Raw genomic sequence first — 57,671 nt, 5'->3', positions numbered from 1 at the left:
CAAGCTGAGCATGTTGGGGGTGGTCGAATGAAAGTGCCATGGTATTTGCGCATCCTGCTGCTACTCACCCTGTTCGGCTGCGGCTGGTTGTTCTGGCAGGATCAGACCGGCAGCCCCGACACGCCAACATCCCCTGCTGCAGCAGCGCCCGCAGTATCCACCCCGACTCCACCTGAGCCGACGCAAACAGCAGATGCGGGTACCGGTCCCTTGGTAGACGTATTCCCGATTCAGACCTGGAAACCACCTCCTCCCCCCCCGGCCACCAACAACCCGACACCAACACCAACACCGACACCGACACCGCCGCCACTGCCGTTCGTTGTCAGTGCGCAATGGCGCTATCAGAACCAGGACAAGATCGTCGTGCTGAGGGGGAATGGCAACCAATACACCTTGTGCAACCGATGCGCGGTTGCGGGCCGGATTCGCCCGGGTGGCCTGATCGACAAAGACTACCGGCTGGACAAATTGACCGACACCAGCGTGGTGCTGACGTACTTGCCCATGAAGCACGCCAGCACTTTACGCCTGGGTACCCAACCGTGACTGGAAAAAGAGAACGCTCATGTCATCGCGCACATTAGTTCACGGCTGGCTTGGATTGATCCTGTTGACCGGTTGCGAAACGCAGCGCGCCATCGAGCAAAGCGACGAACTGCGCCAACAAGGTCAAATCATCGATTCGGTGGAGTTGCTGCAAGCCGAGGCCAAGGAAAACCCCGACGATATACGACTGCGCACCGCCAACTTCAGCAAGCTGGAAATTCTCGTCGCCCAATACAGCCGCGAGGCCAATGCCGCATTGATGCGCGGTGATGACGCCGCGGCCATCGCCGCCATGCAAACCATCCTCAAGTACGACCCCAGCAACCTCGGCGCCCGCCAGGAAATCCAGAGCATCCAGCTGATGAAGCAGCTGCGCCCGCAATTGGCACGGGCTTTCGCGATCAAAGACAGTAACCCGGTAGAAGCCCTGCAGATGGTGCGCCAGATCATCGCGCAAAAACCCAACTACCGTGCAGCCCTGGAGCTGCGCAATGTCCTGACCCGCGACCTGGTGAGTGCCGACAACCTGAGCCCCGACCTCAGTGATGCCATGCGCAAGCCGGTGAGCCTGGAATTCAGTTCCCAGAGCCTGACGGCCATTTTCGAGACCATCGCCCGCGTGTCAGGGGTCAACTTCGTCATCGACAAGGACGTGAACCCCAATGCCGCCGCGAGCATGACCGCCACCAGAACCACCGCTGAAGATGCGCTCAATCTTTTGCTGGCAACCCAGCAACTGCAGAAGAAAATCCTCAACGCCAACACCATCCTGGTGTATCCCTCACGGCCGGAAAAAGATCGCGAATACCGTGAGTTGGCAGTGCGCACCTTCTACTTGAGCCACAGCGACCCGAAGCTGATCGCCGCCGAAATCAAACAATTGCTCAAGCCCAAGGAAGTGCTGGTGGATGAACGCCTCAACGCAGTGATTGTGCGCGATGGTCTCGACACATTGAGCGCCGTCGAAAAACTGGTGGAAGCCATCGACATCGCCCAGTCGGAAGTCACCATTGATATTCAGGTGCTCGAAGTGAGCCTGATGGACGAACAGAACCTGGGGATCGCTTACCCCGAAAGCATCGGCCTGTCGGTGGGCAATTTCGCCAACTTGCCTGAGGGTCTCGCCGGAACGCCCATCAGTGCATTGCGGGGGATCAATGGCGATAACATTTTGCTCGATACCGGCAGTACTTCAGCACGGATCAACCTGCTACAACGCAGCGGCAACACCGTGACCCTGGCCAACCCAAGGGTTCGGGTGAAAAACCGCGAGAAGGCTCAGGTCAATATCGGTGACAAGATCCCCGTCATCACCACCACTACCGCCAACTTGATCAGCACCTCGTCAGTCAGCTACCAGGACGTGGGCCTGAAAATCGAAGTGCAGCCCAACATCAGCCTGGCCGACGAAATCAGCCTCGATCTGTTTGTGGAAATGAGCCATATCACCAAACGTATCCCTGGTTCAGAAAATGTACCGGCCACCTTCGAGCTGGGCTCGCGCTCCACCAAGACCATGCTGACGGCACGCAACAATGAAACCCAGGTGGTCTCGGGGCTGATCCGCACGGCAGACGTTGATGAGGGGTCGGGGTTGCCCTGGCTGAGCCAAATCCCGTGGCTGGGTAAAACCTTGTTCGGCACCAATCTGGGCACCCAGCAGAAGACTGAAATCATCCTGCTGCTCACACCCCGAATCGAACGTAATCTGGATCTGCCGATCTCCCAGGTCAGCACCTTCCACAGCGGCACCGAGGCGCGCAGTTCCACCGAGGGGATGATCCTGCGAGACACGAGCAACAACGTCACGCTCAAATCCAGTGGTGGCTCCAGCGCCCTGAATGCTCCGCTGCCACCACCGATGCAGCAACCGGACGCCACCTGGCAGCCGTTGCCTGCGCCGGTGGAACAGCAAACGGCACCGCCTACGGTGCCACCTACCGTGCCGCCTACGGTTGCGCCGCCACCCGCTCCTGCGGTTGTTGTCCCGCAAATACCCTAGAGCGACTGCGGGAGCAGGTTTGCTTGCTCCCGCTTTGCTCCTGCGCGGCGTCGAACCAGCGAACCACACCCTCTTCGATCAGCAGCTTGAAAATGGCCTGAGCATGAGATAAGCGTCACCCGTGACCCGGATCATCGGGTGAGGCGTGACCCGGCAGGTCTTGATGATTGAAAAGCCGTGCCTTTCATAGAAACGCCGCGCACCGGTATTGGCGGCATAGTCGATGAGACTCAGGCCTTTGAGTCCGAGCCGGTTGGCGCGGTCTTGAGCATGAGCGAGCAATTGAGCGCCCAGGCCACGATTTCGATAGCCCTCGTGCAGGGCAAGGCTGGAAATGTAGAGTGTGTCCGGGACCTCCATGTCGGCATAGGGCGCCAGGACCGGGTCGGTCGTTGGCACTGCCTGCGGGTCCTGGCGCATCACGTAGCTGTGTATCATGCCGACGACTTCGCCATCGGACTCGGCGATCAGGCAGTTCTGGTAGGAAAAGTCCACGTCGTCACGGGCATATCGAATCGCGCCGACATCCAGCAGCTCCTGACCCGGTTCGGCCAACTGGCTCCAGATGTAGTCCGAAGCACCTTCTGATGAGATCTGGAACAAGCGCGCAATTTCACGCGCATCGGCGCGCACGGCTGAACGAAAAACAACATCCATTTACATGAACTCCACAGGGCATTGGGCGTTCGTTTTTAACGCGAACGCGCCGGGCACAACAATGCAGGGAATGGGTAGATTTATATCCGGTTGTTGCAACTCAGCGCACCACGCCCTCTTCGATCAGCAACTTGAGAATCGCCTCGGCCCCCGCTTGCGCCGTAACGCCCTTGAGCACTTGCCCCCCGCCACCACTGGCCTTGGCCGTTGCAGCTTTCATGCGATCGGCGCCGCTCTTGGCTTTGATCACTTTCAAGCGTTTCGGTCGTGGCTTGGCCGGTTGCAGAGTGGCGACGGCCAACAGTTCGTCGTCGATGACCTCCACGTCGTCAGCTTGCAACAGCCCGCGCCGGGCCGGGCCGTAGGCGCTCTGGCGCGGCTTGGGTGCGGCGTTATCCACAGTCGCCAGGAACGGCAAGCGCACCTTCAAGCGACGGCGCTGACCACGCGGTAAGGCTTGCAACACCAGCGCAGAACCGCCATCGATGGACTCGACCTGCGCCAGCCCCACCACCAGCGGCCAGCCAAGGCCTTCGGCCAGCAGGAACGGCAGCATGCCCGAGCCTTCGCCGGTTTCCGCCTGGCTGCCGGTCAACACGACCTGAGCGCCGGCGTCACGCAAATACGCGGTCAAGGCCGGCAGCGCATCGGCGCCTTGCGGTTGTTCCAGTACATGCAACTGTTCCAGCCCCATGCCCAGGTACGCGCGCAAGGCCGGCTCGGCGACATCGCCGGCGTGCAGCACCTGCAAGTTATCCCCAGCCAGTTGCAAACCCAGTTCCACCGCCCGCGCATCCTGTTCCGCACGTCGTGGTCGACCGGAGGTCGGGTGGGCGCCGATGGACACCAGGCTGATGATTTTCGTGCTCATACCCCTTTCCCCTTAAGCCGCATCGCGCCTGGCGTCGTTGCGGTAGGCCTCTACCGCCGCGATCAAGGCTTGAAGAATCTCGGCGCTTTCGCCAATCACCGACAGGTCGGCCCGTTTGATCATGTCGCAGCCCGGGTCGAGGTTGATCGCCACCACCTTGTCGCAGGCACCAATGCCTTGCAGGTGCTGGATCGCCCCGGAGATCCCCACCGCCACGTAGACCCGTGCGGTGACCCAGGTGCCGGACGCGCCGACCTGGCGATCACGGGCCATGAAGCCGTCGTCCACCGCCACCCGGGACGCGCCTTCGGTGGCGCCCAAGGCTTCGGCGGTCCTGTGGAAAAGTCCCCAATCCTTGACCCCGTTGCCGCCGGAGAAGATGAACTCCGCTTCGGCCATCGGAATCGCCGCCGGGTCCACCGCCACCGCGCCCAGATCCTCGATGCGCGAGAGACTGCGCGCGATGGTTGTGGATAACTCCACCGGCAAGGCTTCGTGACGGGTTTCGCTGACCGGTTCGGCGCATTCCACAGCTGCCAGGATCAACCGCGCAAGCGGCCGCGCCAGGTCTTGCAAACCGGCGCCGGCACGGCCGATGCATTCCTGATCCTTGACCTGCCAGACCCGCGTGGCCGGGCGTTCGCCCAGGGCGGCGGCAAAGCGTCGACCCAGTTCACCGCCACCGGTGCGACTGTCGGGCAGCAGCCAATGGCGTGGGTTGAACTGGTTATCCACAGCCCGCAGGCCCTGGACCCGTTGCTCCGGTGCATAACCGCTGAACTCCTCGCCTTCGAGCACCAGCAAGCGATCGACGCCAGCCGTGGCGAAGGCGTTCTCTTTGTGCTCGCCAAAGACCACGGCCATTACCGCGCCGTCCTTGCCGGCCAATTGATGAGCCAGGCCGAGCAAGTCGCGGTCGTGGCTGCTCAAGCGGCCGCCGACCATGTCCGGCACCACGCTGATGTAGAACGCCGGTGCAGGTACCTGATGCAGCGGCAATTGCACTTCAACGGCGGCCGTACGCTTGGTCGCTCCGCCCTGCTGGGCGCCGCTGCGGTCGATGCGCTTGATCCCGTTGGGGCCGATGAAGCCGATGCCATGGGGATTCTTGCGGATGACGCCGTTCGGCCCCATCCAGCTGTGTTGCGCCGGTTGCATGGCCGCATGCAGCGGATGCAGGCGGTTGCGGGCGATCCATTCGGCACGGGGGTCGCGGCGGATAATGTCGCTCATCAATGCACCTCCGCAGGTTCACGTTGGGCCGGTGTGGCCGGCTTGCTCGGTGCCTGGTCTTCCAGCAATGCGTCGGCCACCAGTTCGGCAATGTCCTTGATCAAGGGGCGCGGCTCAACCACGCCTTCAAGCATCGCGGTGCACTGCGGGCAGCCCACGGCAACCAGTTCGGCGCCCGTCTCGCGGATGTCTTCCATGCGCATGTCGGGGATGCGCTGCTTGCCCGGGATATCGGTGATCGGCGCGCCACCGCCACCGCCGCAGCAGCGCGAACGGAAGCCTGAGCGTTGCATTTCCTTGACCTCGATGCCGAGTGCGCGCAGGACCTGGCGCGGCGCCTCGTACTCGCCGTTGTAGCGGCCGAGGTAGCACGGGTCGTGATAGGTCACGCTGTCGCCCTTGTGCTGACCGAGGTTCAGCGCGCCGGCGTCGATGATTTCCGCCATATAGGTGCTGTGGTGCTGCACCAGGTAGTTGCCATCGAAAGCACCGTATTCGTTTTTCAGCACGTGGAAGCTGTGCGGATCGCAGGTGACGATGCGGTTGAAGCTGTACTTGGCCAGGGTCTGGATATTGCGTTTGGCCAGCAACTGGAAGGTTGCCTCGTCACCCAGACGCCGGGCCACGTCGCCACTGTCGCGCTCTTCGAGGCCGAGCACGGCGAAGTCGATTTTTGCAGCTTTCAACACTTTGACGAACGCGCGCAGGGTGCGCTGGTTGCGCATGTCGAAGGCGCCGTCGCCGACCCAGAACAGCACGTCGGTGGATTTCTTTTCGCTCAGCAGATTGAGGTTCAGGTCCGCCGCCCAGTTCATCCGCCCGCCCGGGGCGAAGCCGCCAGGGTTGTCGGTGGCAATCAGGTTTTCCAGGACTTCGGCGCCCTTGTTCGGGGTCGCGCCTTTTTCCAGGGTCAGATGGCGACGCATGTCGACGATGGCATCGACGTGCTCGATCATCATCGGGCATTCCTCGACGCAGGCGCGGCAAGTGGTGCACGACCACAGGGTTTCGGCATCCACCAGACCGTTTACGATCGGCTGATGTGGATTGCCCCCGTGCTCTCCAATGGCTTTGCCGGGATACGGGCTGCCGGCGAACTTGGCATCGGTGCCACCGGCGAGGCCGACGACCATGTCCTGAATCAGCTTTTTCGGGTTCAGCGGCTGGCCGGCGGCGAAGGCCGGGCACGCGGCTTCGCACTTGCCGCACTGCACACAGGCGTCGAAACCGAGCAGTTGGTTCCAGGTGAAATCCTTGGGTTTTTCCACCCCCAGCGGCGCAGACAGGTCGGTCAAGTCCAGGGGTTTCAAACCGGTGGAGCGGCCGCCGCCAAAGCGCTCGGCGCGACGGTGCCAGGCCAGGTGCAGGGCACCGGCGAAGGCGTGTTTCATCGGCCCGCCCCAGGTCATGCCGAAGAACAACTCGGACACGCCCCACAGCACACCGATACCGAGGATGACCGCCAACAGCCAGCCCCCGAAGTTTTCCGGGAGGATGCCGGCCACCGGCAGGGTCACCAGGAAGAACGACGCCGAGAACGCCAGCAGGCTTTTCGGCAGGCGCATCCACGGGCCTTTCGACAGGCGCGCAGGCGGGTTGCGTCGACGCAGGTAAACGAAGATCGCGCCGACGAACATCACCGCTGTCATCAACAGCAGCGCATAGCCGAGCAAGCGGTTATGCAGGCCGAAACCATGCACCAGGATCGCCAGCACGACGGACGCCACCGCGCCGCCGGCCGTGGCCACGTGGGTATTGGCGATGTATTTGTCCCGCGCCACCACGTGGTGCAGGTCGACCATGTAGCGCTTGGGCATGGCGAACAGGCCGCCGATCAGATCGACCTTCGAGGCTCGCCCCCGGCGCCACATGGCTACCCGCCGCAACGCGCCCAGAACCGCGAGGCCCAGGGCGGCGAACAACAGGATTGGAAGAAGGGTGTTAAGCATGGTGAAGCTCCCAAAGACCGCAGGGTCTTGCAGGCCAAACTACCTGGATGCCTTGCCCGATTCCTTGTAGGAGCGAGCTTGCTCGCGAAAAACCTGAGAACGTCGCGTTAAATCAGACTGCCCGCGTCATCGTTCACGTCCATCGCGAGCAAGCTCGCCCCTACAAGGGTTATCAACAAGCTCTTAGAAATCCTTGCACAGCCGCAGTGCGTCGTAGATCGCGGCGTGTACGTTACGCTGGGCCACGCAGTCGCCGATGCGGAACAGCAAGTAGCCGTCGCCGCTCTGTGCAAGGCTTGGTTGTGGCTTGATCGCGAACAACGCCTCGACGTCGATCTGGCCCTTGTTGCGCGAGCCTTCCTTCATCGCGTAGTAGATTTCCTCGTCCGGACGCACGCCGTTTTCGATCACCACCTGGTCCACCACCCGCTCCTCTTTGGCGCCGGTGTATTCGTTTTCCAATACTGCGATCAGCTTGTCGCCTTCGCGGTAGACCTTCTCCAGCATCATGTCGCCGGTCATGATCACTTCTTTGGGGTACATGCTGCGGTAGTAAGTCGGGAACGACGTACCGCCGATGGCCACGCCCGGCTTGATGTCGTCGGTGACGATCTCGACCTGGCTGCCCTTGTCGGCGAGGAAGTCGGCGGTGGACATGCCGGTGAACTCGCAGATGGTGTCGTAGACCAGCACGTTCTTGGCCGGTGCAACCTTGCCGTCGAGGATGTCCCAGCTGCTGACCACCAGGCCTTCAGCCGCGCCCCAGTGTTCATTCTGTTCGATGAACGGATGTCCGCCGACAGCCAGCACCACCACGTCCGGACGCAGGTCCATGATGGTGGGCGCATCCGCCGCGGTGCCCAGGCGCAGGTCGACTTTCAGGCGCGCCAGTTCCAGCTGGTACCAGCGCGTGATGCCGGCGATCTGGTCCCGTTGCGGCGCTTTCGAGGCCGTGGTGATCTGCCCGCCAATGAACTCCTTCTTCTCGAACAGCGTGACGTCGTGACCACGCTCGGCGGCCACGCGGGCGGCTTCCATCCCCGCGGGACCGGCGCCGACCACCACCACCTTGCGTTTCACCCCGGTGGTTTTCTCGATGATGTGCGGCAGGCCCATGTATTCACGGGAGGTCGCCGCGTTCTGGATGCACAACACGTCCAGGCCCTGGTATTGACGGTCGATGCAGTAGTTGGCGCCGACGCACTGCTTGATCTGGTCGATCTGGCCCATCTTGATCTTGGCGATCAGGTGCGGGTCGGCAATGTGCGCGCGGGTCATGCCGACCATGTCGACGTAACCGCCTTCCAGAATCCGCGTGGCCTGGTTCGGGTCCTTGATGTTCTGCGCGTGCAGCACCGGAACCTTGACCACTTCCTTGATACCGGCGGCCAGGTGCAGGAACGGCTCCGGTGGATAACTCATGTTCGGAATCACGTTGGCCAGGGTGTTGTGGGTGTCGCAACCCGAGCCCACGACGCCGAGGAAATCGAGCATGCCGGTGTCGTCGTAATACTTGGCGATCTGCTTCATGTCCTCATGGGACAAACCATCCGGGTGGAACTCGTCACCGCAGATGCGCATGCCCACGCAGAAATCGTCACCGACCTCGGCGCGCACGGCTTTCAACACTTCCAGGCCGAACTTCATGCGGCCTTCGAAAGTGCCGCCCCATTCGTCGGTACGTTTGTTGACCCGCGGGCTCCAGAACTGGTCGATCATGTGCTGGTGCACTGCCGAGAGTTCCACACCGTCCAGGCCACCGGCCTTGGCGCGGCGCGCGGCCTGCGCGTAGTTGCCGATCACCCGCCAGATTTCTTCCGGCTCGATGGTCTTGCAGGTGGCACGGTGCACCGGCTCGCGCACGCCCGATGGCGACATCAGGGTCGGCCAGTTGAAGCCGTCCCAACGCGAGCGCCGGCCCATGTGGGTAATCTGGATCATGATCTTGGCGCCGTGCTTGTGCATGGCGTCGGCCAGATTCTGGAAGTGCGGAATGATGCGGTCGGTGGACAGGTTGACCGAACTCCACCACTCCTGCGGGCTGTCGATGGCCACGACGGACGAACCGCCGCAGATCGCCAGGCCGATCCCGCCCTTGGCCTTCTCTTCGTAATACTTGACGTACCGGTCGGTGGTCATGCCGCCGTCAGTGGCATAGACCTCGGCGTGCGCGGTGCTGAGCACGCGGTTGCGGATGGTCAGTTTGCCGATCTGGATCGGCTGGAACATTGCTTCGAAAGCCATGGCGGGTTCCTCGACTTACAACGGCTTGACGGTGAACAAGCCGTCTTCGTGGCCCTCTTCGGAGCCACCGTAGACTTGCTCGGCCACGGTGCGGATCTGGCTGCCGCGAGCGGCGAGGATCTGGTCCATGGCACCGGCAAACCAGCCGGTGAACATGTAGTCGACCTTGCGCCCGACCTTGCCGTACACGTAGACGAAGGCGGAGTGTTCGAGCTTGACGCTGGCGGTGCCTTTGTCGAGGTCGATGTCCTGGATCTTGAACAGGCCCCAGCCGCGTTGCGACAGGCGCTTCATGTAGTGCTCGAACACCGCGACGCCTTCCAGGCCATGGCATTCGGCTTCTTTTTCACACCAGTGCCAGGCGGACTTGTAGCCGGCCTTGTAGAGGATTTCGGCGTAAGCTTCGGCGCCCAGCACTTCCTCGATGCCCATGTGGTTGTTGACGAAGAAATGGCGCGGCACATACAGCATCGGCAGGGCGTCGGACGTCCATACACCGGTTTCGCTGTCGACTTCGATAGGCAATTGCGGGGCGATCTTGGCCATGGAAACTTAACTCCAGAAAAATTTGGGTGTTGCCTGCGGCGCGGATGGCCGCAGGAAAGGATTCAGAAGTGCGGCGGCTTACTCGCCCCAAACATCTTTCAAGACGTTGACCCAGTTCTCGCCCATGATCTTGCGCACTACGCGCTCGGAATGGCCGCGCTTGAGCAGCGTCTCGGTCAGGTTCGGGAACTCGCCGACGGTGCGGATGCCCAGCGGGTTGATGATCTTGCCGAAGCTCGTCAGGCGGCGGGCGTAGCCCTTGTCGTGGGTCAGGTATTCGAAGAAGTCCTGGCCATGACCCTGGGTGAAGTCGGTGCCGATGCCGATGGCGTCCTCACCAACGATGTTCATGGTGTATTCGATGGCTTCGGCGTAGTCGTCGATGGTCGAATCGATGCCCTTGGCGAGGAACGGCGCGAACATGGTCACGCCGACGAAACCACCGTGATCGGCAATGAACTTCAGCTCTTCATCGGACTTGTTGCGCGGGTGGATTTTCAGGCCCGACGGCAGGCAATGGGAGTAGCACACCGGTTTCCTAGATTCGAGGATGACTTCTTCGGACGTCTTGGAGCCAACGTGGGACAGGTCGCACATCACGCCAACGCGGTTCATCTCGGCGACGATTTCGCGACCGAAGCCCGACAGGCCACCGTCACGCTCGTAGCAGCCGGTGCCCACCAGGTTCTGGGTGTTGTAGCACATCTGCACGATACCGACGCCGAGCTGCTTGAACACCTCGACATAGCCGATCTGGTCTTCAAAGGCGTGGGCGTTCTGGAAACCGAAGAGGATGCCGGTCTTGCCCTGCTCCTTGGCCTTGCGGATGTCGGCGGTGGTGCGCACCGGAATCACCAGGTCGCTGTTCTCGCGGATCAGTTTCTGGCTGGCGGCGATGTTGTTGACGGTGGCCTGGAAGCCCTCCCATACCGACACGGTGCAGTTGGCGGCGGTCAGACCGCCCTTGCGCATGTCTTCGAACAGCTCACGGTTCCACTTGGCAATAATCAACCCGTCGATAACGATGCTGTCGGCGTGCAATTCGGCTGGGCTCATCAGGCTGTCCCCTTGTTGTCGATTCATGCGCCGAATCGTCTGCCGGCGCTTTGGGGCCAGCATATGCCTGAGGGACGGGGCAGCCGGGTGCAAAAACGACAGGGGAATTGCCGAAAGCGTCAATCCGCGACAAAGGGTCGTCGCCAGGCACAAATGCCGACCTGTTCAAGGCTCTCCGCTTGGGCCAGAATTCGCCGCATCTCTTGATGCTTCACTGGATGGGAGCGGCAACGCACATGAAATTCATCTTCCTGGCATTGGCACTGATGGCGACCGGCTTACACGCAGCCGAGGAGTCCGAGGACACCCCCTGCGACAAAGTCGAAAACGACATCCAGACCCTGGAATGCTCGGCCTTCAATAAAACCACCGCCGAAGACTTGCTGAGCGAGAACTACAAGAGCCTGGCCGAGCGCATGCAGTCGCTCTATGGCAAGAACCCGTCGCAATTGGCCGACATCACCGCGAAGATCAAAGCAGCGCAACAACAATGGCTGAAAACCCGCGACGCCGACTGCGCCATCGAAGCCTTCCCGGCCACTGCTGGCAGCAAGGCATTCACTATTGCGCAAAACGATTGCGTGGCGCGGATGAGCGATGAGCGGTCGGAGTTTTTGGAGTCGATTGGGCAGGAGTAAACGTAAAGGATGGAAAACATGATGATCCCTCACGAAGTCGTCAGCCGCATTGTCGATGGTGCGTTGCCTGTACGCGCCTGGCGCGAACACTTGAACCTTACACAGGATGAAGTGGCCAAACGCATGGGCATCTCCCAACCGGCTTTCGCCCAGCAGGAAACCGTCGCGAAGCCGCGCAAGGTCACCCGCGAAAAAATTGCGGCGGCGTTTGGCATCACCGCCGATCAACTTGAGCTGTAAGCTGCACGCCTTCAGCCAGAAAAGGGATTCAACATGAAAGTCTGCGGCATCGAAATCAAAGGCAGCGAAGCGATCATTGCCGTGGCCACCCTCGAAGGTTCGGCCTTGGGCCACCTGGCGCTCGCCACCAAAAAAATCGCTCTGGATGATGACGACGAAGCCGCCAACGTCAAAGTGTTTGCGGCTCAGGTTGCCTCGTTTGTGCGCGAGAATTCGATTGATCGCATTGCGATCAAGAAGCGCAGCAAGAAAGGTGAGTTTGCGGGTGGGCCGACGACGTTCAAGATCGAAGGGGTTTTCCAGTTGCTGGAGAATTGCGAAGTGACGCTGTTGTCGCCGCAGACCATCAATGCCCAAGCCAAGAAGCACGGTTTTGAGCCACCGGCGACGCTGAACAAGTATCAGCATGAGGCTTATAAAGCGGCGTGTTCGGCGTTGGTGAGAAAATAAGATCCACCATAGATCAATCTGTGGGAGCTAGCCTGCTGGCGATAGCGGTGTATCAGCCACTCAAGATGCTGACTGATACACCGCTATCGCCAGCAGGCTAGCTCCCACAGGGAATCTGCGTAGTTTCAGATTACTTTTTGTGTATCGCTTATCCGCCGTCGATCCTCCCGGGGGCAACGCTCAAACTTCGCCCGATAGCTGCGGGTGAAATACGACGGCGATTCAAAACCGCAGGCGATACTCACTTCCAGCACACTCATATCGGTCTGGCGCAACAATTGTCGCGCCTTCTCCAGTCGCAAACGCAGATAGAAGTTGCTCGGTGTGTCGTTCAAATGCAGGCGGAACAACCGTTCCAGTTGACGCCGCGTCACCTTGATCGATTCCGCCAATTCCAGCGTACTCAGCGGCGGTTCGCTGTGCTGCTCCATCTCACCAATCACCTGCACCAGCTTCTTGTTACTGATGCCATAACGCGTGGCGACCTCCATGCGTTGGTGGTCTTTGCGCGGGCGGATGCGGCCGAGCACGAATTGCTCGCTGACCTGGATCGCCAGTTCCGGGCCGTGGGCCTGGGCGATCAGATCCAGCATTAAATCGATGGAGGCGGTGCCGCCGGCGGAGGTGATGCGCCGACGGTCGATCTCGAACAACTCCTGGGTGACGCTGAGCTGCGGATAGGACTCCTTGAAGGCGTCGATGGCTTCCCAGTGCAGGGTCAGGCGGTGGCCGTCGAGCAGGCCGGCTTCGGCGAGGATGAAGCTGCCGGTGTCGATGGCGCCGAGGGTCACGCCTTCGTTGTCCAGCCTGCGCAGCCAATGCTCCAGCGCCGGGGTGGCGAATTTCAGCGGTTCGAAGCCGGCGACCACCAACAAGGTCGCGCCTTTTTTCAGCGGTTCCAGCGCCGCGTCGGCGTTGACCGACATGCCGTTGCTGGCCAGCACCGCCCCTCCGTCGGCGCTCAATACATGCCAGCGATACAACTCGCCGCGAAAGCGATTGGCGACCCGCAACGGCTCGATGGCCGAGATAAATCCAATGGCCGAAAAACCCGGCATCAACAAGAAGTAGAAATCCTGGGACATGGCGCTCTCGATTGGCGGGTAGCGTGAGGATGTTGATACGCCACTTGCAACACGCATTCAAGAGCACAGGTCGCTGCAGTGCAAGAGCTGGTCGCCGCAGTGCGCTTTCATGGCCGCATTGCTGCGTAACTTGGCATCACCGGCGCACAAAGACGACCGGACCCACAATAATGAAACTGCCGAGGAACCTGAGAATGAAACGACTGATCAGCAGCTGTGTTCTTGCACTCAGTGGTACCGCTTTGCTGAGCGCCAGCGTCATGGCCGCGGAACCCGCCTCTTGCCAGAATGTGCGCATGGGCGTGGTGAACTGGACCGACGTGATCGCCACCAGTGCGATGACCCAGGTATTGCTCGACGGCCTCGGCTACAACACCAAGCAAACCAGCGCCTCCCAGCAAATCATCTTCGCCGGGATCCGCGATCAGCGCCTGGACCTGTTCCTGGGTTACTGGAACCCGCTGATGACCCAGACCATCACCCCGTTCGTCGACGCCAACCAGGTCAAGGTGCTTGAAGCGCCCAGCCTGCAAGACGCCCGCGCGACCCTCGCCGTTCCGACTTATCTTGCCGACAAGGGCCTGAAAACCTTCGCCGACATCGCCAAATTCGAAAAAGAACTGGGCGGCAAGATCTACGGCATCGAGCCAGGTTCAGGCGCCAACACCCAGATCAAGGCGATGATCGCCAAGAACCAGTTCGGCCTCGGCAAGTTCCAGCTGGTCGAATCCAGCGAGGCCGGCATGCTCGCGGCGGTGGATCGCGCCGTGCGCCGCAAGGAAGCCGTGGTGTTCTTCGGCTGGGCGCCGCACCCGATGAACGTCAACGTGCAGATGACCTACCTCACCGGCAGCGACGACGCCCTCGGCCCGAACGAAGGCATGGCCACGGTCTGGACCGTCACCGCGCCGAAGTACGCCGAGCAGTGCCCGAACATCGGTCGCCTGCTGAGCAACCTGACGTTCACCGCCGAAGACGAGAGCCGGATGATGCAGCCGCTGCTGGATCACAAGGACGCCTTCGAATCGGCCAAGCAATGGCTGAAAGATCACCCGCAAGACCAACAGCGCTGGCTCGAAGGCGTGACCACCTTCGATGGCAAGCCGGCGGCTGAAAACCTCAAGCTGACCAGCAAATAAACCTGACCTGAGCACCGTTTCGCAGCCCGACAGGGCTGCGAACAGACCCATCACGCCTGTAAGGAATCGCCTCATGAACCACGACGTCATCATCACCTGCGCACTCACCGGTGCTGGCGACACGACCGCCAAGAGCCCACACGTGCCGGTCACCCCGAAACAGATCGCCGCTGCCGCCGTGGAAGCCGCCAAGGCCGGCGCCACCGTGGTTCACTGCCATGTCCGCGACCCTGAAACCGGCAAGTTCAGCCGCGACGTGGCGTTGTACCGCGAAGTGATGGAGCGCATCCGCGAGGCCGACGTCGACATCATCGTCAACCTCACCGCCGGCATGGGTGGCGACCTGGAAATCGGCGCTGGCGAGAAACCGATGGAGTTCGGCCCGAACACTGACCTGGTCGGTCCGCTCACCCGCCTGGCCCATGTCGAAGAACTGCTACCGGAAATCTGCACCCTCGATTGCGGCACGCTGAACTTCGGCGACGGCGACACCATTTACGTCTCCACCCCGGCGCAGCTGCGTGCTGGCGCCAAGCGCATCCAGGAGCTGGGCGTGAAGGCCGAGCTGGAGATTTTCGACACCGGTCACCTGTGGTTCGCCAAGCAGATGATCAAGGAAGGCCTGCTCGACAACCCGCTGTTCCAACTGTGCCTGGGCATCCCGTGGGGCGCGCCGGCCGACACCACCACCATGAAAGCCATGGTCGACAACCTGCCGGCCGACGCCGTGTGGGCCGGCTTCGGCATCGGCCGCATGCAAATGCCGATGGCCGCGCAAGCCGTGCTGCTGGGCGGCAACGTGCGCGTCGGGCTGGAAGACAACCTGTGGCTGGACAAGGGCGTGTTGGCGACCAACGGCCAGTTGGTCGAGCGCGCTACGGAAATCCTCAGCCGCCTCGGCGCTCGCGTCCTGACCCCGGCCGAAGGCCGCAAGAAAATGGGCCTGACCCAGCGCGGTTAACCCCACACACAACCCTGTAGGAGCGAGCTCGCTCGCGAAAAAGGTACAGCCGACGCCAATCAGCGCCTGGAATACCTTCGCGAGCAAGCTCGCTCCTACAAAGATCACCGAATTCTTCAGGAAGTTGCCATGACCTTCATTACCGAAATCAAAACCTTCGCAGCGTTGGGCAGCGGTGTCATCGGCAGCGGCTGGGTGTCCCGCGCCCTCGCCCATGGCCTGGACGTAGTGGCCTGGGACCCTGCGCCCGGTGCCGAGGCAGCCCTGCGCAAACGCGTCGCCAATGCCTGGGGCGCCTTGGAGAAACAAGGCCTGGCACCCGGTGCCTCGCAGGATCGCCTGCGCTTTGTCGCGACCATCGAAGAATGCGTGCGCGACGCCGATTTCATCCAGGAAAGCGCCCCTGAACGCCTTGAACTGAAACTGGAGCTGCACAGCAAGATCAGCGCCGCGGCCAAGCCCGATGCCTTGATTGGTTCCAGTACCTCTGGCCTGTTGCCTAGCGAGTTCTACGAGAGTTCGACCCACCCGGAACGCTGCGTGGTCGGACACCCGTTCAACCCGGTTTACCTGTTACCGCTGGTGGAGGTGGTCGGCGGCAAGAACACCGCGCCAGAAGCGGTGCAAGCGGCAATGAAAGTCTACGAATCCCTCGGCATGCGCCCGCTGCACGTGCGCAAGGAAGTGCCAGGATTCATCGCCGACCGCCTGCTCGAAGCGCTGTGGCGCGAGGCGTTGCACCTGGTCAATGACGGTGTGGCGACGACCGGCGAAATCGACGATGCGATCCGTTTTGGCGCGGGCCTGCGCTGGTCGTTCATGGGTACGTTCCTGACCTACACCCTGGCCGGTGGCGACGCCGGTATGCGCCACTTCATGGCACAGTTCGGCCCGGCACTGCAGTTGCCGTGGACCTACCTGCCGGCGCCGGAGCTGACCGACAAGTTGATCGACGATGTGGTCGACGGTACCAGCGATCAGTTGGGCAAACACAGCATTTCGGCGCTGGAGCGCTATCGTGATGACTGTCTGTTGGCCGTGCTGGAGGCGGTGAAGACCACCAAAGAGAAGCATGGGATGGCATTCGGCGAGTAATCGACTATCAGGTCTGGCCCCATCGCCAGCAGGCTGGCTCCCACAGGAGAATGCATTCCAATGTGGGAGCCGGCCTGCTGGCGATGACGGCATTCCAATCACAATCTGTTCTGGATCAGCCATCATGCCCACCCTCACCACCTACCAAACCAAAATCATCCCCGACTGGGTCGACTACAACGGCCACCTGCGCGACGCCTTCTACCTGCTGATCTTCAGCTACGCCACCGACGCCCTGATGGACCGCCTCGGCATGGACAGCAACAACCGCGAAGCCAGCGGCAACTCGCTGTTCACCCTCGAACTGCACCTCAATTACCTGCACGAAGTGAAGCTCGACGCCGACGTCGAGGTGCACACACAAATAATCGCCCACGACAGCAAACGCCTGCACCTCTATCACAGCCTGCATCTGGCGGGTGATGACAAGGAGCTGGCGGGCAACGAACAAATGCTGCTGCACGTCGACCTCGACGGGCCGCGCTCCACGCCATTCAGCGAAGTAACTTTGGGCAAACTGCAAACCATCGTCGCCGAACAGGCCGACCTGCCCGCTCCCGCCTACATCGGCCGAGTGATCGCATTACCGCCAAAAAAATAACAAGGAGATCGCATGAACACCGCCGCCGCTTTTGCCGACTTCCGTACTTATCCCTTGATCAGCGCGCTGACAGGCGTGCAGGCCATGGCCGATCGTGTCCTGGTGAAGTGGGCCGACAACCGCGTCAGCCCCTTCCACCACCCATGGCTGCGGGACAATTGCCCGTGCCCGCAATGTGTCTACACGGTGACTCGCGAACAGGTGCTGGAAATCGTCGATGTGCCGGAAAACCTGATGCCTGCCCACACCAGGGTCGATGCCGAAGGTTGCCTGAGCATCCAATGGCAGGATGGCCACCTCAGCCGCTTCGACCCTGGCTGGTTGCGGGCTCACGCCTATGACGACGAATCCCGCGCCGAGCGCCTGGCAGGCAAGCCCAAATCCAGGCTTTGGCACAGTGATCTGCAGTTGCCGGTGTTCGAATACCAGGCGCTGATGAACGACACCCAGGCCCTGTTGCAATGGCTGTTGGCCGTGCGCGACACCGGCCTGACCCAGGTCCGTGGCGTACCCACCGAGCCCGGCTCTTTGAAGCTGATCGCCCAACGTATTTCCTTCATCCGCGAGAGCAACTTCGGCGTGCTGTTCAACGTGCAATCCAAGGCCGACGCCGACAGCAACGCCTACACCGCTTTCAACTTGCCGTTGCACAGCGATCTGCCAACCCGGGAGTTGCAACCGGGCCTGCAATTCCTGCATTGCCTGGTCAACGATGCCGAGGGTGGCGAGAGTATTTTCGTCGACGGTTTTGCCATCGCCGACGCACTGCGCCGAGAGGACCCGGAGGCATTCAAGAGTCTTTGCGAGATCCCCGTGGAGTTTCGCAACAAGGACCGCCACAGCGACTACCGCTGCCTCGCGCCGATCATCGCCCTGGACGCGTCGGGACAGGTGTCGGAGATTCGCATGGCGAACTTTCTGCGGGGGCCGTTCGATGCGTCGGTGGAGCAGATGCCCAAGTTGTATCGCGCCTATCGCCGCTTCATTGCGATGACTCGCGAGCCGCGATTCAGGCTGATGCAAAGGCTCAATCCGGGCGAGCTCTGGTGCTTCGACAACCGCCGCACTTTGCATGCGCGCAATGCCTTTGATCCCGCCACCGGGGCGCGGCATTTCCAGGGGTGTTATGTGGATCGGGATGAGTTGTTGTCGCGCATCCTGGTGTTGCAACGCTAGACCGCGTCCCCTCATCTGTAGGAGCTGGCTTGCCAGCGAAGGCGGCGCGCCTGACACACCGCGTTGCCCCATTCGCTGGCAAGCCAGCTCCCACAAACAGTCAAAAAAAAGCCCCGATCAAGCCGTGACAGGATCGAGGCAGAGGGTACTGTTGAGGAGCTGCCGTGGGAAGGTGACCAAACCCTCGTGAAGCGAGCTGGGTCCAGTGTGCCCACTCTTATCGCAGGTAAATAGCCCGAAAACGACCTGCTCATAGTCAATGCTGCCATTACGACAAATCGCCCTTGCCGCCACTGCGTGCCACTACCAGAATCGAGCCACGACATCGTCCCCAGAAGAAGGATTAGCGTCATGATGTACGCCGATTTGATAGACCAGGAAGACCTGTTGGGCCAGCTCAAGTCATTGGGCTTTCAAGTGCCGACCGGCGCCACCGCCGAGCAGGCTTGCGAGTTTGCCGTGCGAGGTTTGAACAACGAGCGGGCCATCGTGCTGCGCACCATGGTCAAGCAGATGTACACCAGCAGCGCGACGATCCTGCCGGCGGTGCGCCAGGCCATCGATAAGCAATTGCTGCCGGCATTGGCGGAGTACCAGCAGAGCCGCACCGCCCGTTAAGACGCCTTCGCAAGCAAGCCCGCTCCCACATTGGATCTGTGAACGACGCAGATCCAATGTGGGAGCGGGCTTGCTCGCGATGAAGGCGCTGCGGTCTAGAGCCTTACGCTAGCGAACGTCGACTCATTACGCGCCTGACTCAGCGCCGACAACGGCCCCGACAACGGCGACAGCACCAGAGCCTGCGGCAGCGGCATCATCGCCACCTGCTGCGTGGTATTGGAGCCTACGCGCTCGTCACGCGGTGGAATGCCGAAGTACTCGCGGTAGCACTTGGAGAAGTGCGGCGTGGACACAAAGCCACAGACCGACGCCACTTCGATGATCGACATCGGCGTCTGCTTGAGCAGTTGCCGCGCGCGGATCAAGCGCAGTTTCAGGTAGTAACGCGACGGCGAGCAATGCAGGTACTTCTGGAACAGCCGCTCCAATTGACGACGGGACACAGCGACGTATACCGCCAGTTCGTCGAGGTCGATCGGCTCTTCGAGGTTGGCTTCCATCAACGCGACGATTTCCTGCAACTTCGGCTGATTGGTGCCGAGCATGTGCTTGAGCGGTACGCGCTGGTGATCCTGTTCGTTGCGGATGCGCTCGTAGACAAACATTTCCGAAATCGCGGCCGACAGCTCGCGCCCGTGATCGCGGCTGATCAGGTGCAGCATCATGTCCAGCGGCGCGGTGCCGCCGGAGCTGGTGAAGCGGTTACGGTCGAGGGTGAACAGGCGGGTACTCATGGCCACCCGCGGAAACGCTTCCTGCATGGCCGCCAGGCATTCCCAGTGCACGCTGCAATCGAAACCGTCCAGCAGGCCGGCGCACGCCAGGGCCCAGCTGCCGGTGCAGACCGCACCCAGGCGACGGGACTGACGGGCCTGGCTCTGCAGCCATGACACGTGTTCGCGGGTAACAGTGCGTTGAATGCCGATGCCACCGCAGACGATCACGGTGTCCATGGGCGGTGCTTTGTGCATGGAGGCGTCAGGGGTGATTTGCAGACCGTCACTGGCCCAGACTTGACCGCCATCGACGGTCAGGGTGGTCCAGCGATACAGCTCACGACCGGACAACTGGTTGGCCATACGCAGTGGTTCGACTGCGGAGGCCAGGGAAATCAGCGTGAAATTGTCCAGCAGCAGAAAGCCGATGGATTGAGGCGCACGGTTCTGGGGTTGGGCCCCGGAGTTGAACGTCGTCATCGCGGTATCTCCTCACACAAAGCGGGTGATGGCCTCAGGCGGAGGCTCTTGTTATTGCCATCGTTCTCGCGTGGGAGACGGGCTTTGTAATGACAGAGCAATTGCCGTGCCTAAAATTGAATGCGCGTTCAATAACTCCTGAAAACGACGTCGGAATGTGCCTATATATGACGCGCCGCGAGTAAGGGTTATAAGTGCCATCAATGGCGGCAAGCGCTCTGCCCCGTTGCGTGTGAGCAAATCGGTAGCACTTGTGGGAACAGGGCTGTGGCGAGGCCTGGAAGAGTGTCACCGCAGGCACGGGTGACGAGTGGTCAAGGTCGGGTCGGTCCTGATTTTGAAGTCAGGTACTTATCTGTAAGCGACGCGCCAAAAGGTGGCGCGCCTGGGATAACGTGTTCTCTAAGCGCGCAGTTTTGACTGGTCTGGCGATAGGGGCGACGCGGTCTCAGCACTCAACCGCGCTAACCGCCAGCCCTCCCCGCGACGTTTCCTTATACTTGTCATGCATATCGGCACCGGTATCGCGCATCGTGCGAATCACCCGGTCCAGCGAGATAAAGTGTTGACCATCGCCGCGCAAAGCCATCTGCGCCGCGTTGATCGCTTTCACCGCGGCAATCGCATTGCGCTCGATGCACGGTACCTGCACCAGGCCGCCCACGGGATCGCATGTCAGCCCCAGGTTGTGTTCCAGGCCGATTTCCGCCGCGTTACACAGTTGTTCCGGCGTGGCCCCAAGGATCTCCGCCAGCCCCGCCGCCGCCATGGCGCAGGCCGAGCCGACTTCGCCCTGGCAACCGACTTCAGCACCGGAGATCGAGGCGTTCTTCTTGCACAGGATCCCCACCGAGGCCGCGCCGAGCAGGTAGTCGACGACATTGGCGTCGGTCACTTCCTCGCTGAACTTCATGAAGTAGTGCAACACCGCTGGAATGATCCCGGCCGCGCCATTGGTCGGTGCCGTGACCATGCGCCCGCCGGCGGCGTTCTCTTCGTTGACCGCCAGGGCGAACAGGTTGACCCACTCCATGGCGCTCAGCGTCGAGCCGATCACGTTGGGTTTGTTCAGCTCCTGCAGGCTGCGATGCAATTTGGCCGCACGCCGGCGCACGTTGAGGCCGCCGGGCAGGATGCCCTCGTGCTTGAGGCCGTGCTCGACGCAATCCTGCATGGCGCGCCACAGGTGCATCAGGCCGCTGCGGATTTCCTCTTCACTGCGCCAGACCTTCTCGTTGGCCATCATCAGTTCGGCTACCCGCAGGTTGTGCTTTTTACACAAGTCCAGCAGCTCGGCCGCGCTGGAAAAATCGTACGGTAGCTCGGTGCGATCCATGTCGACCACCCCGCTGCTGGCTTGCGCCTCATCGACGACAAAACCGCCGCCCACCGAATAGTAGGTGTCGCGATGCAACTCGCCGTCATCGCCTTCGACAATCAGCGTCATGGCGTTGGGGTGAAATGGCAGGTTTTCATCGATCAGGCGCATGTCCCTGGACCAGATGAACGGGACCGGCAAACGGCCATCGAGCAACAAGGTGCCGGTTTCGCGCAGGATGTCGATGCGCAGGCCGATTTGCGACGGATCGATTGCATCCGGCCACTCGCCCATCAGCCCCATGATCACGGCGTTGTCGCTGCCGTGGCCGATGCCGGTGGCCGAGAGCGAACCAAAGAGCTGCACTTCGACACGCCGAACCTGCTCGAGCAGCCCCCGTTCGCGCAACCCCTGCACGAACAGCGCCGCCGCCCGCATAGGCCCCACGGTGTGGGAACTGGAAGGGCCGATGCCGATTTTGAACAGGTCGAAAACACTGATAGCCATTGCTGCCGGACTCCTGGATGTGCCAACTCCAGGCGCAAAAGCGCCCGGTGACGGAGCTGCTACGCTCAAGCTGCAATCCGTCGGGATGGCCGCATCATCAGGCTTTTATCCTGTCGTTCGACGTCTCACACCGACGCACTCATGTCCACGAACGCCGCGTGTCTTTCACGTCGTGTTTGCGCCGTTTTTTTGCGGCTCAGACGGACAAAGGAGGCGGAAAAAAGCTGTAAACGACGTCACCGACACTGGATGCGACCATCCCTGTACTGGTTACGACGCACCCTGTAGGCGTCAGATTTTCACTGGTACATGATCGTATCGACTCGATTGCAAGGCGCCGTGGTAGAGCTGTCTCCAAAACGCCATCCAACCGCAACCTATAAGTGCGGTGGTTCCAGTCGGAAACACTGCCAAAAAAAACACCAAGGAGTCCATTCATGAAAGGTTCCCCGTCGTTGTTGTTGGCCGCCCTGCTTAGTCTGCCGGTTCTGGCGCAAGCCGCTGAACCGGCCCAATGCAACACCGTAAACTTCTCCGATGTCGGCTGGACCGACATCACCGCGACTACCGCGACCACCAGCGTCGTGCTCAACGCCCTCGGCTACAAGACCAAGACCACCATGATTTCCGTGCCCGTGACCTACAAGTCCCTGGCCGACGGCAAGAACATGGACGTGTTCCTGGGCAACTGGATGCCGACCATGGAAAACGACATCAAGGCCTACCGCGATGCCGGCACCGTGGACACCGTGCGCACCAACCTCAAGGGCGCCAAATACACCCTCGCCGTGCCCCAGGCGCTGTATGACAAGGGGCTGCATGATTTCGCCGACATCGCCAAGTTCAAGAAGGAACTCGACGGCAAGATCTACGGCATTGAACCGGGCAACGACGGTAACCGCCTGATCCAGAGTATGATCGACAAGAACGCCTTCGGCCTAAAGGACGCGGGCTTCAAGGTCGTCGAGTCCAGCGAGGCCGGCATGCTGTCGCAGGTCGACCGCGCACAGAAACGCGACACCTCCGTGGTGTTCCTGGGCTGGGCCCCGCACCCGATGAACAAGCGCTTCAAGATTCAATACCTGACCGGCGGCGACGAATTCTTCGGCCCCGATTTTGGCGCCGCCACCGTGGCGACCAACACCCGCAAGGGCTACGCCTCGGAATGCAGCAACGTCGGTCAGTTGCTGAAGAACCTGGAGTTCACCGTCGACATGGAAAGTGAACTGATGGGCAACATCCTGGACGACAAAATGAAGCCTGACGCGGCCGCCAAGGCCTGGCTGAAAAACAATCCCCAGGTGCTCGATACCTGGCTCGCTGGCGTGACCACCATTGACGGTAAACCTGGCCTGGACGCCGTGAAAGCCAAGCTTGCGCAGTAATCGCTTACGCCGGGCGGGCCAGCTCGCCCGGGCTGTTTATTTCCTTGCATGCGGACGTTCACTACCATGCTGATTGATCAGAAAATACCTCTAGGCCAGTACATCGCAGGCTTCGTTGAATGGTTGACGCAACACGGCGCCAACACCTTCGACGCAATTGCCGTGACACTGGAAACGATGATCCACGGCGTGACGTTTGCGCTGACCTGGTTCAACCCGCTGGTCTTGATCGGCCTAATCGCACTACTTGCCCACTTCATCCAGCGCAAATGGGGCCTGACCGCCTTCGTCATTGCCTCTTTCCTGCTGATCCTCAACCTGGGGTACTGGCAGGAAACCATGGAAACCCTCGCCCAGGTGCTGTTCGCCACCCTGGTCTGCGTGGTCATCGGCGTGCCGTTGGGCATCGTCGCCGCGCACAAACCGATGTTCTACACCATGATGCGTCCGGTGCTCGATCTGATGCAGACCGTGCCGACCTTCGTCTACCTCATTCCTACCCTGACTCTCTTCGGCCTGGGTGTGGTCCCCGGCCTGATCTCGACGGTGGTGTTCGCGATTGCCGCGCCCATCCGCCTGACTTACCTGGGCATCCGCGATGTCCCGCAAGAACTGATGGACGCCGGCAAGGCCTTCGGCTGCTCGCGCCGTCAACTGCTCTCACGTATCGAACTGCCCCACGCCATGCCAAGCATCGCGGCCGGCATCACCCAGTGCATCATGCTGTCGCTGTCGATGGTGGTGATCGCGGCACTGGTGGGCGCCGACGGCCTGGGCAAACCCGTGGTCAACGCACTGAATACCGCTGATATCGCCCTGGGCTTCGAAGCAGGCCTGGCGATCGTACTGCTGGCGATCATGCTCGACCGTATCTGCAAACAACCCGACGCTAAAGTAGGGGGTGACGCATGAGCATAATTCGCTTCGAAGACGTGGACGTGATCTTCACCAAGGATCCGCGCGAGGCCCTGAAGCTTCTCGATCAAGGTTTGACCCGCAGCGAGATCCTGAAAAAGACCGGGCAGATCGTTGGCGTCGAAAAGGCCAGCCTGGATATCGAAAAAGGTGAGATATGCGTGCTGATGGGCCTGTCCGGCTCCGGCAAATCCAGCCTGCTGCGTTGCATCAACGGCCTCAACACCGTCAGCCGCGGCAAGCTGTACGTCGAGCACGAAGGCAAGCAGATCAACATTGCTTCCTGTACCCCGGCCGAACTGAAAATGATGCGCACCAAGCGCATCGCGATGGTGTTCCAGAAGTTCGCCCTGATGCCCTGGCTGACAGTGCGCGAGAACATCAGCTTCGGCCTGGAAATGCAGGGGCGTCCGGAGAAGGAACGCAGGAAACTGGTCGATGAAAAACTCGAACTGGTGGGCCTGACCCAATGGCGCAACAAGAAACCCGATGAGCTGTCCGGTGGCATGCAGCAACGCGTGGGCCTGGCCCGCGCGTTGGCGATGGACGCCGACATCCTGCTGATGGACGAACCGTTCTCGGCGCTCGACCCGCTGATCCGCCAGGGTCTGCAGGATGAACTGCTGGAACTGCAACGCAAGCTGAGCAAGACCATCGTCTTCGTGAGCCACGACCTCGATGAAGCCCTGAAGCTCGGCAGCCGTATCGCGATCATGAAAGACGGCCGGATCATCCAGTACAGCAAGCCGGAAGAAATCGTCCTCAACCCGGCGGACGACTACGTGCGCACCTTCGTCGCCCACACCAACCCGCTGAACGTGCTGTGCGGTCGCAGCCTGATGCGCACCCTGGACAACTGCAAGCGCATCAACGGTTCGGTGTGCCTCGATCCGGGTGGCGATTCGTGGCTGGACCTGGCCGAAGGCAACACCATCAAGGGCGCACGCCAGAACGGCTCGAGCCTGGATCTGCAGAACTGGGTACCGGGCCAGGCGGTTGAAGGCCTGGGTCGTCGACCAACCCTGGTGGACTCCAATATCGGCATGCGCGACGCGTTGCAGATTCGTTATCAGACCGGCAACAAACTGGTACTGCACGACAACAATCATGTGGTGGGGATTCTCGGCGACAGCGAGCTGTACCACGCGCTACTCGGCAAGAACCTGGGGTAAGGCAACAGGCACAAAAACGCCGCGAGAGATCGCGGCGTTTTTGTTTATGGGGATATCGGGCGATGCAGCGTTAAGGCCGATGGCCCCATCGCCAGCAGGCTGGCTCCCACAGGGCAATGCATTTCAATGTGGGAGCCAGCCTGCTGGCGATGGGGCTGACGCGGTGTTTCAACTGATACAGCGCATCACTTACAACTTAGCTATACACCCGGCCAAGGAGGCTAACTCTCACAAGGGAATGCATTCCAATGTGGGAGCCAGCCTGCTGGCGATGAGGTCGACGCGGTGTTTCAGAGTGAAACACCGCGCCCCTCACAACTTAGCTATAGACGCGGCCAAGGAGCTGCCGATGGCTTTCAAACTGATCAAGCACATCACGGGTAATCTGATCCTGAGTGAAGCCCATCAGGTCGTAGTCCTGGCTGCCGTTGTGCAAGTACACCTCGGCACGATAATAACGCTGGCGCGCCTCATCGGATTGAGCCGATTCGGTTGGCGTAGCCAGATAACCATCGAGGCTGACTTCGTAGACAAACGGGTTGCCCTCTTCCATCTCGACCCGCACGCCCATGCAACGCTTGGACTTGCCCAGCAGCGTCTGCACTTCCAGGCCTTGGGCACGCATTTGCGTGGTCGCATCCTGCAAGGCCGGGCTCACGTGCTTGTCCATGAAGCGCTGTACCACCGACTGGCTCGGTTGCAGGTCCAACTGGGTCAAGCGCTCGCTGAAACCACGACGACCACGGGCCGCCAGTTCCGCTTGCTCCTGTTCGATCTGAACGTCCTGGCGCATGGCCTTGTGCAAGCCGAACATGAAGCACACCAACACCACCGAGAACGGCAGGCCGGCCAGCACCACCATGGTTTGCATGGCTTCGAAGTTACCGGCGAACAGCAGGCCGATGGTTACCAGGGTGATCACCGCCGACCAGAAGATCCGCAGCCAGTGCGGCGCATCTTCGTCGACATTGCCGCCCTTGCACGACAGGTTGGCCATCATCACCGCGCCGGAATCCGCCGGCGTCAGGAACAACACGAACCCCACAAAAATCGACACGCCGATCACCACTTTCGACGCCGGGTAATGCTCAAGCAACTGGTAGATCGCCATGGACGGCTGTTCCAGCGCCGTCTTGCCGAGTTCCACCGCCCCATGGTTCATCACCAGGTCCAGGGCCGAGTTACCGAAGATCGACAGCCACGCCAGGGTGAAACCCAGCGGAATCAGCAACACGCCGGCCACCAGTTCACGCACCGTGCGACCACGGGAAATACGCGCGATGAACATGCCCACGAATGGCGCCCAGGAAATCCACCAGGCCCAGTAGAACAGGGTCCACAGGCCCAACCAGCGGTCGGACTTCTCGCTGTCGCCTTCGTACACATACAGGTCGAAGGTCTTCAGCACCACGCCGTTGAGGTAGTCACCGACGTTTTGCACAAAGCCGTTGAGCAGGTGCAGGGTCGGGCCAAACAGCAGGACGAAAATCAGCAGGCCGCTGAACAGCACGATGTTGAGGTTGGAAAGACGACGAATGCCGTTTTCCACCCCGGACACGGCAGCGATGGTCGCCACGGTGCTCATCACGATGATCACGATCAGCAGGTTGGTGTTGCTGTGTTCCATGCCGAACAGGTTTTCCAGCCCGGACGACACTTGCAGCGAACCAATCCCCAGATTGGTCACCAGGCCCAGCAGGGTGACGAACATGCCGAAGCCGTCCACCGCGTGACCGGCCGCGCCCTTGACCCAACGCTCGCCCACCAGCGGATACAACGCCGAACGCAACGCCAGCGGCTGGTTGTGCCGGTAGGCGAAGTACGCCACCGCCAGGCCGACCAGGGCGTAGATCGCCCAGCCATGCAGGCCCCAGTGCAGGAACGTCAGCTGAACTGCCTGCCGCGCGGCCAGGTTGCTGCCGGCCACGCCTTCCGGCGGGTTGAAGTAGTGGTCCAGCGGCTCGGAAGCGCCGAAGTACAGCAGCGAGATGCCGATACCCGACGAGAACAGCATCCCCGCCCAGGCGCCGTAGCTGAAGTCCGGGGTGTCGTCCTTGCTGCCCAGTTTCAATTTGCCGTAGGACGAGAACGCCAGGCCGACCACGAAGATCAGGTAGGCGGCAATCACCACCATGTAGTACCAGCCGAAGCTGCGGGACAACCAGGCTTGCGCCATACCGAGCAGTCTGCCGGCCTCTTGCGGGGCGATGATCAGAATGGCGGTCAACAACAGAATCAACGCGGTAGAGGTGTAGAACACCCAACCGTTGACCGTCACCTTCTCGGGTGGGGTCTTTATTAGCGAGGCAGAACTCATGGCACAGATGCTCCGGGCAGTGCGAGAGAAGAACGCAAGACAAACGGGTTACCCGACCAATCGGTTAGTGGGCAGCCGACCAGCGGGTGATATAAAGACAGCCCCAAAGAGCCCGAAGCCCCTTGAGCGCCGTGGCGCGTAGGTTTCGAGCATTTTCGGAAGTCGTTTTTTTCGCCGCTACGCGTCGGAAAACTCTGTAGGTAGCGACGATTTGTCGCAGATCTTATTCTTTGTTGATTGAACGTTCAATCAAAACAAAATAGACTGGCCCTCAATCCGATAGACGTCCTGCGTCTGCCGGAAGGCCTAAGGAGATGTGCAAGATGCCCAAGGTCGGTATGCAACCCATCCGTCGCCAGCAATTGATCGAAGCCACATTGCTGGCGGTCGACCAAGTCGGAATGGGGGACGCCAGCATTGCGCTGATCGCCCGTTTGGCCGGTGTCTCGAATGGCATCATCAGTCACTACTTTCAGGACAAGAATGGCCTGATCGCCGCCACCATGGGGTACTTGATGACTGTGCTGAGCGAGAACGTCACCGCGCGCCGACTGGCGCTGACAGATGACAGCCCGCGGGCGCATCTGCAGGTGATCATCGAAGGCAACTTCGACGCCAGCCAGGTCAATGGCCCGGCAATGAAAACCTGGCTGGCCTTTTGGGCCACCAGCATGCACCAGCCGTCTTTGCACAGGTTGCAGCGGATCAACGATCACCGTCTGTATTCCAACCTGTGCTGCCAGTTCCGCCGCGTGTTGCCGCTCGATGATGCGCGCACCGCCGCCCGGGGCCTGGCAGCGTTGATTGACGGCTTGTGGTTGCGCGGCGCGCTGTCGGGAGATGCTTTCGACACCGGGCAGGCACAACAGATCGCTTACGAATACATGGATATCCAACTGGCCAAGCGGGTGAGTTAGAGCACACACAGAACGCTCGACACCCGCACCGTGCCAACAACCAATGCACTTGCGAGGACTTTATGGCCCGTTTCGAACTGCAAAAACTCTACATCGATGGCGGCTACACCGACGCTGGCAGCGATGCCACCTTCGAAGCCATCAACCCGGCTAACGGTGAAGTCCTCGCAAAAGTACAACGCGCGACCAAGGAAGACGTCGAGCGCGCTGTGGTCAGCGCCGAAAAGGGCCAGAAAATCTGGGCCGCGATGACCGCCATGGAGCGTTCGCGCATCCTGCGTCGCGCCGTGGACATCCTGCGCGAGCGCAACGATGAACTGGCCGCCCTGGAAACCCTGGACACCGGCAAGTCGTACTCCGAAACCCGCTACGTCGACATCGTTACCGGCGCCGACGTGCTGGAGTACTACGCAGGCCTGGTTCCGGCCATCGAAGGCGAGCAGATTCCGCTGCGCACCACGTCGTTCGTCTACACCCGTCGCGAGCCGCTGGGCGTCGTTGCCGGTATCGGCGCGTGGAACTACCCGATCCAGATCGCTTTGTGGAAGTCCGCTCCTGCCCTGGCGGCCGGTAACGCGATGATCTTCAAGCCAAGCGAAGTCACCTCGCTGACCACCCTGAAACTGGCGGAGATCTACACCGAAGCCGGCCTGCCAGCAGGTGTGTTCAACGTCCTGACCGGCAGCGGCCGCGAAGTCGGCACCTGGCTGACCGAGCACCCGCGCATCGAAAAAGTCTCGTTCACCGGCGGCACCGACACCGGCAAGAAAGTCATGGCCAGCGCTTCGAGCTCTTCGCTGAAAGACGTGACCATGGAACTGGGTGGCAAATCGCCGCTGATCATCTGCGACGACGCCGACCTCGACCGCGCCGCCGACACCGCGATGATGGCCAACTTCTACAGCTCCGGCCAGGTCTGCACCAACGGCACTCGCGTGTTCGTACCGGCGCACCTGAAAGCCGCTTTCGAAGCCAAGATCGTTGAGCGCGTTGCGCGCATCCGCGTCGGCAACCCGCAAGACGAAAACACCAACTTCGGTCCACTGGTCAGCTTCGCCCACATGGAAAGCGTGCTGGGCTACATCGCCAAGGGCAAGGAAGAAGGTGCACGCCTGTTGTGCGGCGGCGAGCGTCTGACCGAAGGTGAATTCGCCAAGGGCGCGTTCGTTGCGCCGACCGTGTTCACCGACTGCAGCGATGACATGACCATCGTGCGTGAAGAGATCTTTGGCCCGGTGATGGCGATCCTGTCCTACGAGACCGAAGAAGAAGTGATCCGCCGCGCCAACGACACCGACTTCGGCCTGGCCGCCGGTATCGTCACCAAGGACCTGAACCGCGCCCACCGCGTGATTCATCAACTGGAAGCCGGTATCTGCTGGATCAACGCCTGGGGCGAGTCCGACGCGAAGATGCCGGTCGGCGGCTACAAGCAGTCGGGTGTTGGCCGTGAGAACGGCATCAGCTCGCTGAACAACTTCACCCGCATCAAATCGGTACAGGTCGAGCTGGGCGATTACGTCTCGGTGTTCTAACCCGGGTTGTGTATTGCCCGTGAGGCCGCTTCGCTGGCAAGCCAGCTCCTACAGGTTTGGCGTCGCTCGCCAAATCATCGGTGACCCCGATCCTGTAGGAGCCGGCTTGCCGGCGATCGAGTGCGCAGCACTCGCCGAGGCCCGACCTGACCACTATCAAAGAGGGTGCATTCAATGTCCCAAGAATTCGACTACATCATCATCGGTGCCGGCTCGGCCGGTAACACCCTGGCGACTCGCCTGACCGAAGACGCCGGCGTCACCGTCCTGCTGCTCGAAGCCGGCGGTCCGGACTACCGTTTCGACTTCCGCACGCAGATGCCCGCCGCCCTGGCGTTCCCGCTGCAAGGCCGTCGCTACAACTGGGCCTACGAAACCGATCCGGAACCATACATGGACGGCCGTCGCATGGAATGCGGTCGCGGCAAGGGCCTGGGCGGCTCTTCGCTAATCAACGGCATGTGCTACATCCGCGGCAATGCCATGGACTACGACGGCTGGGCCAAGCTGCCAGGCCTGGAAGACTGGTCGTACCTGGACTGCCTGCCGTATTTCCGTAAAGCGGAAACCCGTGACATCGGCCCGAACGATTACCACGGTGGCGACGGTCCGGTCAGCGTGACCACGCCGAAAGCCGGCAACAACCCGCTGTTCCACGCCATGGTTGAAGCAGGTGTGCAAGCCGGTTACCCGCGCACCGAAGACCTGAACGGCTACCAGCAGGAAGGCTTCGGCCCGATGGACCGCACCGTGACCCCCAAAGGTCGCCGTGCCTCCACCGCCCGCGGTTACCTGGACGTGGCCAAGAAGCGTTCGACCCTGACCATCGTCACCCACGCCCTGACCGACAAGATCCTGTTTGAAGGCAAGCGTGCGGTCGGCGTGCGTTACCTGGTCGGCGATGCGCAAGAACGTGTCGAAGCCAAGGCGCGCAAAGAAGTGCTGCTGTGCTCCGGCGCCATCGCTTCGCCGCAGATCCTGCAACGCTCCGGCGTCGGTCCGGCCGAACTGCTGAACAAGCTCGACATTCCGGTGGTCCACGACCTGCCGGGCGTCGGTGAAAACCTGCAGGATCACCTTGAGCTGTACCTGCAATACGCCTGCACCCAACCGGTCTCGCTGTACCCGTCGCTGCTCTGGTACAACCAGCCGGCCATCGGTGCCGAGTGGCTGTTCAACGGCACCGGCATCGGCGCCAGCAACCAGTTCGAAGCCGGCGGTTTCATCCGTACCCGTCCGGAATTCGAATGGCCGAACATCCAGTACCACTTCCTGCCGGTGGCGATTAACTACAACGGCAGCAACGGGGTGAAAGAGCACGGCTTCCAGGCGCACATGGGCTCCATGCGTTCGCCAAGTCGCGGGCGCATCCAGGCCAAGTCCAAGGACCCGCGCCAGCACCCGAGCATCCTGTTCAACTACATGGCCACCGAGCAGGACTGGCAGGAATTTCGCGATGGTATCCGCCTGACCCGGGAAATCATGCAGCAACCTGCGCTGGACGCCTTCCGTGGCCGCGAAATCAGCCCGGGCATCGAAGTGCAATCCGACGAGCAACTGGACAAGTTCATCCGCGAACACGCCGAAACCGCGTTCCACCCGTCCTGCTCGTGCAAGATGGGCACCGACGAGATGGCCGTGGTCGATGGCGAAGGTCGCGTGCATGGCATGCAAGGCCTGCGCGTGGTCGATGCCTCGATCATGCCGATCATCACCACCGGCAACCTGAACGCACCAACGATCATGATGGCCGAGAAAATCGCCGACAAGATCCGTGGCCGCCAGCCGTTGCCGCGCAGCAAGGCCAACTACTACGTAGCGGGCGATGCACCGGTGAAGGGCAAGCCGATGCGTGAAGTGGGCCAGACGGCGTAACACTGTTACACCGCGGTGCTGCCTTCGCGAGCAAGCCCGCTCCCACATTTGTTCTTTGGCGTTCACATAATGTGTGTCGACCATAGATCCAATGTGGGAGCGGGCTTGCTCGCGAAGGCGTCCTTGCAAACGATAAACAAACTACTGACTCACCCAGCGTAAATACCTCCCGGACCTTGATCCCACCCCCATGCAGGCCTACTCTAGTGCCGCGCAATCGCTTCATCCCCTCGCCGCACCGCTGCACCGCCACTCCATACCAGGGAGGTTCCCGAATGTTCGATTTCCACCCCCAGCTCAAGCAGCGCTTTGCTGCCTTGCGTACGGGCGCCGAATTCTTTTCCCTGCGTTATGTGCGCGAGTCCGGCCAGTACCTGTCGGTGCGCAAGAACGTCGCCGAACCGCCGAGCCTGAGCCGCGACGAAGGGGCGATGCTGACGGTGCGGGTCAATGGCGTCGAAGCCTATGCCGCCACCAATGACCTGTCGCAGCAAGGCCTGCAAGCCGCCCTTGAGCGCGCCGAGCAGCAGGCTCGTCGGCTCAAGCCTCATGCCCTGCTGGACCTGCGCGACCAGGCCGTTTCCAGCGACCGTGCCGATTACTTCTCGCCGAACCTCGACCAGCCCTTCCCGTCCTTGAGCGACTGCTACCAGCTGCTCGGTGCCGAATCCGCCGCCGTGCCCAAGGACGAACGCCTGGTGAGCTGGCAGGTGAGCATCGGCATCACCCACGTCGAACAGATCTACCTCAACAGCGCCGGCGCCGAGCTGCGCCAGGCCCAGCGCTTCGTCTATCCGGGTCTCGACGTCACCGCCTACGACGGCAACGACAGCCAGACCCGCACACTCGGCCGGGAAAACTTCGGCCAACAGGGTGGCTTCGATGTGATCAGCCGCTGCGGGCTGATCGGTGCAGGGGTGAAAGTTGCCGATCAGGCGCTGCAATTGCTGCTGGCACCGAACACGCCGCAAGGTCCGCGCGACCTGCTGCTGATGCCCGACCAGATGATGCTGCAGATCCACGAATCCATCGGCCATCCGCTGGAACTGGACCGCATCCTCGGTGATGAGCGCAATTATGCCGGCACCAGCTTCGTCAAGGCCGGCGACTTCGGCCATCTGCAGTACGGCTCGACATTGTTGAACGTGACGTTCGATCCCGATATCCCGGAACAACTCGCCAGCTACGGCCATGACGACGACGGCACGGCCGCCAGCAAACAGTTCCTGATTCGCGAAGGATTGCTGCTGCGCCCCCTGGGCGGTGCACTGTCGCAGTTCCGCGCAGGCCTGGACGGGGTCGCCAACAGCCGTGCCTGCGGCTGGAACCGCCCGCCGATCGACCGCATGGCCAACCTCAACATCGAGCCTGGCGACCAGCCGCTTGCGCAACTGATCGGCAACATCGAACACGGCATTCTGATGAGCACCAACCGCTCCTGGTCCATCGATGATGCGCGCAACAAGTTCCAGTTCGGTTGCGAATGGGGCCAGTTGATTGAAAACGGCGAACTCAAGGGCGTGGTGAAGAACCCGAACTACCGGGCCATTTCCGCGCAGTTCTGGAAGAGCCTCAGCGCAGTCGGCGATGCCAGCACCTTCAAGGTCCTGGGCACGCCGAACTGTGGCAAGGGCGAACCGAATCAAGTGATCCGCGTGGGCCATGCCTCGCCAGCCTGCGTGTTCAGCAACGTTGATGTATTTGGGGGAGACAGCTGATGACTACGTCGAAAGCCCAGGCCGAGTCGTTCAAGGCATTGGTCGCCGAATTACGCGAAGCGCTGCACGAACCGGAACAGTTCACCCTCAGCTACGCCGCCGAATCGTCGGCTTTTGTGCGTTTCAACCACGCCAAGGTGCGGCAGGCCGGGCAGGTGCAACAGGCGAGCATCGGTCTGAAACTGATCAACGATGGCCGCCACGCCGACCTGCAAATCACCCTGGCGGGCGATCCTGCAGTCGACCGTCAGCGCCTGGCCGAAGGCCTGCAACAACTGCGCGAAACCTTGCCGCTGCTGCCCCAGGATCCCTACCTGCTGCTCAACTACAACGGCTGGCAAAGCAAGAACGTGCAGGAGCATCCGCTGCCGGACACCGAGCAAGTGGTCGCCGAAATCACCCAGGCCGCTGAAGGCCTGGACCTGGTCGGGTTCTATGCAGCCGGGCCGATCAGCCGTGGTTTCGCCAGTTCAGCCGGGGCGTTCGGCTGGCACCAGGCCAACAGCTTCAACTTCGACTTCAGCCTGTTCCATGAAAATGGCCAGGCGGTTAAGGCCAGCTATGCCGGGCACGACTGGAACAGCGCAGGCTTTGCCAAACGCTTCCAGCAGGCACGTGAACAACTCGAATACCTGGGACGGCCGCTGCGCACCCTGGCGCCGGGTCAGTACCGCGCCTACCTGGCGCCCGCCGCGCTGGAAGAGATCATGGGCATGCTGTGCTGGGGCGGTTTTTCGGCGCAGTCGATCGCCAGCAAAAGCAGCCCGCTGCAGAAGCTCTACGGAGGCGACCAGGCGTTCAGTCGATTGGTCACGCTGGACGAAAAAGTCAGCGGCTCGCTGAGCCCGGCGTTTTCCGACGAAGGTTATCCGCGAAGCGACCTGGGCTTGATTGTCGAAGGCAAGGCCGGTGCGCAACTGGTGGGTTCACGCAGCGCCGCCGAGTACGGACTGACCGCCAACGGCGCCAGCGGCGGGGAATCGCCAACGGCCCTGAACATGCAGGCCGGGCAGCTGCCTGAGGCACACATCCTCAAGCAACTCGGTACCGGCCTGTACATCAGCAACCTGTGGTACCTGAACTTCTCGGATCAACCGGCGGCACGCCTGACCGGCATGACGCGATTTGCGACCTTCTGGGTCGAGAACGGCGAGATCCAGGCACCGGTCAGCACCATGCGTTTCGACGACAGCGCCTACAGCCTGCTGGGTTCACAGCTCGAAGCGCTGACCGCAGAGCGCGAATTGCTGTTGTCGGCGAGCACCTACAGCCAGCGGGCGACGGCATCGGCGCTGTTGCCGGGGGCGATCGTGCGGCGACTGACGTTGACCCTGTAACACCGCAACACCCGCAACACCTGTAGGAGCTGGCTTGCCAGCGAAGAGGCCCTCTAGACCGCCAAAAGCTTCGCTGGCAAGCCAGCTCCTACAGGTAGATGCCCTCCACACCACCAAGAGGTCCCATGCCCAACCGCCCGCCTCTCGATCCGGTCACCGCCCGCTGGGTGCCCTGGGTCGTCGCCATTGCCTTCTTCATGCAGTCCCTCGACGGGACGATCCTCAATACCGCCCTGCCGGCCATGGCCCAAGACTTGGCGGAAGATCCGCTGCGCATGCAGGGCGTGATCATCGCCTACATGCTCACGGTCGCCTTGCTGATCCCGGCCTCTGGCTGGATCGCAGACCGCTTCGGCACCAAGAAAATCTTTTTCAGCGCGATCCTGCTGTTCAGTTTCGGCTCCTTACTCTGCGCCTTGTCCAGCAGCCTGAGCATGCTGATCGGCGCCCGGGTGATCCAGGGCCTGGGCGGCGCGTTGATGCTGCCGGTCGGGCGATTGGTGGTGCTGCGCGCCTACCCGCGCTCGGAACTGGTGCGGATAATGGGCTTCATCACCATTCCCGGCCTGCTCGGGCCGTTGATCGGTCCGACCATGGGCGGCTGGATGGTGCAGTACCTGACCTGGCACTGGATCTTCCTGATCAACCTGCCGGTGGGACTGGTGGGCTGCTACGCCGTGTGGAAATTCATCCCTGACCTGCGTGGTTCCGAACGGACCCGCTTCGATAGCCTGGGTTTCCTGCTGTTCGGCGCCGCGATGATCCTGATCACCGTCGCCATGGAAGGGTTGGGAGAACTGCACCTGCCGCACCTGCGGGTGATGCTGCTGTTGTTCGGCGGCATGGCCTGCCTGGCGGCCTACTGGCTGCGCGCCGGGCACATCGACAATCCGCTGTTTGCGCCGTCGCTGTTCAGGACCCGGACCTTCGCCGTCGGCATTCTCGGCAACCTCTTTGCCCGGCTGGGCAGCGGCGCGCTGCCGTTCCTGGTGCCGCTGTTGCTGCAGGTGGCGCTGGGGTATTCGCCGTCCCAGGCGGGGATGAGCATGCTGCCGCTGGCAGCTGCAGCGATGATCGCCAAGTGGGTGGCGCGGCCGCTGATCGAACGCCTGGGCTACCGCATCGTGCTGACCGGTAACACCCTGGCGCTGGGGATCATGCTGGCCAGCATGGGCCTGGTCAGCGAGCAGACGCCGTACTGGCTGCTGCTGTGCCTGCTGGCAGTGCTGGGTGCGATCAACTCCTTGCAGTTCACCGCGATGAACACCGTGACCCTGATCGACCTTGACGATGCCAGTGCCAGCAGCGGCAACAGCCTGCTGTCGGTGGTCGCGCAATTGTCCCTGAGTCTGGGCGTGGCCTGTGCCGGTGCGCTGCTCGGTGGCTTTACCGCAAGCGTGGGCAATGACGGCGTGGAGACGGTTTTGGGCGCGTTCCAATTGACGTTTGTGACCGTCGGAATCATGGCGATGCTGGCCGCCACGATCTTTTCCCAGCTCTCAAAGGAAGACGGACGGCGCGTCAAGCGTCCGGAACAGCACATAGAGCCTTAGGGCGAATGGCCATCGGACTGGTACACTGCGCGACATTTTGTTTTGCAGGCCAGTCCCGTGACCACCATCGCCACCGAATTTAATACTTTGCCGCTGTCCGCCGCCATGCTGGCTAACCTCGACTCCCTCGGTTATGCCCAGATGACGCCGATCCAGGCGCAAAGCTTGCCGGTGATCCTCAAGGGGATGGACCTGATCGCCCAGGCCAAGACCGGCAGCGGCAAGACCGCCGCCTTCGGCATCGGCCTGCTCAACCCGATCAATCCGCGCTACTTCGGTTGCCAGGCGCTGATCCTGTGCCCGACCCGCGAGCTGGCCGACCAGGTCGCCAAGGAAATCCGTCGCCTGGCCCGTGCCGAAGACAACATCAAGGTCCTGACCCTGTGCGGCGGCGTGTCCCTCGGCCCGCAGATCGCTTCGCTGGAGCACGGCGCGCACATCATCGTCGGCACCCCGGGGCGCATCCAGCAGCACCTGCGCAAGGGCTCGCTGGTCCTGCATGGCCTCAACACCCTGATCCTCGACGAAGCCGACCGCATGCTCGACATGGGTTTCTACGACTCCATCGAAGAAATCATCATGCAGGCCCCGGAGCGTCGCCAGACCCTGCTGTTCTCCGCCACCTACCCGGTCGGCATCAAGCAGCTGGCCTCGAAGTTCATGCGCAACCCGCAGCAAGTGAAGGCCGAGGCGTTCCACGACGACACGCAGATCGAGCAGCGCTTCTACGAAATTTCCCCGGACGATCGCATGAGCGCCGTGACCAAGGTGCTGGGCCACTTCCGCCCGGCGTCCTGCGTGGCGTTCTGCTTCACCAAGCAGCAGGTCCAGGAAACCGTTGATCACCTGACGGCCAAAGGCATCTCCGCCGTCGGCCTGCACGGCGACCTGGAGCAGCGCGATCGCGATCAGGTTCTGGCAATGTTCGCCAACCGCAGCACCTCCGTGCTGGTGGCCACCGACGTCGCCGCGCGCGGCCTGGACATCGATTCCCTGGACATGGTGATCAACGTCGAACTGGCCCGGGATTCGGAAATCCACATCCACCGCGTTGGCCGTACTGGCCGCGCCGGTGAAAAAGGCCTGGCCATCAGCCTGGTCGCACCGTCCGAAGCACAGCGCGCCCAAGCCATCGAACAGTTGCAGAAATCGCCGTTGACCTGGGATCAGGTGGACAACCTCACCTCCAAGGGTGGTGGCCCGCTGCTGCCGCAGATGAGCACCCTGTGCATCGGTGCTGGCCGCAAGGACAAGGTTCGTCCAGGCGACATCCTTGGCGCCCTGACCGGTGAAGCCGGCATTCCGGGTGCCCAGGTCGGCAAAATCGCCATCTTCGACTTCCAGGCCTTCGTTGCCGTGGAACGCGGCGTCGCCAAGCAGGCCCTGCAACGCCTGAACGACGGCAAGATCAAAGGCCGTTCGCTACGCGTGCGTATCCTCTAAGGACAACGCCTATCCCCTTGTAGGAGCGAGCTTGCTCGCGAAAAACCTGAGCTCACCGCGCTGAGCCAGGCTGCCAGCGTTATCGTTGACGCCCATCGCGAGCAAGCTCGCTCCTACAGTTTGTTTTGTGGTGCTACATCGAGAGGACACCGTTTTGCGCTCTACCGAAGTCGTGATGATTGGCGCTGGCGCCGCAGGGTTGATGTGTGCACTGACCGCCGCCGGGCGCGGGCGCAAGGTGGTGCTACTGGACCACGCCAACAAGGCTGGCAAGAAAATCCTGATGTCAGGCGGTGGCCGCTGCAATTTCACCAACATGTACACGGAACCGGGCAATTTTCTCTCGCAGAACGCGCACTTCTGCAAATCCGCCCTGGCCCGCTACACACAGTGGGATTTCATCGGCTTGGTGGCCAAGCACGGCGTGCCGTACCACGAAAAAAAGCTCGGCCAGCTGTTCTGCGATAACAAATCCAGCGACATCCTCGAAATGCTGCTCAACGAGTGCGATCAGGCTGGCGTCAGCCTGCACCTGGACACCTCGATCCAGACCATCGAGAAGCTCGAGAAGGGCTATTTGCTGGACACAACCCTGGGCCAGATCACCTGCGAATCGCTGGTGATCGCCACCGGCGGCCTGTCGATCCCGACCCTGGGCGCCACCGGTTTCGGCTACCAGGTGGCCAGACAGTTCGGTCATGAACTGCTGCCGACCCGCGCCGGGCTGGTGCCGTTCACCATCACCGATCAGCTCAAGGAACTGTGCACCGAGTTGTCCGGCACCTCGGTGGATTGTCTGGTCAGCTGCAATGACCAGAGCTTTCGCGAGAACATCCTGTTCACCCACCGCGGTCTCAGCGGCCCGGCGATCCTGCAGATTTCTTCGTTCTGGGAATCCGGCGACACGGTTGAAATCAATCTGCTGCCAGACCACGACGTACCGACCTGGCTGCAACAGCAACAGGCCGAACGCCCGAACAGCGAACTGAAAACCCTGCTGGGTGAAATTTTCACCAAGAAAATGGCCAATCTGCTGGCGGACAACTGGTTCGTCTCCAAACCGATGAAGCAGTACACCCACGCGGAAATCGCCGCCATCGCCGAGAAATTGGCGAGCTGGAAAGTCGTACCGGCCGGCACCGAAGGCTACCGAACCGCCGAGGTGACCCTGGGCGGCGTCGACACCAACGAGGTGTCGTCCAAGACCATGGAATCGCTGAAAAGCCCTGGCCTGTACTTCATCGGCGAAGTGCTGGACGTGACCGGGCACCTGGGCGGCTTCAACTTCCAGTGGGCCTGGGCCTCGGGCTACGCCGCCGCACAATACGTCTGATCGACCGCGTCATCGTTCTTCGCTGGCAAGCCAGCTCCTACAGGTCTTGCGCGGTCCTGTAGGAGCTGGCTTGCCAGCGAAGGCGATGTAACAGACATAGGGAAGGAACAGATTTTGCTGTCAGATGTGATCGCAGCCATTGCGTCGGCGTCATTACTGGCTCAATTTAGCGGCATTGCCTCGGAAGGCCTTCGCACTTCATGTCATCGACCTCGTTCCGTCAGTCTCTGCGCCGCCTTTGGGCGCTGGATAAATTCAGCTACAGCGTGCGGGTATTCATCGCCCTGACCGGCACCATGGCGTTGTGCTGGTATCAGGATGAAATGGGGCTGCTGATCCCGTTGTTCCTGGGAATCATCGCCAGCGCCCTGGCCGAAACCGATGACAGCTGGCAGGGCCGCCTCAACGCGCTGGCGGTGACGCTGGTGTGTTTCGCGGTCGCCGCGCTGTCGGTCGAACTGCTGTTCCCCTACCCCATTCTCTTTATCATCGCCTTCGCCCTGGCCGCGTTCTGCCTGACCATGCTCGGCGCCCTTGGCGAACGCTACGGGGCGATTGCCTCGGCGACGCTGATTCTGTCGGTCTACACCATGATCGGCGTCGACCAGCGCGGCGGCGCGGTCACCGATTTCTGGCATGAGCCGGTGCTGCTGGTGGCCGGTGCGGCCTGGTACGGCCTGCTTTCGGTGTTATGGCAGGCGCTGTTTTCCAACCAGCCAGTGCAGCAAAGCCTGGCGCGGCTGTTCCGTGAGCTGGGTTTCTACCTGAAGCTGAAGTCATCGCTGTTCGAGCCGATCCGCCAGATGGACGTGGAAGCCCGACGCCTGGAACTGGCCCAGCAGAACGGCCGGGTGGTTGCCGCGCTGAACGCCGCCAAGGAAATCATCCTGCACCGGGTCGGCAACGGTCGCCCAGGCTCGAAAGTCAGCCGTTACCTGAAGCTGTACTTCCTCGCCCAGGACATCCACGAGCGCGCCAGTTCCTCGCATTACCCGTACAACGCTTTGGCGGACGCGTTCTTTCACAGCGACGTGCTGTTCCGCTGTCAGCGCCTGTTGCGCCAGCAAGGCAAGGCTTGCCGCGCGCTGGCCGAGTCGATCCAGATGCGCCAGCCGTTCACCTATGACGCGAGTTTCGCCGAAGCCCTCGGCGACCTGCACGCCTCTCTCGAACACCTGCGCATTCAGAGCAACCCCGCCTGGCGGGGGCTGCTGCGCTCACTGCGGGCACTGGCGGCCAACCTGGGCACGCTCGACCGCCTGCTCAGCGATGCGAGCAACCCCGACACCCTGGCCGACGCCACCGACAGCAGCCTGCTCGACCGTTCGCCGCGCAATTTCAAGGACGTGTGGGTACGCTTGCGCACGCAGTTGACGCCCACCTCGCTGCTGTTCCGCCATGCCCTGCGCTTGCCCCTGGCCTTGAGCATCGGTTACGCCATGGTGCATTTGATCCACCCGTCCCAGGGTTACTGGATCATCCTCACGACGCTGTTTGTCTGCCAGCCGAACTACGGTGCTACCAGGCGCAAGCTCGGTCAGCGGATCATCGGCACCGCCATCGGCCTGACCCTGGCCTGGGCGCTGTTCGACCTGTTCCCGAACCCGCTGATCCAGTCCTGTTTCGCGATTGCCGCCGGGGTGGTGTTCTTTACCAACCGCACCACCCGCTACACCCTGGCGACAGCGGCGATCACCCTGATGGTGCTGTTCTGCTTCAATCAGGTGGGCGACGGTTATGGGCTGTTCCTGCCGCGGCTGTTCGACACCCTGCTCGGCAGCCTGATCGCCGGCCTCGCGGTGTTCCTGTTCCTGCCAGACTGGCAGGGTCGGCGCCTGAACAAAGTGCTGGCCAACACCCTGACCTGCAACAGCATCTACCTGCGCCAGATCATGCAGCAGTATGCCGCCGGCAAAAGTGACGACCTGGCGTATCGCCTGGCGCGGCGCAACGCCCACAACGCCGACGCGGCGCTGTCGACTACCCTGGCCAACATGCTGATGGAACCGGGGCATTTCCGTAAGGAAGCGGATGTCGGGTTCCGCTTCCTGGTGCTATCGCACACCTTGCTCAGTTATTTGTCCGGGTTGGGCGCGCACCGGGAAACCCAATTACCGCAGGATGTGCGCGAGCAGTTGATCGAAGGCGCGGGCGTGAGGCTGGCCGCCAGCATCGATGAAATTGCCCAAGGGTTGGCGAGCAAACTGCCCATTGCGATTCAAAGCGATGAGGAAGAGGCATTGGCCAACATGCTTGAGCAGATGCCCGATGAAATCGATGAGGGCCAGCGCCTGGTGCAGACGCAACTGGCGTTGATCTGCCGGCAGTTGGGGCCGTTGCGCACGCTGGCTGCGCATTTGATCAAGGACACGAGTGAAGATTGAGCCAGCAACCACACCTCACATGCCGTGTCGCTTCAACAGCCGTGCATAAGTGCCATCGGCCTTCATTGCCACGATGGCGCGATCAAAACCGGCAACGATCTGCTCATGCTGCGGATTTTTCAGGCTGACCAGGATGTGCAGCCCGTTCTCGCTCAGCGGTTTGGGCAAGAACTCCACGGCATTGCGGACCTTGGGCGACTCACGGGACAGGTAGTAACGCGCGACGTATTCGTCTTCCAGGGTCAGCTTGACCCTGTCCGCGGCGACCATGCGCACGGCCATGGCGAAGCTGTGCACCGGAATCTTCTGCAATGACACATCTTGATCGAAGGTCGGTGAATAGGCGTAGCCACGCACCACGGCAATCGGATAGGTGTACAGCTGCTGCAAGTTGCCGAATTCGATGGGTGCATCTTTACGCTTGAGAAAGCGCACGCGATTGATCAGGTATTCGCCTGAAAACTGGCCGAGCCGTGTGCGCTCATCATTGAACCAGGCATTGACCAGAACGTCATAACGGCCCTCGCCCAACCCCAGCAGCGCCCGCGCCCAGGGCACCTGCTCGAAATCGCTGGCATAGCCGGCCCGCGCCAGGGCGGTACTGACAATGTCCGTGGCCAAGCCGCCGTTGAACAGCGTGGCGTCGGTAAAGGGTGGCCAGGCATCCGCCACCAGCCGCAATTTTTCCGCTGCCACACTTTCAGTCAGCAACAGCAGTCCCAGCAAAGCAAAGGCTCGATGCAATCGCGGCATGCCAGAAAATCCTTAGCGGGCGGCTGCCCGACGTGATTTCAGCCAAAACAACAAGACCCCGTACCGGCCCCCCCAGGCACTCAATGTCAGCGCGTTGCAGCACTGCGCATCGCTTGATTGAAGATTACACAAAGAAGACAAGGTCGCGCCAAATGAATGATGGCATTTTGGTCATTGTCACAGATTCCTACGCCATACAGACATCCATCGTCGAGGCGCTTAGTATCACCAGGACGTTTTCAGGGAATCGACACATGACAATCAACTGGGTCTGCAAACACCACAGCGATCTGGGCAAGGAGCAGCTGTATGCCATTTTGCAGCTGCGCGCCGAAGTGTTCGTCATCGAACAGAAATGCATCTATCAGGACATCGATGGCCAGGATCTGGAGGGCGACACCTGCCATTTGATGGCGTGGGACGAAGATCGGCTGGTGGCGTACCTGCGCCTGCTCGATCCCGAGCTACAGGGCGGTGACGTGGTGATCGGGCGGGTGATCATTGCGCCACAGGCGCGAGGCACCGGGCTGGGCCACGAGATGATGGCCCAGGCGATGAAACAGATTGAAAAGCGCTGGCCAGACATGCCGGTCTACCTCTCGGCCCAGGCGCATCTGCAGGGGTATTACGGGCGGTACGGGTTTGTTGTGGCGGGCGAGGAGTATGTCGAGGACGGGATTCCACATATCGGCATGCGGCGTTCGTAAGGGCCTCTTCGCGAGCAAGCCCGCTCCCACATTTGATCGTTGCCTTACACAATATTTGTGTCAATTGGAGATCCAATGTGGGAGCGGGCTTGCTCGCGAAGGCGTCAGATCAATCACCGAAAAAATCAGGGATACTCAAGCACCGCCTTGATCTGCCGAAGATTACGCTCGATCCACCCGCGATCGATCGACCCCCACCCGCGAATCCGATAGCGACCGGCATGGTTGCGCGCGCCTTCTTCCTGCTCGAACTCGCAAACAATATCCAGATCCGCCAAGGCGGCGATGGTGTCCTGGGCCGTGCGCCGGGGCATACCGGTGACTTCGGTCAATGCCGGAACGCTGCTGGCCAGACCGCTGTCGATCAGGTACGCCACGTACAAGCGGCGGTAGAAGCTGCTCTTGGTCTTGCTTACGTCCATCCATGCGCTCCTTGTTCATCGGGTCTTTTCATTGCAGGTCGCGCCAGGTCAGGTACACCCGCACATCGAACTCCACCTGGTGGTACCCGGGCAACATGTGCTCGCACAGTTTGTAGAAGGCCTTGTTGTGGTCGGACTCCTTGAAGTGCGCCAATTCATGCACCACGATCATTTGCAGAAACTGCGCCGGCGCCTCCTTGAACAATGAGGCAATACGGATTTCTTTCTTGGCCTTGAGCTTGCCGCCTTGCACCCGCGAGATCGTGGTGTGCAGGCCAAGGGCGCGGTGGGTCAGGTCCAGACGGTTGTCGAACAGTACCTTGTCGATCGACGGGGCGTTACGCAGGTATTCCTGCTTGAGGTCCAGCGCATAGGTGTACAGCGCCTTGTCGCTCTGGACTCCATGCTTTTGCGGGTAACGCTGGCTCAGGTAATCGCCCAGCCGGCCGTCGGCGATCAAGTGACGCACCTGGTCCTGCAAGGTAGCCGGGTAGGCCTGGAGGTATTTCAACGCGGTCATCGATGCGGCAACACAAAATCACTAAAAGGTCGCCAGTGTAGCGAATTCAGCGGGTCAGCGCGCCCCAGTCGAAGGGCTGCACAAAGTGCTCGGTGTCTTCGGCCATCATCGGCCGGGCCACCAGAAAACCTTGCACATACTCACAGCCATTGGCTTGCAGCCACTGGTATTGCGCCATGGTCTCGACCCCTTCGGCAACCACCAGCATCCCGTACTCTTTGCACAGGTCAATCACGTTGCGCACCAGGGCCGCGTCCCTTGAGGACTCCGGAAGCCGGCTGATCAGATGGCGGTCGAGTTTGAGCGTATCCAGTTCCAGATCGCGCAGGTGGGACAGTGAACAGGGGCCGGAACCGAAATCGTCCAGCGCCACCCGCACCCCAAGATTGCGCAACAAACGCAGCTGTTTGCGGGTTTCCTCCGGATTATGCATCAAGGCCTCTTCCGTCACCTCGACTTCCAGGTGACGCGGCTGCAAACCATGTCGCTCAAGTACCAGGCGCAACTCGGTGACCAGATGGGGCATGGCAAACTGTGTGCTGCTCAAGCTGACGCCCACCACCAGGTCCTCGGCAAACAGGGTCTCCCAGGCCTTGCGCTGCCCGGCACTGCGCTGGTAAATCCAGCTGCCCAGGCGACTGATCAACCGCGCCTCTTCCAGCAGCGGCAAAAACAACCCCGGTGGGACATCGCCGACGCTCGGGTGCTGCCAGCGCAACAACGCCTCGAACCCGCGAATACGCCCATCGGCAACCGCCACCTGCGGCTGATACACGAGATTGAAATCACGGTTCTCGATGGCCGTGCGCACGCTTTCCTCGAGCATCAGCCGCGAACGTGCGCGCCCGTTCATTTCGTGATCGTAAAACCGATACTGTTGCCGACCGGCACGCTTGGCTTCATACATGGCGATGTCGGACGCGCGCATCAAGCCATCGAGATTTGCGCCGCAATCGGGGTACGTGGCAATGCCGATGCTGGCACCGAGGACAATATCCAGACCGTCGATTTGCTGGCAGACCGACACCCGTTCGATGAGTTTTTCCGCAATTTTTGCCGCTTGCTCGGGAAACTCCAGGTCCAGCAACGCGGTGAATTCATCACCACCCATGCGTGCCAGGATATCGAACGGGCGCAGGCATGCCTTCAACTGTTCGGACACCCAACGCAACACCCGATCGCCGGCATCGTGACCGAGAGAGTCGTTGACCCGCTTGAAACCATCGAGGTCCAGATACAACAGGACCCAGGCACTGTCGGACCGCTCGCCGCGCAACAGCAGGTTTTCCACGGTCTGGTAAAAGCCGCGACGGTTGAGCAGCCCGGTCAGCGGATCGGTGACCGCCTGGAATTCGAGCTGCTGATGCAGGTGGCGCACCACCGACATGTCCAGCACCGTCACCACCATTGCATGCTGTTCACTGGGCAGTGGCGCGCAAGACAGTGCCACCGGCACCTGTTGGCCCGGGGCGGTACGCAGCAATGCGTCGTGCAGGCGCAAGGTCTCACCGCGCCTGTACCCGGCCAACAGGTCAGAATCGGCCCAGACCGGTATGTGCGGTTTCTGCAGGAAATCCAGGAACTCCTTGCCCTGCAGTTCCTGCACCGTGGCGTTGAGCAGGCGCGACATCGCCGGATTGGCAAAACGGATCACCCCGTCCTCGCCGACCACCAGGATGCCCTCGGCGGCGTTGTCCAATACCGAGGCATTGAACGCGCGCGCGACCTCCAGGTCATGACTCAGGCGCTGCAATGCCCGGCGATTGCGTTGATGCTCGAGCAGCGCCTGGACCTTGGGCTTGAGAATCTGCGGGTCAAAGGGCTTGAACAGGTAATCCACCGCGCCACTGGCGTAGCCCTTGATCACGGCGTCCTGGGATTGTTCATTGGCGGTCAGGAAAATGATCGGAGTCAGGCGCGTCCTTTGGCTGCCGCGCATCAGGCGCGCCACTTCAAAACCGTCCATGCCCGGCATTTGCACATCCAGCAACACCAGGTCGACATCGTATTCAAGCAACAGCCCGAGCGCCTCAAAACCGGAGGCAGCGGTGATGACCTGCCAATCCTGGCGTTGCAGCAAGGCGCGCATGCTCACCAGGTTTTCAGGGTAATCATCGACGATCAACAGGGTTGAATTGCCTTCAGCTGGCATTGGGTGCGCGCATTCCATGCTGCTTCTCTGGGCTGGATGTCAGGCCGACTTCTCGTGAAAACCGGACAGAAACTGTGCTTTCACTCTAGACCGGGATCCGTAAAAGCAGAAGGTATCAGTGCGCCATCATTCGACTGATGCGTCATTTGCCGACTAACGGTCGGCCACGCAGCCCGCTAAAACCGGGAAGGATGGCATTTCGACAGGATGTTGACGCCAGTTAACTGCCCGGTGGGCGTTAACAAACCAGCCCTCTACGCTTATAAAGACCGCCCCCAAAGGCACGTGCTAGAGCGATTGGTACGTGCGTGCAGCATTAATTCGTGGAAGCTTTGACTATGATTGACCTCGCAACCTGGAACCTTAGCGTTCCCGTCGGCAGCCCGCCATACACTGTTGAAACCTCAAAACTGGTGGACGGCTTCAAGGATCAATACTTCCATTCTGACACGGGCACCTTGTTTTTCTGGTCACCGGTGACCGGCTCGCGAACTGAAAACGCGATCTACCCCCGTACCGAACTTCGTGAAACCTACAGCAACGGCACGTTGCGCAACTGGTACTACCCGGATGCCGATAACTTGCTGCACGCCACCCTGGCGGTGAACCAGGTTCCGAGCTCGGGCAAGATAGTGATCGGGCAGATCCACGCGTATAACAGCCAGAAACCGATGGTCAAACTCGAATACCAATACAAAACCAAAACCGAGACCGGCAACCTCGTGATCAAAGTGCGCATGCACCCCGACGACGCCGAAAGCCGGGTCATCACCCTCGCCACCGGGATCAAGCTCAATAATGAGTTCAACTACCTCATTCACTTGAGCCCGGGCGGCGCACTGGGCGTCAGCGCAGCGGGTTACCAGTGGGACACCAACATCAGCGCCACCTGGCGCGACAAACCGCTGTACTTCAAGGCCGGGGTCTATGTGCAGGACAACACCGGGTACACCAGTGAAGGCGGGAAAGTGACCTTCAGCAAGCTGGATATCGATCACGATAAATAAGCCATCTTGCGCACACAAAAAAACCGCTTCACGGCGGTTTTTTTTCGCGCTGAATACTTATTACCTGAAATTCGCACTGACATAACAATATCGAATAGACAACTGTCATTTATAACAGGTGAATATTCGCCACCTCGAAATTATTCTTGGTCAGCAGCCCGGATCCAATCGAGGGGTAAAATTCCATGAGTGCCAAGGAAATAATCAATATGCAGGGATACATCACTGCCGCTTATAGCGCCACTGATGAAGCAGGAACTCCTTACGAATTGAACATCACTTCCAGCACTGACAGAAGCGGCGCCATGACGGGTAATTTACGTATTGGCATTATTGATTACGTGTTGGTCGGGGACTATCGGTTCAGGAATTCGACCGGCGTTGAAACCGACATTTACTTTGCCGGGTCAAACACCCGCGACCACAACGCACGATCTGGATACTTTATCCTCGAATCAATTGATCGACGTTATGAATCACTCAAGGGAAAACGCGTATGTTGCGACCCTCATACTCAGTCGCTGCGCATACTTGAAATAGAGTTTGTCAGAAATACCGCTCATCAATAAAAAACCCGCCAATTGGCGGGTTTTTTATCAAACACCTGAAGCTTAGTTGACCTTGGCGTTCAACTCACCTTTCAGGTAACGCTGGAACATCGCTTCCAGGGAGATCGGCTTGATCTTCGAAGCGTTGCCTGCGGTACCGAAGGCTTCGTAACGGGCGATGCACACGTCGCGCATGGCAGTTACGGTGGCGCCGAAGAATTTACGTGGGTCGAATTCGCTCGGGTTGGTGGCCATCAGGCGACGCATGGCGCCGGTGGATGCCAGGCGCAGGTCGGTGTCGATGTTGACCTTGCGCACGCCGTGCTTGATGCCTTCGACGATCTCTTCAACCGGTACGCCGTAGGTTTCCTTGATGTCGCCGCCGTACTGGTTGATGATCGCCAGCCACTCTTGCGGAACCGAAGACGAACCGTGCATCACCAGATGCGTGTTCGGAATGCGCTTGTGGATCTCTTTGATGCGGTCGATCGCCAATACGTCGCCGGTAGGCGGCTTGGTGAACTTGTAGGCGCCATGGCTGGTGCCGATGGCGATGGCCAGGGCGTCGACCTGGGTGCGTTTGACGAAGTCAGCGGCTTCTTCCGGGTCGGTCAGCATCTGGCTGTGATCCAGAACGCCTTCGGCGCCGATGCCGTCTTCTTCACCGGCCATGCCGGTTTCCAGCGAACCCAGGCAGCCCAGCTCGCCCTCTACCGATACGCCGCAGGCGTGAGCCATGGCCACGGTTTGTTGGGTGACACGGACGTTGTAGTCGTAGTCGGTCGGGGTCTTGCCGTCTTCGCCCAGGGAGCCGTCCATCATCACAGAGCTGAAGCCCAGTTGAATGGAGCGCTGGCAGACATCAGGGCTGGTGCCGTGGTCCTGGTGCATGCACACCGGGATGTGCGGGAATTCTTCGATGGCTGCCAGGATCAGGTGACGCAGGAACGGTGCGCCGGCGTATTTGCGAGCACCGGCCGAAGCCTGGACGATCACCGGGGAGTCAGTCTTGTCAGCGGCTTCCATGATGGCGCGCATCTGCTCAAGGTTGTTGACGTTGAAGGCTGGAACGCCGTAGCCGAACTCGGCTGCGTGGTCCAACATCTGGCGCATGCTGATAAGTGCCATTGTGTGTGTCTCTCCCGGTTTGGGTCGTTAATCGTGCCAGCCTGCCGTAGCGGCGGCGGCTATTCAAGTTATTGCAGATCGGGGGTTGGTCCGGGCTGCGAATACGGTGTTACATCAATGCCAGAACATCGGCCCCTGTAGGAGCGAGCTCGCTCGCGATGGTGGCCCAGACAACGCGGGAATCCAGATGTCCCGTATTATCGTTAACGACCATCGCGAGCAAGCTCGCTCCTACAGGTGACAGGCTCGGCCAATCAAATCATTGGTGGCGACCCAGTAGACCAGGCCTTCCTCACCTTTTATGTGAAACGCCAGCATGTTGTCGCTGTACAGCGAACCCGACGCGCCCGGCTCCTGCTTCAGGCGATGGACCTGATCGGCTCCACCCAGGCGTACGTCGACTTCATTGTGGCTGTCGTCGGTGTAGCGCCAAACCACTTTGGCCTGGCTGTCACAGGTCCAGGTGGTCCAGTCATCCGCCGCGGTGGTCGACTGGAACGGGTTCCAGCTGGCGCACCCACCCAGCAATGCCAGCGCCGTAATGGCAATAAAGCCTTTCATCCGTGTCCCTCGACTGACGGCAGTCACCGCCAGCCCTGAGTAAAGAGTCAGACCCGTCAAGGACATCCATGTTCCTTGGCGGGGGTCTGTGTCTCGTATTTGTCCAGGCCTTCAGGCCCGGAACGCTTGTTGAGCACCGGGTTGGTTTCCGCCTGCCAGTCGGCCTGGTAGCAACCGTTCTGCGGCGCGGTCGGCGCAGGGTCCGGCGTGGCTTTGGGGTTACTCCCGCAAGCCGCCAGCGATCCCGCGACGATCAACAGCGCTAAGGTCTTGACCATTTGAACACTCCCTTTCCTGGTCAAACGGGCGACCCTCAGGCCTTGGCCCGGCTTTCCAGGACTTCAACGGCTGGCAACACCTTGCCTTCGACGAATTCCAGGAAAGCACCGCCGCCGGTAGAAATGTAGGAGATTTGCTCGGCTACGCCATATTTATCGATGGCTGCCAGGGTGTCGCCGCCGCCAGCAATGGAGAATGCCGCGCTGTCTGCGATCGCCTGGGCCAGCACTTTGGTGCCGTTACCGAACTGGTCGAATTCAAACACGCCGACCGGACCGTTCCACAGGATGGTCTTGGACGATTTCAGCAGCTCGGCAAAGTTGGCCGCCGTCTGCGGGCCAATGTCCAGGATCATGTCGTCGGCTGCAACATCGGCGATCAGCTTCACAGTGGCCGTCGCGCTTTCAGCGAATTCCTTGGCAACCACCACGTCCACCGGCAGCGGCACGCTGACTTTGGCGGCGATGGCGCGAGCGGTGTCCAGCAGGTCCGGCTCGTACAGCGATTTGCCGACCGGGTGACCGGCAGCCGCCAGGAAAGTGTTGGCGATACCGCCGCCGACGATCAACTGGTCGCAGATCTGGCTCAGGCTGTTGAGCACGTCAAGCTTGGTCGATACCTTGGAACCGGCCACGATGGCCGCCATTGGCTGGGCCGGGGCGCCGAGCGCTTTGCCCAGTGCGTCCAGTTCAGCAGCCAACAGTGGGCCAGCAGCAGCGACCTTGGCGAACTTGGCCACGCCGTGGGTCGACCCCTCGGCACGGTGCGCGGTGCCAAAGGCGTCCATCACGAACACGTCACACAGGGCCGCGTATTGCTGGGCCAGCTCATCGGCGTTCTTCTTTTCGCCCTTGTTGAAGCGCACGTTTTCAAACAGCACGATGTCGCCGGCTTTCACGTCGACACCGCCCAGGTAGTCAGCCACCAGCGGCACTTCGCGGCCCAGGGCCTTGCTCAGGTAGTCAGCCACTGGCTTGAGGCTGTTCTCGGCCGAGAATTCGCCTTCGGTCGGACGGCCAAGGTGCGAGCAGACCATCACCGCCGCGCCTTTTTCCAGGGCCAGCTTGATGGTCGGCAGCGAAGCCAGGATTCGCGCATCGCTGGTGACAGCACCGTCCTTGACAGGGACGTTGAGGTCTTCGCGAATCAGTACGCGCTTACCTTGCAGATCGAGGTCGGACATCTTCAACACGGTCATGGGTCGCATTTCCTGAGTAGCTGTTCTTAGAGAGCAGGTTTTTTTGAGGCTGTGTGCAGATAGTGTTCCGCAACGTCCAGCATTCGGTTGGCAAAACCCCATTCGTTGTCGAACCAGGCCAGGATGTTCACCAGCCGGGGGCCGGAAACTCGAGTCTGACTGGCATCGACAATCGCCGAATGTGGGTCATGGTTGAAATCACAACTTGCGTGGGGCAACTCGGTGTAGGCCAGCAGGCCTTTGAGCGGGCCGCTGGTGGCCGCCTCGCGCAGGATCCGGTTGACCTCGGTGGCGTCGGTGTCGCTAACGGTCTGCATCGTGATGTCGAGGCATGACACGTTAACCGTCGGCACACGTACGGCTTTGGCCTGAATTCGCCCGGCAAGTTCCGGAAGCAGGCGTTCGATGCCGCGCGCCAGACCAGTGGACACCGGAATCACCGACTGAAACGCCGAACGGGTGCGGCGCAGGTCCTCGTGATGGTAGGCGTCGATCACCGGCTGGTCGTTCATTGCCGAGTGGATCGTGGTGATCGACACGTACTCAAGGCCGATGGCCTGGTCCAGCAATCGCAACAGCGGTACGCCGCAGTTGGTGGTGCAGGAGGCGTTGGACACCAGCAACTCATCGCCCGTCATGCAATCCTGATTAACGCCGTAGACGATGGTTGCATCGACATCCGCCTCGCTGGCCATCGGCTGGGAAAACAGCACGCGCGGAGCGCCGGCGTCGAGGAACCGCTGGCCGTCTTCTCGAGTGTGATAGGCACCGGAGCATTCCAGCACCAGGTCGACGCCCAGCGAAGCCCAATCGATGCCTTCGGGAGTGGCACTGCGCAGGACCTTCACGCAGTCACCATTAATATGCAGACAATCGCCGTCGACCTTCACTTCTCCGGGAAAGCGCCCGTGGGTGGAGTCGAAGCGTGTCAGGTATTCAATACTGGCCATGTCGGCCAGGTCGTTGATCGCGACAATTTCAAACCCGGCCTTTTCGCCTCGCTCGAACAACGCACGCAAGACGCAACGACCAATCCGGCCGTAGCCGTTGAGTGCAACTTTGTAGGGACGCGGTTGAGGCATTGGGGTTCTCGATAGACGCAGTCAGACGAAATTCTTATGTGCAACTCGCCCCTTGTAGGAGTGAGCTTGCTCGCGATGGTGGCCCAGACAACGCGGGCATTCAGACACCCAGCGTTATCGTTAACGACCATCGCGAGCAAGCTCGCTCCTACAGGGGGGACGGCGGCGGTCTTGAAACCGCCGCGTTTTGCTTAGTCTTCCAGCAGCTCTTCAGCCTGACCCAGGATGTTTTCCAGGGTGAAGCCAAACTCTTCGAACAAGGCAGGCGCAGGCGCCGACTCGCCGTAGGTGGTCATGCCGATCACGCGGCCTTCCAGGCCAACGTACTTGTACCAGTAGTCGGCGATGGACGCCTCGATGGCGATACGAGCGCTGACCTGCAACGGCAGGACCGATTGCTTGTAGCCGGCGTCCTGGGCATCGAACACGCTGGTGCACGGCATGGAAACCACACGCACCTTGCGGCCCTGTTCAGTCAGTTTGTCGAAAGCCTGAACGGCCAGGCCCACTTCGGAACCGGTGGCGATCAGGATCAGCTCAGGCTCGCCTGCGCAGTCCTTCAGCACATAGCCACCGCGGCTGATATCGGCAATCTGGCCGGCATCACGGGTTTGGTGCGCAAGGTTCTGACGCGAGAAGATCAGGGCCGAAGGACCGTCTTTACGCTCCAGCGCGTACTTCCAGCACACTGCCGATTCAACGGCATCGGCTGGGCGCCAGGTGTCGAGGTTCGGCGTGCAGCGCAGGCTGGCCAGTTGCTCGACTGGCTGGTGAGTCGGGCCGTCTTCGCCCAGACCGATGGAGTCGTGGGTGTAGACGTGGATCACGCGTTGTTTCATCAGGGCCGACATGCGTACCGCGTTGCGCGCATATTCCATGAACATCAGGAAGGTCGCGCCGTAAGGCACCAGGCCGCCGTGCAGGGCCACGCCGTTCATGATCGCGGTCATGCCGAACTCGCGCACGCCGTAGTACATGTAGTTGCCGCTGGCGTCTTCGGCGGTGACGCCTTTGCAACCTTTCCACAGGGTCAGGTTGGAACCGGCCAGGTCAGCCGAACCGCCGAGGAACTCAGGCAGCAGCGGGCCGAACGCGTTCAGGGCGTTCTGGCTGGCTTTACGGCTGGCGATGGTTTCGCCCTTGGCCGCTACTTCGGCGATGTAGGCCGCGGCTTTTTCGCTGAAGTCAGCTGGCAATTCACCGCTCAGACGACGGATCAGTTCATTGGCTTCGGTCGGGAACGCGGCGGAGTAGGCAGCGAAACGCTGGTCCCACTCGGCTTCGACCGCGCGGCCCGCTTCCTTGGCATCCCACTCGGCATAGATGTCGGCCGGGATTTCGAACGGGCCGTGGTTCCACTTCAGCGCAGCGCGGGTCAGGGCGATTTCCGCGTCACCCAGCGGGGCGCCGTGGCAGTCTTCCTTGCCTTGCTTGTTCGGCGAACCGAAGCCGATGGTGGTCTTGCAGCAGATCAGGGTCGGCTGCGGGCTCTTGCGCGCGGTCTCGATCGCGGTCTTGATCTCTTCCGGGTCATGACCGTCGACGTTGCGGATCACTTGCCAGTTGTAGGATTCGAAGCGCTTTGGCGTGTCATCGGTGAACCAGCCTTCGACTTCGCCGTCGATGGAGATGCCGTTGTCGTCGTAGAAGGCGATCAGTTTGCCCAGGCCCAGGGTACCGGCCAGGGAGCTGACTTCGTGGGAGATGCCTTCCATCATGCAGCCATCACCCAGGAACACGTAGGTGTGGTGGTCGACGATGTTGTGGCCAGGACGGTTGAACTGCGCCGCCATGACTTTTTCCGCCAGGGCGAAGCCCACGGCATTGGCCAGGCCCTGGCCCAGTGGGCCGGTGGTGGTCTCGACGCCCGGGGTGTAGCCGAATTCCGGGTGACCCGGGGTGCGGCTGTGCAGCTGGCGGAACTGTTTCAGGTCATCGATCGACAGGTCGTAGCCGGTCAGGTGCAGCAGCGAGTAGATCAGCATCGAGCCGTGACCATTGGACAGCACGAAGCGGTCACGGTCGGCGAACGATGGATTGCTCGGGTTGTGCTTGAGGTAGTCGCGCCAAAGTACCTCGGCGATATCCGCCATACCCATAGGGGCACCGGGATGGCCGCTGTTGGCTTTTTGCACGGCATCCATGCTGAGGGCACGAATGGCGTTGGCACGCTCACGACGGCTAGGCATCGCTGTTCTCCTGCGGGTTCTGAATCGAGAGTGATAAAAATGAAACGGAAAAAAGGCGAGCATTTTCCCTCACACGGACGCCTCGGGGCAATGACAGAAAGTCATCTGAAGGCGTTTTTCCCATGCTTGACGACGGATTAGCCGGGTGAAACCTTTCCGCTGTTCGATTGTAGAGTTGCCCCGTTCGCGAGAAGTGCCATCTATCGATCAATATCAAAACTTTTTGATATTGATCTTGCGGTGCTTCCGGTGCGTGACTAGACTGCCGGCCTATGAATTTACGCGCGCCTTCCATTCGCCAGGACGATTGTGATGAGCTGGCGGCCTTGTGCAAGGCCGGCGGCGATCCTCTGCGCCTGAATGTCTTGCGCGCGCTGACCAACGACTCGTTCGGCGTACTGGAACTGGCGCAGATCTTCGGCATCGGCCAATCGGGCATGAGTCATCACCTCAAGGTGCTGGCCCAGGCTGATCTGGTCGCCACCCGCCGTGAAGGCAATGCGATTTTCTACCGTCGCGCCCTGCCCCACACCGAGTTGCCGGGGGGCAAGCTGCACGCGGCCCTGCTTGAGGAAGTGGACAACCTGACCTTGCCTGCCGACGTGCAGATGCGCATCACTCAGGTCCACAAGCAACGCGAGGCCGCCAGCCAGGACTTTTTCTCACGGGTCGCCGAGAAATTTCGCGCCCAGCAGGACTTGATCGCCGGCCTGGCGCAGTACCGCGAAAGCGTGGTGGCCCTGCTCGACAAGCTGAGCTTTGGCAGCGCCGCCACGGCGATCGAAGTCGGCCCCGGCGATGGCGCCTTCCTGCCGGAACTGGCACGTCGCTTCACTCAGGTAACGGCGCTGGACAATAGCCAGGCCATGCTCGAACTGGCGCGCCAGGTGTGCGAACGCGATTCGCTGACTAACGTTAGCCTGCAACTGGCCGATGCCCTGAACGGCGTCAGCCTCAAGGCCGACTGCGTTGTACTCAATATGGTGCTGCATCATTTTGCCGCGCCGGCCGATGCGCTCAAGCACATGGCCAAGTTGCTCCAGCCAGGCGGCAGCCTGCTGGTGACAGAGTTATGCAGCCACAACCAGAGTTGGGCCAAGGAGGCCTGCGGTGATCTCTGGCTGGGGTTTGAACAGGACGATCTGGCCCGTTGGGCCACCGCTGCGGGACTCGTCCCCGGAGAAAGCCTCTATGTAGGCTTACGTAATGGTTTCCAGATCCAGGTCCGCCATTTTCAGCGGTCGGCTGGCGACACTCACCATCGGTAATTTCAGGAAAACATCGAGATGAGCGAATACTCCCTTTTCACCTCCGAGTCCGTGTCTGAAGGGCATCCGGACAAAATCGCCGACCAGATTTCTGATGCGGTGCTGGACGCCATCATCGCTGAAGACAAGTTCGCCCGCGTGGCGTGCGAGACTCTGGTGAAAACCGGCGTGGCGATCATCGCCGGCGAAGTCACCACCTCGGCCTGGGTTGACCTGGAGCAGATCGTTCGTGACGTCATCACCGACATCGGCTACACCAGCTCCGACGTCGGCTTCGACGGCGCGACCTGCGGCGTGATGAACATCATCGGCAAGCAGTCCCCTGACATCAACCAGGGAGTCGACCGTGCCAAGCCTGAAGATCAGGGTGCCGGCGACCAGGGCTTGATGTTCGGCTACGCCAGCAACGAAACCGACGTGCTGATGCCTGCCCCGATCACGTTCTCGCACCAGCTTGTACAAAGGCAAGCCGAAGCCCGCAAGTCGGGCCTGCTGCCGTGGCTGCGTCCGGACGCCAAGTCCCAGGTTACCTGCCGTTACGAAGGTGGCAAGGTCGTCGGTATCGACGCCGTAGTGCTGTCGACCCAGCACAACCCGGACGTGTCGTACAAAGACCTGCGCGAAGGCGTGATGGAGCTGATCGTCAAGCACGTCCTGCCTGCCGAACTGCTGAGCAAGGACACCCAGTTCCACATCAACCCGACCGGCCAGTTCATCATCGGTGGCCCGGTGGGCGACTGCGGCCTGACCGGCCGCAAGATCATCGTCGACAGCTACGGCGGCATGGCCCGTCACGGTGGTGGCGCGTTCTCCGGCAAGGATCCATCCAAGGTTGACCGTTCGGCCGCCTATGCCGGGCGTTACGTGGCCAAGAACATCGTGGCTGCCGGCCTGGCCGAGCGTTGCGAAATCCAGGTTTCCTACGCCATCGGTGTCGCCCAGCCGACCTCGATCTCGCTGAACACCTTCGGCACCGGCAAGATCAGCGACGACAAGATCGTCAAGCTGGTGCGCGAAGTGTTCGACCTGCGTCCCTACGCAATCACCACCATGCTTGACCTGCTGCACCCGATGTACCAGGAAACCGCGGCGTACGGCCACTTCGGTCGCACCCCGGCAACCAAGACGGTTGGCGAAGACACCTTCACCACCTTCACCTGGGAAAAAACCGACCGCGCCGAGCACCTGCGCACCGCAGCCGGCCTGTAAGCCTTCCCGGTGGTACCCGAAACCCCGCACGGTTCGCCGTGCGGGTTTTTTTTCATGCCTGGAAACACGCCGAAAAACAGCCGGCAACCCACCCGCCCGGCGCTGACTAACCTTCAGGCACCTCCATCGAGCAAGGACGCTCACGATGCTGCCCCGCCTGCTGACCGGTTTACTCCTCACCCTCCTGTGCCTGGGCACTGCTGCTGGCGAATGCCCCGCCTGGCCGCCTGCGCGTGCCGAGCAAGAAATCACCGCGCTGCAAAAACAGATCGACCGCTGGGATGACGCCTATCACCGCGAAGGCCGTTCGCTGATCGCCGACGAGCTCTACGATCAGTCCATGGCGCGACTGACCGAGTGGCGCCAGTGCTTCAGCGTCGGAGCGACCACCGATCCGTTGCGCACTGCAACCGGCCCACTGGCCCACCCGGTGCCACACACCGGCCTGGAAAAACTACGGGACGGTCGCGCCGTCGACAAATGGCTGCGTGATCGCACGGATGTCTGGGCCCAACCCAAGGTCGACGGCGTGGCGGTGACCCTGGTGTACCGCAAAGGCCTGCTGGTCCAGGCGATCAGTCGCGGCGACGGCGTGCAGGGCCAGGACTGGACCGCCTCGGCGCGCCAGGT

50 protein-coding genes and 1 pseudogene (2 of these 51 cut by a window edge) are annotated in these 57,671 nt (G+C 61.1%); 30 read left to right on the top strand and 21 right to left on the bottom strand.

Features of this window, described 5'->3' with window-relative positions; genetic code table 11:
- The 3 genes in view from ACYP2Q_RS11260 to ACYP2Q_RS11250 are tightly spaced (at most 19 nt apart) and all read left to right on the top strand, a layout consistent with a single transcriptional unit that may run on beyond the window.
- Positions 1–31 carry the 3' end of a GspMb/PilO family protein gene (locus tag ACYP2Q_RS11260; protein ID WP_459730508.1) on the top strand. It extends 530 nt beyond the left edge of the window, so the window shows 31 of its 561 coding nt (coding positions 531–561); its start codon lies beyond the left edge, outside the window; its stop codon occupies positions 29–31.
- Positions 28–549: a hypothetical protein gene (locus ACYP2Q_RS11255; protein WP_459730507.1), complete on the top strand. Its 522-nt coding sequence runs from the start codon at positions 28–30 to the stop codon at positions 547–549. The genes ACYP2Q_RS11260 and ACYP2Q_RS11255 overlap by 4 nt, the downstream gene beginning before the upstream one ends.
- A 19-nt stretch (positions 550–568) precedes the next feature.
- Complete coding sequence (locus ACYP2Q_RS11250; RefSeq protein ID WP_459730506.1) at positions 569–2,551, top strand: secretin N-terminal domain-containing protein; 1,983 nt, start codon at positions 569–571, stop codon at positions 2,549–2,551.
- Between the two features lie 78 nt (positions 2,552–2,629).
- Here the strand turns inward: ACYP2Q_RS11250 and ACYP2Q_RS11245 are convergent, their stop codons facing one another.
- From ACYP2Q_RS11245 to ACYP2Q_RS11215, 7 genes are all read right to left on the bottom strand, one after another.
- On the bottom strand, positions 2,630–3,208 hold the full coding sequence (locus ACYP2Q_RS11245) for an N-acetyltransferase family protein (protein WP_459730505.1): 579 nt from the start codon (positions 3,206–3,208) through the stop codon (positions 2,630–2,632).
- Positions 3,209–3,308: 100 nt separating this feature from the next.
- Positions 3,309–4,079: an electron transfer flavoprotein subunit beta gene (gene etfB / locus ACYP2Q_RS11240; protein WP_459730503.1), complete on the bottom strand. Its 771-nt coding sequence runs from the start codon at positions 4,077–4,079 to the stop codon at positions 3,309–3,311.
- A gap of 12 nt (positions 4,080–4,091) precedes the next feature.
- A complete protein-coding gene (gene etfA, locus ACYP2Q_RS11235) occupies positions 4,092–5,312 on the bottom strand; it encodes an electron transfer flavoprotein subunit alpha (protein ID WP_459730502.1) in 1,221 nt (406 codons plus the stop codon).
- On the bottom strand, positions 5,312–7,261 hold the full coding sequence (gene dgcB, locus ACYP2Q_RS11230) for a dimethylglycine demethylation protein DgcB (RefSeq protein WP_459730501.1): 1,950 nt from the start codon (positions 7,259–7,261) through the stop codon (positions 5,312–5,314). Before dgcB ends, etfA begins: the two co-directional genes overlap by 1 nt.
- A gap of 183 nt (positions 7,262–7,444) precedes the next feature.
- A complete protein-coding gene (gene dgcA, locus ACYP2Q_RS11225) occupies positions 7,445–9,505 on the bottom strand; it encodes a dimethylglycine demethylation protein DgcA (protein WP_274075571.1) in 2,061 nt (686 codons plus the stop codon).
- Between the two features lie 15 nt (positions 9,506–9,520).
- Positions 9,521–10,051, bottom strand: a complete 531-nt coding sequence (locus ACYP2Q_RS11220) for a DUF5943 domain-containing protein (protein ID WP_025108544.1) — start codon at positions 10,049–10,051, stop codon at positions 9,521–9,523.
- A gap of 78 nt (positions 10,052–10,129) precedes the next feature.
- On the bottom strand, positions 10,130–11,107 hold the full coding sequence (locus ACYP2Q_RS11215; protein WP_459730500.1) for a dipeptidase: 978 nt from the start codon (positions 11,105–11,107) through the stop codon (positions 10,130–10,132).
- 236 nt (positions 11,108–11,343) lie between these two features.
- Between ACYP2Q_RS11215 and ACYP2Q_RS11210 the strand changes: the two genes are divergently transcribed.
- The 3 genes and pseudogenes from ACYP2Q_RS11210 (at position 11,344) to ACYP2Q_RS11200 (ending at position 12,435) form a co-directional block, all read left to right on the top strand.
- A complete protein-coding gene (locus tag ACYP2Q_RS11210) occupies positions 11,344–11,745 on the top strand; it encodes a lysozyme inhibitor LprI family protein (RefSeq protein WP_459730499.1) in 402 nt (133 codons plus the stop codon).
- Positions 11,746–11,763: 18 nt separating this feature from the next.
- Positions 11,764–11,985 (top strand): annotated as a pseudogene (locus ACYP2Q_RS11205) (helix-turn-helix domain-containing protein); the annotation flags it as partial.
- A gap of 33 nt (positions 11,986–12,018) precedes the next feature.
- Positions 12,019–12,435 carry a DUF3010 family protein gene (locus tag ACYP2Q_RS11200; protein ID WP_459730498.1) on the top strand — a complete coding sequence of 139 codons (417 nt, stop codon included), beginning with the start codon at positions 12,019–12,021 and terminating at the stop codon, positions 12,433–12,435.
- 125 nt (positions 12,436–12,560) lie between these two features.
- On the opposite strand, the gene ACYP2Q_RS11195 is transcribed toward ACYP2Q_RS11200, so the two are convergent.
- Positions 12,561–13,520, bottom strand: a complete 960-nt coding sequence (locus ACYP2Q_RS11195; protein WP_459730497.1) for a GlxA family transcriptional regulator — start codon at positions 13,518–13,520, stop codon at positions 12,561–12,563.
- Between the two features lie 194 nt (positions 13,521–13,714).
- Here ACYP2Q_RS11195 and ACYP2Q_RS11190 point away from each other — a divergent pair, with 194 nt between their 5' ends.
- The 6 genes from ACYP2Q_RS11190 to ACYP2Q_RS11165 all read left to right on the top strand — a co-directional run bounded on the left by ACYP2Q_RS11190 (position 13,715) and on the right by ACYP2Q_RS11165 (position 19,110).
- A complete protein-coding gene (locus ACYP2Q_RS11190; RefSeq protein WP_459730496.1) occupies positions 13,715–14,659 on the top strand; it encodes a choline ABC transporter substrate-binding protein in 945 nt (314 codons plus the stop codon).
- Between the two features lie 73 nt (positions 14,660–14,732).
- On the top strand, positions 14,733–15,620 hold the full coding sequence (locus tag ACYP2Q_RS11185; RefSeq protein ID WP_247254495.1) for a beta-keto acid cleavage family enzyme: 888 nt from the start codon (positions 14,733–14,735) through the stop codon (positions 15,618–15,620).
- 129 nt (positions 15,621–15,749) lie between these two features.
- Positions 15,750–16,715: an L-carnitine dehydrogenase gene (locus tag ACYP2Q_RS11180; protein WP_459730495.1), complete on the top strand. Its 966-nt coding sequence runs from the start codon at positions 15,750–15,752 to the stop codon at positions 16,713–16,715.
- Positions 16,716–16,839: 124 nt separating this feature from the next.
- The gene (locus ACYP2Q_RS11175) at positions 16,840–17,316 is read left to right on the top strand and encodes a thioesterase family protein (protein ID WP_459730494.1); all 477 of its coding nucleotides are present in this window, start codon (positions 16,840–16,842) and stop codon (positions 17,314–17,316) included.
- 12 nt (positions 17,317–17,328) lie between these two features.
- Positions 17,329–18,492, top strand: a complete 1,164-nt coding sequence (locus ACYP2Q_RS11170) for a gamma-butyrobetaine dioxygenase (RefSeq protein WP_459730493.1) — start codon at positions 17,329–17,331, stop codon at positions 18,490–18,492.
- A 351-nt stretch (positions 18,493–18,843) separates the two neighbouring features.
- Positions 18,844–19,110: a hypothetical protein gene (locus ACYP2Q_RS11165; RefSeq protein ID WP_459730492.1), complete on the top strand. Its 267-nt coding sequence runs from the start codon at positions 18,844–18,846 to the stop codon at positions 19,108–19,110.
- 95 nt (positions 19,111–19,205) lie between these two features.
- Here ACYP2Q_RS11165 and gbdR read toward each other — a convergent pair whose 3' ends face one another.
- Together gbdR and ACYP2Q_RS11155 are read right to left on the bottom strand one after the other, a co-directional pair.
- Entirely contained in the window at positions 19,206–20,309 is a 1,104-nt protein-coding gene (gene gbdR, locus ACYP2Q_RS11160; protein ID WP_007975492.1) for a choline metabolism transcriptional regulator GbdR, read from the bottom strand.
- A 448-nt stretch (positions 20,310–20,757) separates the two neighbouring features.
- Complete coding sequence (locus tag ACYP2Q_RS11155) at positions 20,758–22,134, bottom strand: L-serine ammonia-lyase (protein WP_459730491.1); 1,377 nt, start codon at positions 22,132–22,134, stop codon at positions 20,758–20,760.
- 437 nt (positions 22,135–22,571) lie between these two features.
- On the opposite strand from ACYP2Q_RS11155, the gene ACYP2Q_RS11150 reads away from it, so the two are divergent.
- The 3 genes from ACYP2Q_RS11150 to choV all read left to right on the top strand — a co-directional run bounded on the left by ACYP2Q_RS11150 (position 22,572) and on the right by choV (position 25,606).
- Positions 22,572–23,519 (top strand): choline ABC transporter substrate-binding protein, encoded by a 948-nt coding sequence (locus ACYP2Q_RS11150; protein ID WP_459730490.1) that lies wholly within the window; start codon positions 22,572–22,574, stop codon positions 23,517–23,519.
- A 66-nt stretch (positions 23,520–23,585) separates the two neighbouring features.
- On the top strand, positions 23,586–24,431 hold the full coding sequence (gene choW / locus ACYP2Q_RS11145) for a choline ABC transporter permease subunit (RefSeq protein WP_459730489.1): 846 nt from the start codon (positions 23,586–23,588) through the stop codon (positions 24,429–24,431).
- Positions 24,428–25,606 carry a choline ABC transporter ATP-binding protein gene (gene choV / locus ACYP2Q_RS11140; protein WP_459730488.1) on the top strand — a complete coding sequence of 393 codons (1,179 nt, stop codon included), beginning with the start codon at positions 24,428–24,430 and terminating at the stop codon, positions 25,604–25,606. Before choW ends, choV begins: the two co-directional genes overlap by 4 nt.
- Before the next feature lie 319 nt (positions 25,607–25,925).
- Here choV and ACYP2Q_RS11135 read toward each other — a convergent pair whose 3' ends face one another.
- Positions 25,926–27,866, bottom strand: coding sequence for a BCCT family transporter (locus ACYP2Q_RS11135; protein WP_459730631.1), 1,941 nt, complete (start codon positions 27,864–27,866; stop codon positions 25,926–25,928).
- 380 nt (positions 27,867–28,246) lie between these two features.
- On the opposite strand from ACYP2Q_RS11135, the gene betI reads away from it, so the two are divergent.
- From betI to yccS, 9 genes are all read left to right on the top strand, one after another.
- The gene (gene betI / locus ACYP2Q_RS11130) at positions 28,247–28,840 is read left to right on the top strand and encodes a transcriptional regulator BetI (RefSeq protein WP_150719160.1); all 594 of its coding nucleotides are present in this window, start codon (positions 28,247–28,249) and stop codon (positions 28,838–28,840) included.
- Between the two features lie 62 nt (positions 28,841–28,902).
- Positions 28,903–30,375 carry a betaine-aldehyde dehydrogenase gene (gene betB, locus ACYP2Q_RS11125; RefSeq protein WP_459730486.1) on the top strand — a complete coding sequence of 491 codons (1,473 nt, stop codon included), beginning with the start codon at positions 28,903–28,905 and terminating at the stop codon, positions 30,373–30,375.
- A gap of 174 nt (positions 30,376–30,549) precedes the next feature.
- A complete protein-coding gene (gene betA / locus ACYP2Q_RS11120) occupies positions 30,550–32,250 on the top strand; it encodes a choline dehydrogenase (RefSeq protein WP_459730485.1) in 1,701 nt (566 codons plus the stop codon).
- A 275-nt stretch (positions 32,251–32,525) separates the two neighbouring features.
- Complete coding sequence (locus ACYP2Q_RS11115; protein WP_459730483.1) at positions 32,526–33,968, top strand: TldD/PmbA family protein; 1,443 nt, start codon at positions 32,526–32,528, stop codon at positions 33,966–33,968.
- Positions 33,968–35,305, top strand: a complete 1,338-nt coding sequence (locus tag ACYP2Q_RS11110) for a TldD/PmbA family protein (RefSeq protein WP_459730482.1) — start codon at positions 33,968–33,970, stop codon at positions 35,303–35,305. The genes ACYP2Q_RS11115 and ACYP2Q_RS11110 overlap by 1 nt, the downstream gene beginning before the upstream one ends.
- A 125-nt stretch (positions 35,306–35,430) precedes the next feature.
- Positions 35,431–36,858: a multidrug transporter subunit MdtD gene (gene mdtD / locus ACYP2Q_RS11105; RefSeq protein ID WP_459730480.1), complete on the top strand. Its 1,428-nt coding sequence runs from the start codon at positions 35,431–35,433 to the stop codon at positions 36,856–36,858.
- A gap of 105 nt (positions 36,859–36,963) precedes the next feature.
- Entirely contained in the window at positions 36,964–38,301 is a 1,338-nt protein-coding gene (gene dbpA / locus ACYP2Q_RS11100) for an ATP-dependent RNA helicase DbpA (RefSeq protein ID WP_459730630.1), read from the top strand.
- Between the two features lie 154 nt (positions 38,302–38,455).
- The gene (locus tag ACYP2Q_RS11095) at positions 38,456–39,634 is read left to right on the top strand and encodes a BaiN/RdsA family NAD(P)/FAD-dependent oxidoreductase (RefSeq protein WP_459730478.1); all 1,179 of its coding nucleotides are present in this window, start codon (positions 38,456–38,458) and stop codon (positions 39,632–39,634) included.
- 200 nt (positions 39,635–39,834) lie between these two features.
- Positions 39,835–42,018: a YccS family putative transporter gene (gene yccS / locus ACYP2Q_RS11090; protein ID WP_459730477.1), complete on the top strand. Its 2,184-nt coding sequence runs from the start codon at positions 39,835–39,837 to the stop codon at positions 42,016–42,018.
- Positions 42,019–42,033: 15 nt separating this feature from the next.
- Here the strand turns inward: yccS and ACYP2Q_RS11085 are convergent, their stop codons facing one another.
- Positions 42,034–42,771, bottom strand: coding sequence for a substrate-binding periplasmic protein (locus ACYP2Q_RS11085; protein WP_459730476.1), 738 nt, complete (start codon positions 42,769–42,771; stop codon positions 42,034–42,036).
- Between the two features lie 254 nt (positions 42,772–43,025).
- Between ACYP2Q_RS11085 and ACYP2Q_RS11080 the strand changes: the two genes are divergently transcribed.
- Positions 43,026–43,478, top strand: a complete 453-nt coding sequence (locus ACYP2Q_RS11080; protein WP_459730474.1) for a GNAT family N-acetyltransferase — start codon at positions 43,026–43,028, stop codon at positions 43,476–43,478.
- Positions 43,479–43,603: 125 nt separating this feature from the next.
- Here the strand turns inward: ACYP2Q_RS11080 and ACYP2Q_RS11075 are convergent, their stop codons facing one another.
- From ACYP2Q_RS11075 to ACYP2Q_RS11065, 3 genes are read right to left on the bottom strand one after another with little or no spacing between them, the layout of a single operon-like run.
- Positions 43,604–43,900 (bottom strand): winged helix-turn-helix domain-containing protein, encoded by a 297-nt coding sequence (locus ACYP2Q_RS11075; protein WP_459730472.1) that lies wholly within the window; start codon positions 43,898–43,900, stop codon positions 43,604–43,606.
- 28 nt (positions 43,901–43,928) lie between these two features.
- Positions 43,929–44,420, bottom strand: coding sequence for a M48 metallopeptidase family protein (locus ACYP2Q_RS11070; RefSeq protein WP_459730471.1), 492 nt, complete (start codon positions 44,418–44,420; stop codon positions 43,929–43,931).
- A 46-nt stretch (positions 44,421–44,466) separates the two neighbouring features.
- Positions 44,467–46,590, bottom strand: coding sequence for a putative bifunctional diguanylate cyclase/phosphodiesterase (locus ACYP2Q_RS11065; RefSeq protein ID WP_459730469.1), 2,124 nt, complete (start codon positions 46,588–46,590; stop codon positions 44,467–44,469).
- 320 nt (positions 46,591–46,910) lie between these two features.
- On the opposite strand from ACYP2Q_RS11065, the gene ACYP2Q_RS11060 reads away from it, so the two are divergent.
- Positions 46,911–47,579: a polysaccharide lyase family 7 protein gene (locus ACYP2Q_RS11060; protein ID WP_459730468.1), complete on the top strand. Its 669-nt coding sequence runs from the start codon at positions 46,911–46,913 to the stop codon at positions 47,577–47,579.
- A gap of 185 nt (positions 47,580–47,764) precedes the next feature.
- Positions 47,765–48,148: a hypothetical protein gene (locus ACYP2Q_RS11055; RefSeq protein ID WP_459730467.1), complete on the top strand. Its 384-nt coding sequence runs from the start codon at positions 47,765–47,767 to the stop codon at positions 48,146–48,148.
- 42 nt (positions 48,149–48,190) lie between these two features.
- Here the strand turns inward: ACYP2Q_RS11055 and fba are convergent, their stop codons facing one another.
- From fba to tkt, 6 genes are all read right to left on the bottom strand, one after another.
- Positions 48,191–49,255 (bottom strand): class II fructose-bisphosphate aldolase, encoded by a 1,065-nt coding sequence (fba, locus tag ACYP2Q_RS11050; RefSeq protein WP_019694035.1) that lies wholly within the window; start codon positions 49,253–49,255, stop codon positions 48,191–48,193.
- A gap of 231 nt (positions 49,256–49,486) precedes the next feature.
- Positions 49,487–49,816 carry an MliC family protein gene (locus ACYP2Q_RS11045; protein ID WP_459730629.1) on the bottom strand — a complete coding sequence of 110 codons (330 nt, stop codon included), beginning with the start codon at positions 49,814–49,816 and terminating at the stop codon, positions 49,487–49,489.
- Between the two features lie 56 nt (positions 49,817–49,872).
- On the bottom strand, positions 49,873–50,094 hold the full coding sequence (locus tag ACYP2Q_RS11040) for a hypothetical protein (RefSeq protein WP_459730466.1): 222 nt from the start codon (positions 50,092–50,094) through the stop codon (positions 49,873–49,875).
- A gap of 35 nt (positions 50,095–50,129) precedes the next feature.
- Complete coding sequence (locus ACYP2Q_RS11035; RefSeq protein WP_459730465.1) at positions 50,130–51,293, bottom strand: phosphoglycerate kinase; 1,164 nt, start codon at positions 51,291–51,293, stop codon at positions 50,130–50,132.
- A 26-nt stretch (positions 51,294–51,319) separates the two neighbouring features.
- Positions 51,320–52,375, bottom strand: coding sequence for an erythrose-4-phosphate dehydrogenase (gene epd / locus ACYP2Q_RS11030; RefSeq protein WP_459730464.1), 1,056 nt, complete (start codon positions 52,373–52,375; stop codon positions 51,320–51,322).
- Between the two features lie 191 nt (positions 52,376–52,566).
- Positions 52,567–54,564 carry a transketolase gene (gene tkt, locus ACYP2Q_RS11025; protein ID WP_459730463.1) on the bottom strand — a complete coding sequence of 666 codons (1,998 nt, stop codon included), beginning with the start codon at positions 54,562–54,564 and terminating at the stop codon, positions 52,567–52,569.
- Between the two features lie 272 nt (positions 54,565–54,836).
- Here tkt and ACYP2Q_RS11020 point away from each other — a divergent pair, with 272 nt between their 5' ends.
- From ACYP2Q_RS11020 to ligB, 3 genes are all read left to right on the top strand, one after another.
- Complete coding sequence (locus ACYP2Q_RS11020; protein ID WP_459730462.1) at positions 54,837–55,832, top strand: ArsR/SmtB family transcription factor; 996 nt, start codon at positions 54,837–54,839, stop codon at positions 55,830–55,832.
- An 18-nt stretch (positions 55,833–55,850) separates the two neighbouring features.
- On the top strand, positions 55,851–57,041 hold the full coding sequence (metK, locus tag ACYP2Q_RS11015; RefSeq protein WP_274075608.1) for a methionine adenosyltransferase: 1,191 nt from the start codon (positions 55,851–55,853) through the stop codon (positions 57,039–57,041).
- Positions 57,042–57,186: 145 nt separating this feature from the next.
- Positions 57,187–57,671, top strand: partial view of an NAD-dependent DNA ligase LigB gene (gene ligB, locus ACYP2Q_RS11010; protein WP_459730461.1) — the 5' portion only. 1,189 nt of this gene lie beyond the right edge of the window; the window shows 485 of its 1,674 coding nt (coding positions 1–485); the start codon lies at positions 57,187–57,189; its stop codon lies off the right edge, out of view.

The organism is Pseudomonas sp. MHK4, assembly GCF_054600775.1.
This window is presented reverse-complemented; position numbering and strand designations above follow the sequence as displayed.

Coding starts and splice junctions, on each gene's coding strand:
- ACYP2Q_RS11255 (WP_459730507.1), top strand. CDS start 28: ATGAAAGTGCCATGGTATTTGCGCATCCTGCTGCTACTCACCCTGTTC.
- ACYP2Q_RS11250 (WP_459730506.1), top strand. CDS start 569: ATGTCATCGCGCACATTAGTTCACGGCTGGCTTGGATTGATCCTGTTG.
- ACYP2Q_RS11245 (WP_459730505.1), bottom strand. CDS start 3,208: ATGGATGTTGTTTTTCGTTCAGCCGTGCGCGCCGATGCGCGTGAAATT.
- etfB (WP_459730503.1), bottom strand. CDS start 4,079: ATGAGCACGAAAATCATCAGCCTGGTGTCCATCGGCGCCCACCCGACC.
- etfA (WP_459730502.1), bottom strand. CDS start 5,312: ATGAGCGACATTATCCGCCGCGACCCCCGTGCCGAATGGATCGCCCGC.
- dgcB (WP_459730501.1), bottom strand. CDS start 7,261: ATGCTTAACACCCTTCTTCCAATCCTGTTGTTCGCCGCCCTGGGCCTC.
- dgcA (WP_274075571.1), bottom strand. CDS start 9,505: ATGGCTTTCGAAGCAATGTTCCAGCCGATCCAGATCGGCAAACTGACC.
- ACYP2Q_RS11220 (WP_025108544.1), bottom strand. CDS start 10,051: ATGGCCAAGATCGCCCCGCAATTGCCTATCGAAGTCGACAGCGAAACC.
- ACYP2Q_RS11215 (WP_459730500.1), bottom strand. CDS start 11,107: ATGAGCCCAGCCGAATTGCACGCCGACAGCATCGTTATCGACGGGTTG.
- ACYP2Q_RS11210 (WP_459730499.1), top strand. CDS start 11,344: ATGAAATTCATCTTCCTGGCATTGGCACTGATGGCGACCGGCTTACAC.
- ACYP2Q_RS11200 (WP_459730498.1), top strand. CDS start 12,019: ATGAAAGTCTGCGGCATCGAAATCAAAGGCAGCGAAGCGATCATTGCC.
- ACYP2Q_RS11195 (WP_459730497.1), bottom strand. CDS start 13,520: ATGTCCCAGGATTTCTACTTCTTGTTGATGCCGGGTTTTTCGGCCATT.
- ACYP2Q_RS11190 (WP_459730496.1), top strand. CDS start 13,715: ATGAAACGACTGATCAGCAGCTGTGTTCTTGCACTCAGTGGTACCGCT.
- ACYP2Q_RS11185 (WP_247254495.1), top strand. CDS start 14,733: ATGAACCACGACGTCATCATCACCTGCGCACTCACCGGTGCTGGCGAC.
- ACYP2Q_RS11180 (WP_459730495.1), top strand. CDS start 15,750: ATGACCTTCATTACCGAAATCAAAACCTTCGCAGCGTTGGGCAGCGGT.
- ACYP2Q_RS11175 (WP_459730494.1), top strand. CDS start 16,840: ATGCCCACCCTCACCACCTACCAAACCAAAATCATCCCCGACTGGGTC.
- ACYP2Q_RS11170 (WP_459730493.1), top strand. CDS start 17,329: ATGAACACCGCCGCCGCTTTTGCCGACTTCCGTACTTATCCCTTGATC.
- ACYP2Q_RS11165 (WP_459730492.1), top strand. CDS start 18,844: ATGATGTACGCCGATTTGATAGACCAGGAAGACCTGTTGGGCCAGCTC.
- gbdR (WP_007975492.1), bottom strand. CDS start 20,309: ATGACGACGTTCAACTCCGGGGCCCAACCCCAGAACCGTGCGCCTCAA.
- ACYP2Q_RS11155 (WP_459730491.1), bottom strand. CDS start 22,134: ATGGCTATCAGTGTTTTCGACCTGTTCAAAATCGGCATCGGCCCTTCC.
- ACYP2Q_RS11150 (WP_459730490.1), top strand. CDS start 22,572: ATGAAAGGTTCCCCGTCGTTGTTGTTGGCCGCCCTGCTTAGTCTGCCG.
- choW (WP_459730489.1), top strand. CDS start 23,586: ATGCTGATTGATCAGAAAATACCTCTAGGCCAGTACATCGCAGGCTTC.
- choV (WP_459730488.1), top strand. CDS start 24,428: ATGAGCATAATTCGCTTCGAAGACGTGGACGTGATCTTCACCAAGGAT.
- betI (WP_150719160.1), top strand. CDS start 28,247: ATGCCCAAGGTCGGTATGCAACCCATCCGTCGCCAGCAATTGATCGAA.
- betB (WP_459730486.1), top strand. CDS start 28,903: ATGGCCCGTTTCGAACTGCAAAAACTCTACATCGATGGCGGCTACACC.
- betA (WP_459730485.1), top strand. CDS start 30,550: ATGTCCCAAGAATTCGACTACATCATCATCGGTGCCGGCTCGGCCGGT.
- ACYP2Q_RS11115 (WP_459730483.1), top strand. CDS start 32,526: ATGTTCGATTTCCACCCCCAGCTCAAGCAGCGCTTTGCTGCCTTGCGT.
- ACYP2Q_RS11110 (WP_459730482.1), top strand. CDS start 33,968: ATGACTACGTCGAAAGCCCAGGCCGAGTCGTTCAAGGCATTGGTCGCC.
- mdtD (WP_459730480.1), top strand. CDS start 35,431: ATGCCCAACCGCCCGCCTCTCGATCCGGTCACCGCCCGCTGGGTGCCC.
- dbpA (WP_459730630.1), top strand. CDS start 36,964: ATGCTGGCTAACCTCGACTCCCTCGGTTATGCCCAGATGACGCCGATC.
- yccS (WP_459730477.1), top strand. CDS start 39,835: ATGTCATCGACCTCGTTCCGTCAGTCTCTGCGCCGCCTTTGGGCGCTG.
- ACYP2Q_RS11085 (WP_459730476.1), bottom strand. CDS start 42,771: ATGCCGCGATTGCATCGAGCCTTTGCTTTGCTGGGACTGCTGTTGCTG.
- ACYP2Q_RS11080 (WP_459730474.1), top strand. CDS start 43,026: ATGACAATCAACTGGGTCTGCAAACACCACAGCGATCTGGGCAAGGAG.
- ACYP2Q_RS11075 (WP_459730472.1), bottom strand. CDS start 43,900: ATGGACGTAAGCAAGACCAAGAGCAGCTTCTACCGCCGCTTGTACGTG.
- ACYP2Q_RS11070 (WP_459730471.1), bottom strand. CDS start 44,420: ATGACCGCGTTGAAATACCTCCAGGCCTACCCGGCTACCTTGCAGGAC.
- ACYP2Q_RS11065 (WP_459730469.1), bottom strand. CDS start 46,590: ATGGAATGCGCGCACCCAATGCCAGCTGAAGGCAATTCAACCCTGTTG.
- ACYP2Q_RS11060 (WP_459730468.1), top strand. CDS start 46,911: ATGATTGACCTCGCAACCTGGAACCTTAGCGTTCCCGTCGGCAGCCCG.
- ACYP2Q_RS11055 (WP_459730467.1), top strand. CDS start 47,765: ATGAGTGCCAAGGAAATAATCAATATGCAGGGATACATCACTGCCGCT.
- fba (WP_019694035.1), bottom strand. CDS start 49,255: ATGGCACTTATCAGCATGCGCCAGATGTTGGACCACGCAGCCGAGTTC.
- ACYP2Q_RS11045 (WP_459730629.1), bottom strand. CDS start 49,816: ATGAAAGGCTTTATTGCCATTACGGCGCTGGCATTGCTGGGTGGGTGC.
- ACYP2Q_RS11040 (WP_459730466.1), bottom strand. CDS start 50,094: ATGGTCAAGACCTTAGCGCTGTTGATCGTCGCGGGATCGCTGGCGGCT.
- ACYP2Q_RS11035 (WP_459730465.1), bottom strand. CDS start 51,293: ATGACCGTGTTGAAGATGTCCGACCTCGATCTGCAAGGTAAGCGCGTA.
- epd (WP_459730464.1), bottom strand. CDS start 52,375: ATGCCTCAACCGCGTCCCTACAAAGTTGCACTCAACGGCTACGGCCGG.
- tkt (WP_459730463.1), bottom strand. CDS start 54,564: ATGCCTAGCCGTCGTGAGCGTGCCAACGCCATTCGTGCCCTCAGCATG.
- ACYP2Q_RS11020 (WP_459730462.1), top strand. CDS start 54,837: ATGAATTTACGCGCGCCTTCCATTCGCCAGGACGATTGTGATGAGCTG.
- metK (WP_274075608.1), top strand. CDS start 55,851: ATGAGCGAATACTCCCTTTTCACCTCCGAGTCCGTGTCTGAAGGGCAT.